The 51439-nt window shown below is 61.0% G+C and carries 46 protein-coding genes; 37 read left to right on the top strand and 9 right to left on the bottom strand.

The window, feature by feature from the left end; all coding sequences use genetic code 11:
• The first annotated feature begins 70 nt into the window (after positions 1–70).
• From ISS20_RS06320 to ISS20_RS06310, 3 genes are all read left to right on the top strand, one after another.
• Entirely contained in the window at positions 71–1528 is a 1458-nt protein-coding gene (locus ISS20_RS06320; protein WP_291434817.1) for an NCS1 family nucleobase:cation symporter-1, read from the top strand.
• A gap of 79 nt (positions 1529–1607) precedes the next feature.
• Positions 1608–3059: a dihydropyrimidinase gene (gene hydA, locus ISS20_RS06315; RefSeq protein WP_291434815.1), complete on the top strand. Its 1452-nt coding sequence runs from the start codon at positions 1608–1610 to the stop codon at positions 3057–3059.
• A gap of 26 nt (positions 3060–3085) precedes the next feature.
• Positions 3086–4342 (top strand): Zn-dependent hydrolase, encoded by a 1257-nt coding sequence (locus tag ISS20_RS06310; RefSeq protein WP_291434813.1) that lies wholly within the window; start codon positions 3086–3088, stop codon positions 4340–4342.
• Between the two features lie 79 nt (positions 4343–4421).
• On the opposite strand, the gene ISS20_RS06305 is transcribed toward ISS20_RS06310, so the two are convergent.
• Positions 4422–5459, bottom strand: coding sequence for a bifunctional nicotinamide-nucleotide adenylyltransferase/Nudix hydroxylase (locus ISS20_RS06305; RefSeq protein ID WP_291434826.1), 1038 nt, complete (start codon positions 5457–5459; stop codon positions 4422–4424).
• Between the two features lie 558 nt (positions 5460–6017).
• Here ISS20_RS06305 and ISS20_RS06300 point away from each other — a divergent pair.
• Positions 6018–7259: a diguanylate cyclase gene (locus ISS20_RS06300; protein WP_291434811.1), complete on the top strand. Its 1242-nt coding sequence runs from the start codon at positions 6018–6020 to the stop codon at positions 7257–7259.
• Between the two features lie 34 nt (positions 7260–7293).
• Here the strand turns inward: ISS20_RS06300 and ISS20_RS06295 are convergent, their stop codons facing one another.
• The 3 genes from ISS20_RS06295 to metK all read right to left on the bottom strand — a co-directional run bounded on the left by ISS20_RS06295 (position 7294) and on the right by metK (position 9545).
• A complete protein-coding gene (locus ISS20_RS06295; RefSeq protein ID WP_291434809.1) occupies positions 7294–7752 on the bottom strand; it encodes a hemerythrin domain-containing protein in 459 nt (152 codons plus the stop codon).
• Between the two features lie 41 nt (positions 7753–7793).
• Complete coding sequence (locus ISS20_RS06290; RefSeq protein ID WP_056060124.1) at positions 7794–7979, bottom strand: DUF1328 family protein; 186 nt, start codon at positions 7977–7979, stop codon at positions 7794–7796.
• 384 nt (positions 7980–8363) lie between these two features.
• Positions 8364–9545 (bottom strand): methionine adenosyltransferase, encoded by a 1182-nt coding sequence (gene metK, locus ISS20_RS06285; protein ID WP_291434808.1) that lies wholly within the window; start codon positions 9543–9545, stop codon positions 8364–8366.
• A gap of 132 nt (positions 9546–9677) precedes the next feature.
• On the opposite strand from metK, the gene ISS20_RS06280 reads away from it, so the two are divergent.
• The gene (locus ISS20_RS06280) at positions 9678–10541 is read left to right on the top strand and encodes a lysophospholipid acyltransferase family protein (protein ID WP_291434806.1); all 864 of its coding nucleotides are present in this window, start codon (positions 9678–9680) and stop codon (positions 10539–10541) included.
• Positions 10538–11419 carry a lipid A biosynthesis acyltransferase gene (locus tag ISS20_RS06275; protein WP_291434804.1) on the top strand — a complete coding sequence of 294 codons (882 nt, stop codon included), beginning with the start codon at positions 10538–10540 and terminating at the stop codon, positions 11417–11419. Before ISS20_RS06280 ends, ISS20_RS06275 begins: the two co-directional genes overlap by 4 nt.
• 48 nt (positions 11420–11467) lie before the next feature.
• On the opposite strand, the gene ISS20_RS06270 is transcribed toward ISS20_RS06275, so the two are convergent.
• Together ISS20_RS06270 and yihA are read right to left on the bottom strand one after the other, a co-directional pair.
• Positions 11468–12376: an alpha/beta hydrolase gene (locus ISS20_RS06270; protein ID WP_291434802.1), complete on the bottom strand. Its 909-nt coding sequence runs from the start codon at positions 12374–12376 to the stop codon at positions 11468–11470.
• A 50-nt stretch (positions 12377–12426) separates the two neighbouring features.
• On the bottom strand, positions 12427–13182 hold the full coding sequence (gene yihA / locus ISS20_RS06265) for a ribosome biogenesis GTP-binding protein YihA/YsxC (protein ID WP_056747236.1): 756 nt from the start codon (positions 13180–13182) through the stop codon (positions 12427–12429).
• A 72-nt stretch (positions 13183–13254) separates the two neighbouring features.
• Between yihA and ISS20_RS06260 the strand changes: the two genes are divergently transcribed.
• From ISS20_RS06260 to ISS20_RS06240, 5 genes are all read left to right on the top strand, one after another.
• Positions 13255–13884, top strand: a complete 630-nt coding sequence (locus ISS20_RS06260; protein WP_015012649.1) for a c-type cytochrome — start codon at positions 13255–13257, stop codon at positions 13882–13884.
• A 138-nt stretch (positions 13885–14022) separates the two neighbouring features.
• Positions 14023–16176 carry a cytochrome c biogenesis protein ResB gene (locus ISS20_RS06255; protein ID WP_291434795.1) on the top strand — a complete coding sequence of 718 codons (2154 nt, stop codon included), beginning with the start codon at positions 14023–14025 and terminating at the stop codon, positions 16174–16176.
• Entirely contained in the window at positions 16173–17522 is a 1350-nt protein-coding gene (ccsB, locus tag ISS20_RS06250) for a c-type cytochrome biogenesis protein CcsB (protein WP_291434793.1), read from the top strand. The genes ISS20_RS06255 and ccsB overlap by 4 nt, the downstream gene beginning before the upstream one ends.
• A gap of 186 nt (positions 17523–17708) precedes the next feature.
• Entirely contained in the window at positions 17709–18713 is a 1005-nt protein-coding gene (msrP, locus tag ISS20_RS06245; protein WP_291434791.1) for a protein-methionine-sulfoxide reductase catalytic subunit MsrP, read from the top strand.
• A 61-nt stretch (positions 18714–18774) separates the two neighbouring features.
• Positions 18775–19425 carry a protein-methionine-sulfoxide reductase heme-binding subunit MsrQ gene (locus ISS20_RS06240; protein ID WP_291434789.1) on the top strand — a complete coding sequence of 217 codons (651 nt, stop codon included), beginning with the start codon at positions 18775–18777 and terminating at the stop codon, positions 19423–19425.
• Between the two features lie 73 nt (positions 19426–19498).
• On the opposite strand, the gene ISS20_RS06235 is transcribed toward ISS20_RS06240, so the two are convergent.
• Positions 19499–20326, bottom strand: a complete 828-nt coding sequence (locus ISS20_RS06235; RefSeq protein ID WP_291434787.1) for an MBL fold metallo-hydrolase — start codon at positions 20324–20326, stop codon at positions 19499–19501.
• A 115-nt stretch (positions 20327–20441) separates the two neighbouring features.
• Positions 20442–20648 carry a lipoprotein gene (locus tag ISS20_RS06230; RefSeq protein WP_291434785.1) on the bottom strand — a complete coding sequence of 69 codons (207 nt, stop codon included), beginning with the start codon at positions 20646–20648 and terminating at the stop codon, positions 20442–20444.
• 12 nt (positions 20649–20660) lie between these two features.
• Here ISS20_RS06230 and cyaY point away from each other — a divergent pair, with 12 nt between their 5' ends.
• Positions 20661–20990, top strand: a complete 330-nt coding sequence (cyaY, locus tag ISS20_RS06225; protein ID WP_291434783.1) for an iron donor protein CyaY — start codon at positions 20661–20663, stop codon at positions 20988–20990.
• Positions 20991–21043: 53 nt separating this feature from the next.
• On the opposite strand, the gene ISS20_RS06220 is transcribed toward cyaY, so the two are convergent.
• Positions 21044–23437, bottom strand: coding sequence for a penicillin-binding protein 1A (locus ISS20_RS06220; protein WP_291434781.1), 2394 nt, complete (start codon positions 23435–23437; stop codon positions 21044–21046).
• A gap of 266 nt (positions 23438–23703) precedes the next feature.
• On the opposite strand from ISS20_RS06220, the gene ISS20_RS06215 reads away from it, so the two are divergent.
• From ISS20_RS06215 to hisD, 25 genes are all read left to right on the top strand, one after another.
• On the top strand, positions 23704–24783 hold the full coding sequence (locus tag ISS20_RS06215) for a pilus assembly protein PilM (RefSeq protein ID WP_056640973.1): 1080 nt from the start codon (positions 23704–23706) through the stop codon (positions 24781–24783).
• Positions 24780–25400: a PilN domain-containing protein gene (locus tag ISS20_RS06210; protein ID WP_291434776.1), complete on the top strand. Its 621-nt coding sequence runs from the start codon at positions 24780–24782 to the stop codon at positions 25398–25400. Before ISS20_RS06215 ends, ISS20_RS06210 begins: the two co-directional genes overlap by 4 nt.
• A 1-nt stretch (position 25401) precedes the next feature.
• Positions 25402–26064 (top strand): type 4a pilus biogenesis protein PilO, encoded by a 663-nt coding sequence (locus tag ISS20_RS06205; RefSeq protein ID WP_291434774.1) that lies wholly within the window; start codon positions 25402–25404, stop codon positions 26062–26064.
• Positions 26064–26606, top strand: coding sequence for a pilus assembly protein PilP (locus tag ISS20_RS06200; protein WP_291434772.1), 543 nt, complete (start codon positions 26064–26066; stop codon positions 26604–26606). The genes ISS20_RS06205 and ISS20_RS06200 overlap by 1 nt, the downstream gene beginning before the upstream one ends.
• Positions 26603–28738 carry a type IV pilus secretin PilQ gene (locus tag ISS20_RS06195; protein ID WP_291434771.1) on the top strand — a complete coding sequence of 712 codons (2136 nt, stop codon included), beginning with the start codon at positions 26603–26605 and terminating at the stop codon, positions 28736–28738. The genes ISS20_RS06200 and ISS20_RS06195 overlap by 4 nt, the downstream gene beginning before the upstream one ends.
• Before the next feature lie 26 nt (positions 28739–28764).
• On the top strand, positions 28765–30273 hold the full coding sequence (locus ISS20_RS06190; protein ID WP_291434770.1) for an Ig domain-containing protein: 1509 nt from the start codon (positions 28765–28767) through the stop codon (positions 30271–30273).
• 376 nt (positions 30274–30649) lie between these two features.
• Complete coding sequence (gene aroB / locus ISS20_RS06185; RefSeq protein ID WP_291434768.1) at positions 30650–31753, top strand: 3-dehydroquinate synthase; 1104 nt, start codon at positions 30650–30652, stop codon at positions 31751–31753.
• A 68-nt stretch (positions 31754–31821) separates the two neighbouring features.
• The gene (locus tag ISS20_RS06180; protein ID WP_291434766.1) at positions 31822–32997 is read left to right on the top strand and encodes a deoxyguanosinetriphosphate triphosphohydrolase; all 1176 of its coding nucleotides are present in this window, start codon (positions 31822–31824) and stop codon (positions 32995–32997) included.
• A 300-nt stretch (positions 32998–33297) separates the two neighbouring features.
• Positions 33298–33960, top strand: a complete 663-nt coding sequence (locus tag ISS20_RS06175; RefSeq protein WP_291434824.1) for a DUF1415 domain-containing protein — start codon at positions 33298–33300, stop codon at positions 33958–33960.
• Complete coding sequence (locus ISS20_RS06170; RefSeq protein ID WP_291434764.1) at positions 33957–34892, top strand: SAM-dependent methyltransferase; 936 nt, start codon at positions 33957–33959, stop codon at positions 34890–34892. Before ISS20_RS06175 ends, ISS20_RS06170 begins: the two co-directional genes overlap by 4 nt.
• Before the next feature lie 147 nt (positions 34893–35039).
• Complete coding sequence (locus tag ISS20_RS06165; RefSeq protein ID WP_291434762.1) at positions 35040–35765, top strand: transposase; 726 nt, start codon at positions 35040–35042, stop codon at positions 35763–35765.
• Between the two features lie 152 nt (positions 35766–35917).
• Positions 35918–40651, top strand: a complete 4734-nt coding sequence (locus tag ISS20_RS06160; RefSeq protein WP_291434759.1) for a glutamate synthase-related protein — start codon at positions 35918–35920, stop codon at positions 40649–40651.
• A gap of 48 nt (positions 40652–40699) precedes the next feature.
• A complete protein-coding gene (locus tag ISS20_RS06155; RefSeq protein WP_291434757.1) occupies positions 40700–42178 on the top strand; it encodes a glutamate synthase subunit beta in 1479 nt (492 codons plus the stop codon).
• Positions 42179–42477: 299 nt separating this feature from the next.
• Positions 42478–43296: an ABC transporter ATP-binding protein gene (locus ISS20_RS06150; protein ID WP_291434755.1), complete on the top strand. Its 819-nt coding sequence runs from the start codon at positions 42478–42480 to the stop codon at positions 43294–43296.
• On the top strand, positions 43293–44075 hold the full coding sequence (mlaE, locus tag ISS20_RS06145) for a lipid asymmetry maintenance ABC transporter permease subunit MlaE (RefSeq protein WP_291434753.1): 783 nt from the start codon (positions 43293–43295) through the stop codon (positions 44073–44075). The genes ISS20_RS06150 and mlaE overlap by 4 nt, the downstream gene beginning before the upstream one ends.
• 34 nt (positions 44076–44109) lie before the next feature.
• Positions 44110–44598, top strand: a complete 489-nt coding sequence (gene mlaD / locus ISS20_RS06140; protein ID WP_291434751.1) for an outer membrane lipid asymmetry maintenance protein MlaD — start codon at positions 44110–44112, stop codon at positions 44596–44598.
• Entirely contained in the window at positions 44595–45392 is a 798-nt protein-coding gene (locus ISS20_RS06135) for a VacJ family lipoprotein (RefSeq protein ID WP_291434749.1), read from the top strand. Before mlaD ends, ISS20_RS06135 begins: the two co-directional genes overlap by 4 nt.
• Before the next feature lie 150 nt (positions 45393–45542).
• Entirely contained in the window at positions 45543–46190 is a 648-nt protein-coding gene (locus tag ISS20_RS06130) for a phospholipid-binding protein MlaC (RefSeq protein ID WP_291434822.1), read from the top strand.
• A 14-nt stretch (positions 46191–46204) separates the two neighbouring features.
• A complete protein-coding gene (locus tag ISS20_RS06125; RefSeq protein WP_291434747.1) occupies positions 46205–46477 on the top strand; it encodes an STAS domain-containing protein in 273 nt (90 codons plus the stop codon).
• A 128-nt stretch (positions 46478–46605) separates the two neighbouring features.
• Positions 46606–47544, top strand: coding sequence for an ABC transporter ATP-binding protein (locus ISS20_RS06120; protein WP_291434745.1), 939 nt, complete (start codon positions 46606–46608; stop codon positions 47542–47544).
• Positions 47541–48296, top strand: coding sequence for an ABC transporter permease (locus ISS20_RS06115; RefSeq protein WP_121943715.1), 756 nt, complete (start codon positions 47541–47543; stop codon positions 48294–48296). Before ISS20_RS06120 ends, ISS20_RS06115 begins: the two co-directional genes overlap by 4 nt.
• Positions 48297–48312: 16 nt before the next feature.
• Positions 48313–48555 carry a BolA family protein gene (locus tag ISS20_RS06110; protein WP_291434741.1) on the top strand — a complete coding sequence of 81 codons (243 nt, stop codon included), beginning with the start codon at positions 48313–48315 and terminating at the stop codon, positions 48553–48555.
• Positions 48556–48641: 86 nt separating this feature from the next.
• A complete protein-coding gene (gene murA, locus ISS20_RS06105) occupies positions 48642–49916 on the top strand; it encodes a UDP-N-acetylglucosamine 1-carboxyvinyltransferase (protein ID WP_291434739.1) in 1275 nt (424 codons plus the stop codon).
• Positions 49917–49927: 11 nt separating this feature from the next.
• The gene (gene hisG, locus ISS20_RS06100) at positions 49928–50575 is read left to right on the top strand and encodes an ATP phosphoribosyltransferase (RefSeq protein WP_056641761.1); all 648 of its coding nucleotides are present in this window, start codon (positions 49928–49930) and stop codon (positions 50573–50575) included.
• Positions 50576–50595: 20 nt separating this feature from the next.
• A partial coding sequence (hisD, locus tag ISS20_RS06095) for a histidinol dehydrogenase (RefSeq protein WP_291434737.1) occupies positions 50596–51439 on the top strand: 844 nt, incomplete at its 3' end.

Genomic DNA, 51439 nt, shown 5'->3' with positions numbered 1-51439 from the left:
GCTCCTGGGGCGCTGGACCAGACAGCGGGTTGTGTGCAACCCCAACGACGTCTTTGACAGGAGTACAGGCATGACCAACAGTACCGGCAGCGCGGCCCATTTGGCGGGGCTAATGCCCGGCGGAGCATCCAACACGCTCGCCAATGAAGATCTGCTCCCCACCACCGCCGCGCAGCGACACTGGACCTGGAAAGACTTTGCCGCACTCTGGGTGGGCATGGTCGTGTGTGTGCCCACCTACACCATGGCCAGCTCCATGCTGGACCAGGGCTTCACCTGGCAGATGGCGGTGTGGCTGGTGTTCCTGGCCAACTGCATCGTGCTGGTGCCCATGGTGCTCATCGGGCGCGTGGGGCCCAAGTACGGCGTGCCGTTTCCGGTGCTGGCGCGCGCATCGTTTGGCGTGAAAGGCGCCAACTTGCCCGCTGTGCTGCGCGGCCTGGTGGCGTGTGGCTGGTTTTCCATCAACTGCTACTTTGGCGCGCTGGCGCTGCATGGTTTCCTGAACATCCTGGGCATGGGGCTCGCGGGGCCGGCGGATGGGCAGACCATCAGCACCTCGCAGTTCATGTGTTTCCTCGCGTTCTGGGCGGTGCACATCTACTTCATCTGGAAGGGCCCTGAGTCCATCCGCAAGCTCGAAGTGATTGCTGCGCCGCTGATGATCATTGCGTCCATCGTGCTGGTGGTGGTGCTGATGATGAAGGTGCCCTCTGGGCAACTCTTCAACCTGCCCGCCAAAGTGGTCGAGGGTGGCCCCAAGACCTGGGCGGCGTTGACGGGGCTGGTCGGCTTCTGGGCCACGCTCGCGCTCAACATTCCCGACTTCACGCGCTTTGCCAAGACGCAAAAGGACCAGGTCATGGGCCAGGCCATCGGCCTGCCAATCCCCATGGCGCTGTTCTCCATGGTGGGCGTGATCGGCTTCTCGGCCTCGGCCATCCTGTATGGCAAGGCCCAGCTGTTCCCCGACGGCCTGCTCACCCAGATGGGCAGCGTGGCTGCGGGTCTGGGCCTGCTGGTGATCCTGCTGGCCAACCTGACCACGAACGTGGCCGCCAACCTGGTGTCGCCTTCGTACGACTTCAGCCAGTGCGCCCCATCCAAGATCAGCTTCCGCATGGGCGGCCTGATCGCTGCAGGGCTGGGTTTGCTGTTCATGCCCTGGAAGCTGCTGGCCACCTCGGGCGGCTACCTGTTCACCTGGCTGGGCGGCTACGGCACCCTGCTGGGCGCCATCGCGGGCATTCTGCTGGTGGACTACTACCTGGTGCGCAAGAGCGAGCTGAAGGTGGACGACCTGTACCGCCGTGGCGGCGAGTACGAGTACAGCAACGGCTGGAACCTGCATGCACTCATCGCCTTTGCGCTGGGCGTGCTGCCCTGCCTGCCCGGCTATCTGGCGGTGTCGGGCGTCGTGGACAAGGCGGGCATGCCTGCGGTCTGGCTCACGCTGTTCGACTCGGGCTGGTTCTTCAGCCTGGCGGTGGCTGGCACCTACTACTACCTGACAGCCAAGAAGAAGTGACCCCCTGGACCCCGCCTGGGCCTGGTGCCAGTGCAGGGTCCCTTTTTTGAATTGATCCGTATCCCTGAAGGAGACCCCCATGAGCCAAGCCCTTGTGATCCGCGGTGGCACCGTGGTCAACGCCGACCGTGAACAGCGCGCCGATGTGTTGTGCGTCGATGGCCGCATCGTGGCCGTGGGGGATGACGCTGCGGCCCAGGCCCCCGCTGGCGCGCAGACGCTGGATGCCAGCGGCCAGTACGTGCTGCCCGGCGGCATCGACCCGCACACGCACATGCAGCTCCCGTTCATGGGCACCGTGACCATGGACGACTTCTTCACCGGCACGGCCGCCGCGCTGGCCGGTGGCACCACGAGCATCATCGACTTCGTGATCCCCGACCCGCAAGAACCCATCCTGGACGCCTACCGCAAGTGGCGTGGCTGGGCGGAGAAGTCGGCCGCCGACTATTCGTTTCACGTCGCCATCACCTGGTGGAGCGAGCAGGTGCGCGCCGACATGGGCACGCTGGTGCAGGAGGAGGGCGTGAACAGCTTCAAGCACTTCATGGCCTACAAGAACGCCATCATGTGCGACGACGAAACCCTGGTGAACAGCTTCAAGCGCGCGCTGGAGCTGGGCGCCATGCCCACGGTGCACGCCGAAAACGGGGAGCTGGTGTACCTGCTGCAGCAGGAGGTCGCCAAGATGGGCATCACCGGTCCCGAGGGCCACCCGCTGTCGCGCCCGCCCATGGTCGAGGCCGAGGCTGCCAACCGTGCCATCGCCATTGCCGACGTGCTGGGCGTGCCCATCTACGTGGTGCATGTGAGCTGCATGGAATCTGCCGACGCCATTGCCCGCGCCCGTGCGCGCGGCCAGCGTGTGTACGGCGAGGTGCTGGCCGGCCACCTTCTGGTGGACGACAGCGTGTACCGCGACCCCGACTTTGCCAAGGCCGCCGCCTATGTGATGAGCCCACCCTTCCGCCCCAAGGGCCACCAGGAGGCGCTGTGGCGCGGCCTGCAATCGGGCCAGCTGCACACTACGGCCACGGATCACTGCACCTTCTGCGCTGCGCAAAAGGCCATGGGCAAAGAGAACTTCGCCAAGATCCCCAACGGCACGGGCGGTGTGGAAGAGCGCATGGCTGCGCTGTGGGACGGTGGCGTGAACACCGGGCGCCTCACGCCATCCGAGTTCGTGGCCATCACATCGGCCAACGCGGCGAAGCTGTTCAACATCTACCCGCGCAAGGGCTTCATTGGCGAAGGCGCCGATGCCGACCTGGTGCTGTGGGACCCGCAAGGCACCAAGACCTTCTCGGCCCAAACCCAGTTTAGCAAGGGCGACTTCAACATCTTTGAAGGCCGCACTGTGCGCGGCATCCCCAGTCACACTGTGAGCCAGGGCCGCGTGGTGTTTGCCAACGGCGACCTGCGGGCCGAGCAGGGCACAGGCCGCTACATCAAGCGCCCTGCGTTTGGCGCCAACTTCCAGGCCGTGCAAAAGCGTGCAAAGGACCTGGCCCCTACCGCCGTTGCGCGCTGACCGCTGCAATGCATCCGGAGAACACCATGGACACCAAAGTGAAGACTGACATCGAGAACCTGCGCATCAACGGAGACCGCCTGTGGGCGTCGCTCATGGAGCTGGCGCAGATCGGCGCCACCCCCAAGGGCGGCGTGTGCCGCCTCACCCTCACCGACCTGGACAAGCAGGGCCGTGACCTCGTCACCCGCTGGGCGCGCGAAGCAGGCATGACGGTGACCATCGACAAGATCGGCAACGGCTTCATGCGCCGCCCGGGCCGCAACAACAGCCTGCCACCCATCATGACCGGCAGCCACATCGACACCCAGCCCACGGGCGGCAAGTTCGACGGCAACTACGGCGTGCTGGCCGGCATTGAGGTGGTGCGCACGCTCAACGACCACGGCATCGAAACCGAAGCCCCCATCGAAGTCGCGTTCTGGACCAATGAAGAAGGCAGCCGCTTTGTGCCCGTGATGATGGGCTCGGGCGTGTTCGCCAAGGCCTTCACGCTGGAGCACGCCTACGCCGCCACTGACACGGAGGGCAAAACCGTGAAGGGCGAACTCGAGCGCATCGGCTACATCGGCGACCAGGAACCCGGCGACCACCCTATCGGCGCCTACTTCGAGACCCACATCGAGCAAGGCCCCGTGCTGGAAGACAACAACAAGACCATCGGGGTGGTCAGCGGCGTGTTGGGCATTCGCTGGTTCGACTGCACCGTGACCGGCATGGAAGCCCACGCAGGCCCCACCCCAATGGCCCTGCGCAAGGACGCGATGCTGGCCGCCACGCGCATCATGCAAGACGTAGTCGCTGCCGCCCACCGTCACCCGCCGCACGGGCGCGGCACCGTGGGCATGGTGCAGGTGTTCCCCAACAGCCGCAACGTCATCCCCGGCCGCGTCAAGTTCAGCATCGACCTGCGCAACAGCACCGATGCGCTGGTGGATGCGATGGCCGCCGAGGTCAAGGCCTTTGCCGATCAGGTGGCCCAAGAACACGGCGTGCAGGTGCACATCGAGATGGTGTCGAGCTACCCGGCGCAACTCTTCCAGCCCGAGTGTGTGGAGGCCGTGGGCCGCGCTGCCGCCAAGCTGGGCTACAGCCACATGCCTGCCGTGTCAGGGGCGGGGCACGACGCGGTCTACATGGCCAAGCTCGCCCCCAGCGGCATGATCTTCATCCCCTGCAAGGACGGCATCAGCCACAACGAGATCGAGGACGCCAAGCCCGAGCACATCGAGGCGGGGTGCAATGTGCTGCTGCATGCCATGCTGGAGCGGGCTGGGATGTAATGCTATTTAAATGATAGCTTTCGGCGCTTTGTGCGCAAACGCTAGAGTCTGTTTTTGCTTGAAATCCGGCTGTGCGTTGTCAGTGCAACTCCGTCAGTCCCAGAAAGTGATCCAGCATGTGGAAGTGGTCTTCAAAGAACTCCTCTTCCAATCCGGCCAGCTGGTCGATGGGCGTCCACTGCACCAGCGCCGCATCGTCATCGGCCAACACCGCAGGAAAGGATGCGTCCCCCAAGTCAAAGTAGTGCGCGTGGGTGATGGTGCGCCCGCGCTGGCTGCGGTCGGGGTGGTCGAACACGGCGACCGATTGCAGCGCGCTGCGCATTCTGGCCTCGGGCAGGCGGCAGTGGGTTTCTTCCACCAGCTCGCGCAGGCACGACTGCCACACGGTTTCGCGCTGCTCGATGAATCCCCCGGGCACGGCCAGCTGGCCCTTGCCGGGCGCGTGGGCGCGGCGGATCAACAGCACGTGGTCCTGGCAGCGCAGCACGGCGTCCACCGTCACGAACACAGGCGGGTAGGGCGCGGCTGCCCAGGCTTCGCGGTAGCCGCGCAGCATGCGCCACTCTTCCTGCAGCGCGGGGTAGTGCGGGGTCTGCGCAAAGTGCTCCAGCGTGGCGACGGTGCTCTCGGGAATCTCGTCGGCCAGTGGCGCCACGGCAGCACGCGCGGTGGCGGAGGTGGCGCCAAAGTACGCGTCGCGGATGGCGGTAGCGTCAATGCGGCCCTGGCGTTCTACGTGGATGAGCTGCCAGCCAGGAAAGGCGCTGAGGTAGCCGCTGGTGGCGTCCTTGAAGTGGCCCACCAGGCCGATGCGTGCGTCTGGCGCAGTCATGTGCGCCACGCCACGCCGCACGGCCTGCACCCACACGGTTTCGTTGTAGTAGTCGCGCATGGGCAGCACCTGCATACGGGCACTGTCTGCAGGGGCCAGGGCCGCGCGCAGCATGGCTTCGCGCTCTTGCCAGGTGAAGGGGTTCTTGGGCGAGCGCGCCTGCCACGCCGAGCCGATCACCACAATGACCTGCTGGGCGCTGTCCAACGCGCGTTGCAGCAGTGCCATGTGGCCGCTGTGCACGGGCTCAAAGCGTCCGATGTAAATGGCGGTATCGACCATATGTCTCCGGCTGGTGGTGCGCATCAGGGCCCTTCACTTCGCTGGCGTTGGGGTTACCCGGGTCCTTGCGATGGCCGTGGTTCAGCCAGGTCTGATCCGGGCGTTGAAGCGGCTTGCGAGCAGGTTTTGCGAGCTTTTTGGCTGGATGCGCAGGATTTGTATGTGCTGGCAGCTATCTTTTTTGTAGTGATTTTACAGCCAGCCGGGGCGCGGCTGGGTGACGGCTATGGAGATTGCGGCCGGGCGAGCTGTTGCCGCCCTGGTAGCCACTGCGTGTCTCATGGTGGTGCGGTCTGGCCTGTCACGTGAAGGGCTGGGGCCGTGGCGTGTACAACCGACTGGCAAAAAAGGGGTGGACCGGCTTATGCAAACGTGGCGACAATGCGCCGCTTGCACGCTGCGCGCAGTGTTTCTTCAGCGCGAACCCGTCCTTTTCACGCGGTGGTCCTGCGATGCGGCGTGCAAGCCCACCTGTGTGAACCGGGGGACTGCGCCCGATGTGGCGTGTCCGCACCTCCAATATCAGGCCCGCTGTGTGCGGGCCGCCGAGGGAGATCCATGTCGTTGCGGCTCAAATTCAATCTGGTGCTGGCGGGTGTGCTGCTGCTGGCCGTGCTGGGCGCGGGCGCCTATGTGCACCGCTTTTTGCAGCAGTCGGCCATCGAGGAGGTGCAGCACAACTCGCAGATCATGATGCACGCGGCCATGGCCATTCGCGACTACACCACCGAGCTGGTCAAGCCCCACTTGGACGTGACGCTGGCCGAAAAATTCCTGCCCCAGACCGTGCCTGCCTACGCGGCCACCGAAACCCTGCGCCGCCTGCAGAACCGGTTTCCGGGCTATGAGTACAAGGAGGCGGTGCTCAACCCCACCAACCTGCGCGACCGGGCCAACGAGTGGGAGGAACGCATCATCGGCGACTTCCGCGAAGGCCGGGCCGACCCCAAGAAGGAGGTGACCGGCGAGGTGGGCGAGGGCATGCACCGTGCCATGTACGTGGCCCGCCCCATCACCATCAAGCAGGCCCAGTGCATGGCCTGCCACAGCACACCGGCAGTCGCACCGCCCACCATGCTCAAGGTCTATGGCGACAAGAACGGCTTTGGCTGGGGCATGAACGAAACGGTGGGCATCCAGGTGGTGAAGGTGCCGATGTATTTCCCGCTGGAGAAGGCGCGTCAGACCTTCAATACGGTGATGGCGGCGCTGGTGGGCAGCTTTGTGCTGCTGTTTGTGGGCCTCAATCTGTCGCTGTCGTCGCTGGTGATCGAGCCTATGGCGCGGCTCAACCGCAAGCTGGAAGACCTGGCCACCAAGGACTTCCTGACTGACCTGGTGAACCGCCGCCGCTTTTTTGAGAGGCTGGAGACCGAGATGGCTGACACCCGCATCAAGAAGGGTAGCCTGTCGGTGGTAATGTTTGACATCGACTTTTTCAAGCGCATCAACGATACCTTTGGGCATGACTCGGGCGATGTGGTGCTCAAGAGCACGGCGCTGCGTGTTCGCGAATTGCTCCGGTCGTCCGACTGCGCCGCGCGCTTCGGGGGCGAGGAGTTCATCATCCTGCTCAAGGAAACCCCGGTGGATGCTGCCATGGCCATGGCCGAAGCCGTGCGTGCGCGCATTGCTGGTGCGCCGTTTGACGCCGTGGGCCATGTCAGTGCCAGCTTTGGCGTGGCCACCTGGGACCACAAGGAAGACAGCCACGCCCTGATCAAGCGCGCGGACACGGCGCTGTACAAGGCCAAGTCCAGCGGTCGCAACTGTGTGGTGCAGGCCGAAGAGGCAGTGTGATCCCAGGCGTGTATAAGGTCCGAGCCCAGCGCGTTCAGGCCATGGCGGCCTTGGCTTCCTCATAGTCCGCCCGGTAGTCCGCCGCCAGCGCGGTTTTCTGCTTTTCCGTCAGCAGCTTGCCGGCCATCTGGAAGAAGCGGTGCTCTTCTTCCTTCAGATGGTGCTCCACCTTCTCGGCCAGCTTCTTGGCCAGTGGCAACCAGGCGGGGCTCGACGGCTCGGTCTCTTCCAATGACTCCACCAGCTCATCGATCTGGTGGTGCTCTGAAATGGCATGGCGCGACAGGTCAATGCCCGCATCGTGCGCCATCAGCGGTACATAAAAGTGGCGGTCCTCGGCCTGGGCGTGGGCGGCGAGTTCCTTTTTGAGTTGATCGAACAGATCGCGTCGCTCGGGCGTATCCCCGCTGGTGTCGGTCAGTGCGCTGTAGAGCGCACGCTGGCGTTCGTGGCTCTCGCGCAGGGCTTCAAAGATGTTGGTGGTGTCGGTCATGGTGGGCTGGTGTTTCATTGAATTGACAAAGGTGTGAAGGACTACTTGAGCACCTTGCGCGCGGCGCCCACCCCGATGGCCGCCAGCACCACGAACACCACGGCAACCACCAGGAACAGCACAAACAGCACCTTGGCAATGCCCGCTGCGCCTGCGGCGACACCGCTGAAACCCAGGGCCCCGGCCACGAGGGAGATCAGGGCAAAAATGATGGCGTACTTCAGCATGGGGGCGCTCCTTGCGGTGGGTGGTGAGGCAGCGCGGGGCTGCAAAACGTTGTGCAGGAACGATACCGGCGGTCCATGGGGCGTGCCGTCAGTGCAGGCGGGCGGTGGGTGTAGGAGAGCGCCGCTGAGGAACCCAGGGGTGCCCCAAAAAGAAAAGCCGCAACGCGGAGCGTTGCGGCTTGGGAGGTGGTGCGGCTCTGACGGTGTTTTGGTCTCCAACCACAGTGCTGCGCAATATGAGCTTCGTCCACGTACGGAAAGCCGCGCGATGCGCGGAGGGCTTACAGCCCTGCTGCCTTGTCCGTACCTTGGTCTTCGTTCATATCGCTGGCGCGATATGAACTGCGCCCGAAGACCGAAAACCGCGCTATCACGCGGCGGGCTTTACAGCCCGGCGGCAGCACGCAGTGCCGCCGCTTTGTCGGTCTTCTCCCAGCTGAACTCGGGTTCTTCGCGGCCGAAGTGGCCGTAAGCTGCCGTCTTTTCGTAGATCGGGCGCAGCAGGTCCAGCATCTGGATGATGCCCTTGGGGCGCAGGTCGAAATGCTCGCGCACCAGTGCGGCCAGGCGGTCGTCCGACACCACTCCGGTGCCTTCGGTGTACACGGTGATGTTCATGGGCTCAGCCACGCCGATGGCGTAGGCCACCTGGATCTGGCACTGGCGCGCGAGGCCCGCGGCCACGATGTTCTTGGCCACATAGCGGGCAGCGTAGGCAGCCGAACGGTCCACCTTCGTTGGGTCCTTGCCGCTGAAAGCACCGCCGCCGTGGGGGCAGGCGCCGCCGTAGGTGTCCACGATGATCTTGCGGCCGGTCAGGCCACAGTCGCCCTGGGGGCCACCGATGACGAAGCGGCCGGTGGGGTTGATCAGGTAGCGCGTGTTCTGCAGCCATTCCTTGGGCAGCACGGGCTTGATGATCTCTTCGATGATGGCTTCGGTGAACGAGGCCTTCATCCTGGTCTGGGTTTCGCTCTGGTCGGGGTGGTGCTGGGTGGAGAGCACCACGGTATCAATGCTGTGGGGCTTGCCGTCCACATAGCGCATCGTCACTTGCGACTTGGCGTCGGGGCGCAGGAACGGCAGGCGGCCGTCCTTGCGCAGCTGGGCCTGGCGCTCGACGAGGCGGTGCGCGTAGTAGATGGGCGCTGGCATCAGCTCGGGCGTTTCGTCGCAGGCATAGCCGAACATCAGGCCCTGGTCGCCAGCGCCGGTGTTCAGGTGGTCGTCGCTCGCGTGGTCCACGCCCTGGGCGATGTCGTTGGACTGCTTGTCGTAGGCGACGAGCACGGCGCAGCCTTTGTAGTCGATGCCGTAGTCAGTGTTGTCGTAGCCGATGCGCTTGATGGTGTCGCGCGCCACCTGGATGTAGTCCACGTGGGCATTGGTGGTGATCTCGCCCGCCAGCACCACCAGGCCGGTGTTGGTCAGCGTTTCAGCGGCGACACGCGAGCGGGGGTCCTGTTTGAAGATCGCATCGAGAATCGCGTCCGAGATCTGGTCGGCCACCTTGTCGGGGTGGCCTTCGGAGACGGATTCCGAGGTAAAGAGAAAGTCGTTCGCCATTTGAATAAACTCCTGTGTTCCGGCATTTGGGGCGTTGCCCTCACCCCGAAGGAGATCTGGCGAACGCTTTAGCAGATTTTTTTAACGTCGCCCTGCAAGTTGCTCATTTAACTCAGCGACCCCGTTATTTTAATGCCAGTCGTCTTCCGATTCTTTTCCGTATTTCCGCTGTGGTTGCTGCACGTCATGGGCGCGGCCATGGGCTGGGTGGCGTTTGTGGCGTCTCCTACCTACCGGCGCCGGTTTCTCGCCAACTCGGCGTTGGCGGGCTATGCGTTTGGCGATGTGCGTGCCGCCGTGGCCCATGCGGGCCGCATGGTGGCCGAGCTGCCGCGCCTGTGGATGGGCGCGACCATGCCCTGCGCACTCACGGGCGAGGCCTGTGTGGAGCAGGCCTACGCCGCCGGTCGTGGCATCGTGTTTCTGACCCCACACCAGGGGTGTTTTGAACTCTCGGCCCAGGCCGCAGCGCGGCGCTGGAGCGCGGAGCGTGGCCCCATCACCGTGCTGTACCGCCCCGCGCGCCAGGCCTGGCTGGCCAAGGTGATGGAGACCGCCCGCAACCGCCCCGGCATGCTGGCCGTGCCTACCACGCTGGCAGGCGTGCGCCAGATGATCAAGGCCCTGCGCCGGGGCGAGGCCGTGGGCCTGCTGCCTGACCAGGTGCCGCCCGAGGGGCAGGGCCAGTGGGCGCCTTTTTTTGGGCGCGACGCCTACACCATGACCCTGGCGGTGCGCCTGGCGCAACAGACCGGCGCAGCCGTGGTGCTGGCGCGCTGCGAGCGGCTGCCGTGGGGGCGTGGCTATGTCACGCATTTCGAGCCGCTTTCCGCGCCGCTGTCCGCCGACATGGACCAGGCCGTGCTGCAAATCAACCAGGCCATGGAACATCTCATCCGCCAATGCCCCGAGCAGTACCTGTGGGGCTACGGCCGCTACAAGCAGCCGCGTGGCGAGGCTGCTGCGGCAGAGCCTGCCGCCGGAGGCGCCGCATGAAGGGCCTCACAGGGCGTTTGGGTGTGGGTTTCATGCGGGTGCTGGCGCTGCTGCCGCTGCCGGTGTTGCGCGGCATGGGCTGGCTGCTGGGGCAGGTGGCGTTTGTGCTGGTGGCGCCCCGCCGCAAGGTGGCGCTGCGCAATCTGGCGCTGTGTTTCCCTGACTGGACCGAAGCGCGCCGCCGCGCGGTGGCGCGGGCCAGTTTTGTCGCGTTTTGCCAGACCTGGCTGGACCGCAGCTGGCTGTGGGCTGCGCCGCGTTCGGTGGTGGAGCAGCGTGTGCGCCTGACCGGTGCGGTGCACGAGCTCGACGGCGACACGCCCACCATATTGTTTGCGCCGCATTTCTACGGCATGGACGCGGGGGGGCTGGCCTTGCCGCTGCGCAGCAGCCGTGCGTTCACCTCCATCTTTGCCACCCACCCTGATCCGGCGGTGGATGCCTGGTTCATGGCGGGGCGCCAGCGTTTTGGCGATGTGCGCATGCTCAACCGTTCGGACGGCGTCAAACCCATCATCGCCAACCTGCGCAAGGGTGGCTTGCTGTACCTGCTGCCTGACATGGACTATGGCCGCAACGATTCGGTGTTTGTGCCGTTCTACGGCGTGACGGCGGCCACCATTCCGTCGCTGTCGCGGTTTGCTCGGCTGGGTCGCGCCAAGGTGGTGGGCGTGTATTCGCGCATGACGCCCACCGGGTACGTGGCCGAGGTTTCGCCCGCCTGGGCCAACTACCCCACCGAAGATGCCGAGGCCGACACGGCCCGCATGAACCGCGAACTGCAGGCCGTGATCGACACGATGCCCGAGCAGTACTACTGGGTACACAAGCGCTTCAAGACCCGCCCGGAGGGCGAGCCCTCCGTGTATTCCCGCTGAAATATCAGCAAAAATGGCCTGAAGCGCCAGTGCATCATGCGCTGATAGCTATTGTTTAGATAGCAAAAAACGCTGCAGTTCCACGGCTACGCGCTCTGGGTGCTCGTGCACGATCCAGTGCGATGCCTGCTCCACCTGCTGCACCTGCAGCCGGGGAATCCAGCCGGGCAGGCCGTCGAGCAGGCCAGGCAGCAGGGCCGGGTCGTCCATGCCCCAGAGCACCAGCGTGGGCACGCCCACCGTCAACATCGACTCGGGCAGGGTGATGGCCTGGGCGCCGGGGTCGCCCTCACGCGGCGGGCGGATGGGGCTGGCGCGGTAGTAGTTGCAGGCACCCTGCAGGCCCTGCTGCCACAGGGCCCGGTACTGGGCGCGCACCTCGTCGGTCAGCCATGCGGGGGCGCTGCCGTCCGGGGCGTTGAAAAAGGCGAACAGGCGGCGGAAGTCGTCTTCGGCGAGCAGGGCCTCGGCATCGGGTCTGCACAAGAAATGCATGTACTGGCTGCCCGCCTGCTGGGCGGCGTTGTGCGACAGCTCGCGCACAAAGGCGCCAGGGTGGGGCGAGTTGATGATGGCCAGGCGCTTCATCAGCTGGGGCTGCTGGTTGGCCAGGTTCCACGCCACGGCGCCGCCCCAGTCATGCGCAATCAGGCATTCCAGCGCGCTGCCGGGGCATTCGTGGGCGATCAGTGCCACCAGGTCCTGCACCAGGTGCTTGGCGCGGTACGCGTCCACCGCCTGCGGGCTGCTGGACGGGCCAAACCCGCGCAGGTAGGGCGCCACGCAGCGGTAGCCGCCGTTTTCGGGGCGGGCAAAGTGCAGCAGCAGTTCATCCCAGATGAAGGCCCCCTCGGGGAACCCGTGCAGGAACAGCAGCACCGGGCGTCCGGGGATGCCGCTCACGCGGCAGTGCAGGGTGATTCCGTGGGGGAGGTCAACAGGGCAATCTTGGATCATGGTGCTATGCATTCTGTAGCTGCCAGCGCATGAATCGATTGCGCTAGCGGCTAGTTGGGCTCGGATTCGCTGGTGGGCGATGGCTGGGCGGGGCTGCTGCTGTCCGCAGCCGCAGGGGGCTCTTCGGCGAGGGGCTTCACCGGGTGCGCCCACTGCCACAGCAGCTGGGCCACTTCATCCACCCCTTGCTTTTTGAGGGCCGAGAACATCTTCACCTCGCCGCCGCCCGCGTGCAGTCGCGTAATCGACAGCACCTTGGCCTGTTCAGCGCGCGTGAGCTTGTCGGCCTTGGTCAGCACGATGAGGAACTTGAGACCCTCCTCGACCCGGGGGCGCACCACTTCGAGCAGCGCCTCATCCAGCTCGGTCAGGCCCAGGCGGGGGTCGCACAGCAGCACGATGCCCGTGAGGCCGGGGCGGCTGACCAGGTAATTCACCATCACCTGCTGCCAGCGCACCTTGTCCGATCGCGACACGGCGGCGTAGCCGTAGCCGGGCAAGTCGGCCAGCACGGCGTCCATCACCCCTTGTTTGCCCAGCGAGAACAGGTTGATGTGCTGGGTGCGCCCTGGCTTCTTGGAGGCAAACGCCAGTTGTTTTTGCTGGGTGAGGGTGTTGATGCAGGTGGACTTGCCCGCGTTGGAACGGCCCACGAAAGCGATTTCGGGTACGTCGATGGGCGGCAGGTGGTGCAGCTGCGCCGCCGTGGTGAGGAACCTGGCGGTGTGCATCCAGCCCATGGCGATTTTGGCGTCGGGTGCGGGCGGGAGAGAGCCAGCAACTGGCGCAGAGGGGGGTGTCGTCATGGGGAGTTGGGAGAGAAAGAACCATCATTGTAGAATCGCGAGGTTTTGCGCACATAAACACACACCCTCGATATGAAGTTGCTCGCCTCATTGCTGACGGCTGCCGCACTGGCAGCACCTGTTTTCTCGGCCTTTGCAGCGGGTGACGCACCCAAAGCGGCCAAGCCGGATCTCGTCAAGGGCGAGGCCAGCTTCACTGCGGTGTGTGCGGCCTGCCACGGCGCAGACGGCAACTCGGCCATCGCGGCCAACCCCAAGCTGTCGCAGCAACACCCCGAATACCTGGTCAAGCAGCTGCAGGAATTCAAGTCCGGCAAGCGCAACAACGCCATCATGAAGGGCTTTGCCACGGCCCTGTCGGATGACGACATGCGCAACATCGCCTACTGGCTCACGTCCAAGCCCGCCAAGGCTGGCTTTGCCAAGGACAAGGACCTGGTGGCCATGGGCGAACGCATCTACCGCGGCGGCATTGCCGACCGCCAGATCGCCGCTTGCGCTGGCTGCCACAGCCCCAATGGCGCTGGCATCCCTGCGCAATACCCCCGCCTTTCGGGCCAACACGCTGATTACACGGTGTCGCAGCTGAACATGTTCCGCGACGGCTCGCGTGCCAACAGCATCCAGATGACCCAGGTGGCGGCCAAGCTCAACGACAAGGAAATCAAGGCCGTGGCGGATTACATCGCCGGCCTGCGTTGATTGATTTTTGTCAGAGCCAGGCCTGTTTGACCGGGCCGCACGGAACCTACCGCCAATAACAACCCCAAAAAGGGCGGGTCCATCGCAGCGATGGTCCCGCCCTTTTTCTTTCGCGCTTCGCAGACACCGCTCCCATCCATGTCCGACAACACCCAGGGCCTTAGCATGAATTCCGGCTCCCAGGCCCTGCGCGCCGGGGTCGAGTTGCTGTCTTCGATGCGGTTCGCCATCTCGCTGCTGACGGTGATCTGTATCGCCTCGGTGATCGGCACGGTGCTCAAGCAGCACGAACCGGCGGCCAACTATGTCAACCAGTTCGGGCCGTTCTGGGCCGAGTTGTTCGGTGCCATCCAGCTCAACGCGGTGTACAGCGCCTGGTGGTTCCTGCTGATCCTGGCGTTCCTGGTGACCAGCACTTCGCTGTGCATTGCCCGCAACACACCCAAGATCCTAGTGGACCTCAAGACCTACAAGGAAAACATCCGCGAGCAAAGCCTCAAGGCGTTTCACCATAAAGCGCAGGCCGATCTGCCGGAACCGGCCGAGGCCGAAGCGCGCCGCATTGGCACGCTGCTGGCCGGTGGCGGCTGGAAAGTGCGCCTGCAGCAGCGCGATACGACCGCAGGCCCTGGCACGGGCTGGATGGTGGCGGCCAAGGCGGGTGCCGCCAACAAGATCGGTTACATCGCCGCGCACAGCGCCATCGTGCTGGTGTGCGTGGGCGGGTTGCTGGACGGTGACCTCATCGTGCGCGCGCAGATGTTGCTGGGCGGCAAGTCGGTCTATACCGGTGGCGGGTTGATCGCCGACGTGAAGCCCGAGCACCGTCTGTCCGAGCGCAACCCCACCTTCCGGGGCAACCTGCTGGTGGCCGAAGGCACACAGTCGAGCACGGCCATCCTGAGCCAGTCCGACGGGGTGCTGCTGCAGGATCTGCCGTTTGCGATCGAACTCAAGAAGTTCATCGTGGAGCACTACTCCACGGGCATGCCCAAGCTGTTCGCTAGCGAAATCATCATCCATGACAAGGCCACGGGCGAGAAGATACCCGCCCGCGTTGAGGTGAACCACCCCGCCAGCTACAAGGGGATCGAGATCTACCAGTCGAGTTTTGACGACGGCGGCTCGCACCTCAAGCTGCGCGCGGTGCCCATGGTGGCGGGCGCCAGGCCTTTTGACGTCGAGGGCGTGGTGGGCAACTCCACCCAGCTCACCAACCAGGGCGGGGGGGCCGGCAGTGAAACGCTGACGCTGGAGTTCACGGCGCTGCGCACCATCAACGTCGAGAACTTTGGCGGTGCCGGCCCTGGCGGCAGCGGTGCAGACGTGCGCAAGGTGGACCTGCGCGAGTCGGTGGAATCGCGCCTGGGCGCAGCCAACAAGACCGTCACCAAAAAAGAACTGCGCAACGTGGGCCCGAGCGTCAGCTACAAGCTGCGTGATGCGGCCGGCCAGGCCCGCGAGTTCCACAACTACATGCTGCCAGTGGACACAGGCGACGGCGTGCCGGTGTTCCTGCTGGGTGTGCGTGAGTCTCCGGCAGAGCCCTTCCGTTACCTGCGAGTTCCAGCCGACGACAAGGGCAGCATGGATGGTTTCATGCGTATGAAGGCTGCGCTGGCGGACCCCCAGGCCCGGGAGCAGGCGGTGCGCCGCTATGTGTCCCAGGCCATGGATGCCTCGCGCCCTGAGCTGGCCGAGCAACTGCAGCAGTCGGCCGTGCGTGCACTGGCGCTGTTCGCTGGGCGGGGCATGGTCGATGGCAAGCCCACGGGCGGGCTGCAGGCCGTGTCGGACTTCATGGAGGCCAACGTGCCAGAGGCCGAGCGCGCGCGCGCAGGCGAGGTGCTGGTGCGCATTCTGAACGGCACGCTGTTCGAACTGGCCCAGCTGTCGCGCCAACGGGAGGGCCTGCCGCCGTTGCCGCAGGACGAGCAGACCCGGGGCTTCATGACACAGGCAGTGCTCTCGCTCAGCGACGCACAGATTTACCCTGCGCCCATGGCGTTTGAGCTCAAGGACTTCACGCAGGTGCAGGCCAGCGTGTTCCAGGTGGCGCGAGCCCCTGGCAAGAATGTTGTCTATCTGGGCTGCGCCTTGCTGATTCTGGGCGTTTTTGCCATGCTCTACGTGCGCGAGCGGCGCCTGTGGGTCTGGGTGGCGCCGCAGGACGGCCGCACCCACGCCACCATGGCCCTGTCCACCAACCGCAAGACCATGGACGGCGACCAGGAATTTGTCCAGCTCGCACAAAAACTGATCGGGGCATCGCCCCGCGAAGGCACCGCATGAACACCGCGACTTCTTCCTCGACCGTTACCACCATCACCCTGAACGAGGGGTTCTTCTCTCGCCGCAACTGGTTTGACTGGCTGTTTGCCGCCATCGTGGCCGTGGGGGCGTTGTATGCGCTGCAGCGCTACGGCGCCTTCATGGATGTCTATGAAAAAGGCATTTTGCTGGGTGCCATTCCGTGCACGATCTGGTTGTGCTGGTTCTGGCGCCCCTTGCGTGCGCTGATGCTGATCGTGGCTGCGGTGGCGCTGTTGGCCATCGGCCTGTACCAGCAGGACGGGGCAGGCAGCCTGGCGCGGGCAGACACGGTGTTCGGCCTCAAGTATTTCCTGTCGAGCCAGTCCGCCATCCTGTGGATGAGCATGCTGTTCTTCATCAGCACGGCGTTTTACTGGGTGGGCATGTTCTCGCGTGGCGAAGGCAAGACCATGAGCATGCTGGGCTCGCGCATTGCGTGGGTGGCGGTGGCCATGGCGCTCATCGGCACTCTGGTGCGCTGGTACGAAAGCTATCTCATTGGCCCGGACATTGGCCACATCCCGGTCAGCAACCTGTACGAGGTGTTCGTTCTGTTTTGCTGGATGACGGCCGCGTTCTATCTGTACTACGAGCAGCAGTACGACACGCGCGCGCTGGGTGGTTTTGTGATGCTGGTGGTCAGTGCCGCCGTGGGCTTTTTGCTCTGGTACACCGTGGTGCGCGAGGCGCATGAGATCCAGCCGCTGGTCCCTGCGCTCAAGAGCTGGTGGATGAAGCTGCATGTGCCTGCCAACTTCATCGGCTATGGCACGTTTGCCCTGTCTGCCATGGTGGCATTTGCCTACCTGATCAAGCAGCAGGCCACCGAGACCCGCTGGTACAAGCTGGCGCCGCTGTGGCTGCTGGGCGTGGTGCTGTGTTTTGAACCCATCGTGTTCCGCCAAGGCGCGACGGAGAACGGCGGCAGCTACTGGATGGTGTACTTCGGTATTTCGGCGTTGATCGTGGCAGGCATCCTGCTGGGGCGCAAGCGCATCGCGGCACGCCTGCCGTCGTTCGAGATTCTGGATGACGTGATGTACAAGTCCATCGCGGTGGGCTTTGCGTTCTTCACCATCGCCACGGTGCTGGGTGCGCTGTGGGCGGCCGAGGCCTGGGGTGGCTACTGGAGCTGGGACCCGAAGGAGACTTGGGCGTTGATCGTCTGGCTCAACTACGCGGCCTGGTTGCACATGCGTCTCATGAAGGGCCTGCGCGGTACAGTCTCTGCCTGGTGGGCCTTGGTCGGTCTGGCGGTGACCACATTCGCGTTCCTGGGCGTCAACATGTTCCTGAGCGGCTTGCACAGCTACGGCACGCTGTGATGACATAAGGCCAGCTTGGCGACTCCTTGCGAGATCATCAACAGGCTCTGAGGGCGTGTCGGGCATCGACAGGCGCACAGCAACTATTGCGTCTTCGGTGTAACCTGAGCGGTCTAGGGAACGAATTAACAGTTGTTCTGCTCTATCGCTGCAGCTGTTTTGATCCCACCATGACCGGAGCCCTCCATGCTGATCCCCCCGCGCGATTCGGGTTTTAACCACCCGCACTCCTCCGAAATCACTCCCCGCTCGGTCTATGAAGACCGTCGCCAGATGCTCAAGCTTATGGCGGGCGGTGCCGCAGGTGCCGCGATCGCGGCCTGGGCGGGCCGCGAGGCGCTGGCGCAGCAGGCTGCCGTCGCGCGCCCTGGCAAGCTGGCTCCACTGGCGGGTGCCAAGTCGGCAGTGGCGGGGGCTGTGTCTATGGAGAAGCTCACCGACTACAAAGACGCCAGCACCTACAACAACTTCTACGAGTTTGGCACCGACAAGGCTGACCCTGCTCGCAATGCGCATACCCTCAAGACCACACCGTGGACGGTGGAGGTCGAAGGATTGGTCAAGAAGCCCGGCAAATACGGCATCGAAGACTTGATCAAGCTCAGCGCGCAGGAAGAACGCATCTACCGCTTGCGTTGCGTGGAAGGCTGGTCCATGGTCATCCCCTGGGTGGGATATTCGTTGGCAGAACTGATCAAGCGTGTAGAGCCACAAGGCAGTGCAAAGTACGTCGAGTTCGTCACGCTGGCCGACAAGGCGACCATGCCTTTTGTCGGCTCGCGCGTGCTGGACTGGCCTTACGTGGAAGGCCTGCGCATGGACGAAGCCATGCACCCGCTGACCTTGCTGGCTTTTGGCATGTACGGCGAAGTGCTGCCCAACCAGAACGGCGCGCCGGTGCGTCTGGTGGTGCCATGGAAGTACGGCTTCAAGAGCGCCAAGAGCATTGTGAAGATCCGCTTTGTCGAAAAGGAACCAGGCACGGCGTGGAACAAGGCGGCCCAGCAGGAGTACGGGTTTTATTCGAACGTGAACCCCAATGTGGATCACCCCCGCTGGAGCCAGGCGACCGAGCGGCGCATCGGCGAGGATGGCTTGTTTGCCAAGAAGCGCAAGACGCTGATGTTCAACGGCTACGAAGCCCAGGTCGGCCAGCTCTACGCGGGCATGGACCTCAAGAAGTTCTACTGATCGCCCGGGTCTCGCTGCCACCTTGGGCGGCCTGCGAGACCAAGGTGGTTCTTGAATCGCGATGCGAAAACTATTGCTCCACCCCGTCGCCAAGCCGGTGGTGTTTGTGTTGTGCCTGTTGCCGTTGGCATGGCTGGTCTATGCGGCGGTGGCGAACCAGCTGGGTGCCAACCCTGCGGAGGCATTGATCCGGGCAACCGGTGACTGGACGCTGCGGGCGCTGTGTGTGGTGCTGGCCATCACTCCGCTGCGGGTCATTACCTCCACCCCGCAACTGGCGCGCTATCGGCGCATGTTGGGGTTGTTCGTGTTTTTCTATGGCGTGCTGCACCTGCTGAGTTACAGCTGGTTCGACATGGGTTTCGATATCCCGGACATCCTGCGCGACATTGCCAAGCGGCCATTCATTCTGGTGGGCTCATTGGCCCTGGTGCTGCTGGCCTTGCTGGCCGCCACGTCGTTCAACCGCGCCATCAAGGCCCTGGGCGGCAAACGCTGGCAGGCGTTGCACCGCGCCGTCTATGCGGTGGCCGGGTTGGCCGTTCTGCACTTTTTCTGGATGCGTGCTGGCAAGAACAACTTTGGTGAAGTGGCGGTCTACGCCAGTATCCTCGGCGTGCTACTGGGTTGGCGGCTCTGGCACCGACTTCATAAGCGCGCCGCCGCATCGGCGGGTGCTGCCGCGGGGCGGTCAGCGGTGGGTTCACCCTGATGGGGCTTTGCTATAAAAATAATAGCTGCTAGCGCATGTTTTTGTTGCGCTAGCAGCCGATTTCTTTTGATTTTTAGCCGTTGACTGCCCGCAGCGCGGGACGCATCTGTCGGGTCACAGGGTCGATGTACGCGGTAGGAATCTGGTACGCGCGGTCATCGAACAGGTCAATGCCACACATCAGGTTCTCGATCCAGTCAAAGAAGTCGTTGATGGCTTCCTTGCCCATGATGGGGGCACCGTGCTGCGGCACCAGCATGGCAATGTCGAGTTGCCGGGCCATGCGTGCCCACAGGCGCAGTATCTTGTTGGACACCATGTAGCGGCGGTGGAAACCTTCCATGCGCGGGATGTGCGCCTTGAGGTCGGTCACCGGCACGCGGGCTTCGGCCCCCGACATCATGGACACCCCCAGGTCGCCCGTGAACAGGATGCGGCTGACCGGGTCGTAGAAGTGGAAGTTGCCTTCGGAGTGCATGAAGTGCGCGGGCAGCAGCACCAGTTCATGGCGCCCCAGGGGCAGGTGGCCGCCACCGTCCGGCACGCCGATCACCCGGTTTTCTGTCTTGCCCACCTTGGTGAAGTGCGGCGCAAACCTCTCCCACACACGCGATATCACCAGGTTGGCCTTGGTGCTGGTCATCCAGCGGTCCAGCGAGGCAATGATGTCCGGGTCCGCATGCGAAGCGATCAGGTACGACAGCTTGTGCGGCGGGAAATGTTTGGTCATCCCCATGAACAGTTCGTTGAACGCGAGGTTGCCGCCCGGGTCGATGATGGCGCCGGTGTCATCGTCCACGATCAGGAACTGATTGGCCTGCACGGCCTGTCCATCCTCCTCGATGAGGTCGGTGAACATCAGGCAAGCATGATTTTTGTCGCGGTAGAGTTCCAGGGCCATGGCCATCCTGCGGTGCAATAAAGCGCAGACTGTACGAGTACCCCTATGGATTGTGCTTGATGGAAATCAAGCGACATCGCATTGCCTGGCCATCTTGCGCAGGCGGCTTGATGCGTCAGCGTGGCTGGGAAGCGGTGGCGGCGGGTGTGGGCGCACTGCTGGCGTCTTTGCCCGGGGTCAGTGTTTGCGGCAGCGTGGCGCGCTGGCTTGCCGCAGGGCCGGTAGGCAGATACAACGGCCCCCGCTGACCGCAGCCGAAGAGGGCCGCCGCACTGGCAGCAAGGACAAGCGTCCTGACTAGAATTTGGGGAGCTTTCAACATGCGCAAATTGTAATGACCGACCTCGAATTCATGGACCACGCCGAACAACTGCTGCTTGCCGTCGAACGCAGCTGTGATCGCATCAACGACACTTCGGATGCCGATGTGGACAGCCAGCGCTCGGGGGGCATGGTGACTTTGACTTTTCCCAACCGCAGCCAGATCGTGATCAACCTGCAAAAGCCGCTGCACGAGGTGTGGATGGCCGCCCGGTCTGGCGGCTATCACTATCGTTTTGATGGCAGCCACTGGCAGGACACCAAGGGCGCTGGCGAATTTTTTGCGTGCCTCACGCGCGATGCGTCGCAACAGTCCGGGATGCCGCTGCAGTTTGCCCCTTAACTTACTCCGCGCTCGCCCAGCTCAAGAGGGCGGCGCTGCGGAGTACGAAGGGCTCAGTTCCGGAACAAATCGAGGATGCGGCTGCGTTCTTCAGAAGGCGGCGGTGCTTGGGGCGTTACTGCGGAGGAGGCAGAACGATCATCTACACCCACGCTTGAGACGCCCGCGTTGCGCGCGTATTCTTCATAGAACCACTCGCCACCCACATTCACTACGCCGGGTGGCACGGTGGGCTCCATCACTGGCACGCCCTTGAGTGCGCGCTCCATGAAGCTGATCCACACCGGCAGGCTGAGGCCCCCGCCGGTTTCCCGACTGCCCAGATTGCGCGGCGTGTCGTACCCGATCCAGGTGACAGCCGCGATGGTGGGCTGGAACCCCGCGAACCACGCGTCCACCGAATCGTTGGTGGTGCCGGTTTTGCCATAAAGATCGGGGCGCTTGAGGGTGGACTGGGCCCTTGCTGCAGTGCCGGTGCGGGTCACCTCCTGCAACAGGCTGCTCATCACAAAGGCGTTGCGCGCGTCGATGGCCCGGGGCTGCTCGTTGAGCGCGGGTGGCGTGATCTCTGAAATGACCCGGCCCTTATGGTCGGTCACCTTCGCGATCAGCCAAGGATTGACGCGGTAGCCCCCGTTGGCAAACACGGAATATGCGGATGCCATTTGCAGGGGCGTGACCGAGCCCGCACCCAGCGCCATGGTCAGGTAGGCCGGGTGCTTTTCAGGGTCGAATCCAAATCGCCCCACCCATTCCTGCGCGGTTTTGGGGCCCACGGCCTGCAGGATCCGGATAGAAATCATATTTTTGGACTTCGCCAAGCCTGTGCGCATAGTCATGGGGCCGTCGTACTTGCCGTCGTAGTTCTTGGGCTCCCACGGCTGACCACCAGTGACACCCGCGTCGAAGAACAGCGGAGCGTCATTGATCACGGTGGCAGGCGTGAAGCCTTTTTCTAGCGCTGCTGAGTAGATGAACGGCTTGAAGCTCGAACCAGGCTGGCGCCATGCCTGCGCTGCGTGGTTGAACTTGTTCTTGTCAAAGTCGAATCCACCCACCAATGCACGGATGGAGCCATTGCGGGGGTCGAGCGCGACAAAGGCGCCTTCTACCTCGGGCAGTTGTGTAATCTCCCAGGAGCCCTTGGGCGTCTTGACCACGCGGATGACGGCACCGCGCCGGATCTTGATATTGGGCGGCGCCTTGTCGCTGAGCCCCGACTGCGCAGGTTTGAGTCCATCGCCGGTGATCTCCAGCGAGTCGCCATTGGCACGAGCGGCCAGGATGCGTTTGGCGGATGCCTCCAGCACCACAGCGGAGAGCACGTCACCGTTGTCGGGGTGGTTGGCAAGCGCGTCGTCAATGGCGTCCTCCACTTCCTGGGCTGCTGTAGGCAACGCCACGAACTTCTCCGGTCCCCGGTACTGCTGGCGCCGCTCGTAATCCATGATCCCGCGCCGCAGCGCAACATAGGCGGCCTCTTGCTCTGCCGCATTGAGGGTGGTGTAAACGTTAAGGCCGCGCGTGTAGGCCTCATTGCCGTATTGCGCGAAGATGAGCTGGCGGGTCATTTCGGCAACGTACTCCGCGTGGATGCGTGTGTTGTCGGGTCCCGTACGGATTTTCAACTCTTCCTTCTTGGCTTGCTCTGCTTGTTGCGCAGTGATGAAGCCGTTTTCCTCCATCCGCTCGATGATGTACTGCTGGCGAGCGCGGGCACGTTTGGGATTGCTGATGGGGTTGTAGGCAGATGGTGCCTTGGGCAAACCCGCAAGCATTGCAGCTTCAGCGATGGAAACGGATTTAAGCGGTTTGCCAAAATAAGCCTCGGAGGCAGCCGCAAAACCATACGCACGATTGCCAAGGAAAATCTGATTCATGTAAATCTCAAGAATCTGATCCTTGCTCAGCAGGTGCTCCAATTTAAAAGTCAGTAAGATTTCGTAAATTTTGCGAGTAAATGTTTTCTCAGATGAAAGATAAACATTACGTGCTACTTGCATGGTGATCGTTGAGGCGCCTTGGCTTTTCACCCGCCCCAAATTGGCAAGGCCCGCACGCAGCACACCTTTGTAGTCCACGCCACCGTGCTGAAAGAAGCGAGAGTCTTCGATCGCCAGCACTGCGTCTTTCATGACTTGCGGAATCTCGTCGATGGGAGTGAGGTTGCGGCGCTCCTCACCAAACTCGCCCAGCAAAGCACCCTCAGCGGAGTACACGCGCAGCGGCAACTTGGGACGGTAGTCCGCCAAGTCTGAAATATCTGGCAGGTTGGGGTAGGCCACTGACAATGCCACTGCGATCGTGAGCGCCAAGCCCATCGCCGCAGCAGCCGCCAGCCCGGTGATCCAGAGCGCGATGCGAACCAACCAGCGAAGCCAACCGGGCCGAGTGCGGGCAGGAGAGGTATCCGATTTGTCGGAGGACTTCGAGGGAGAGGGCGGCATATCGCTCCGATGGGTAAGACCGCCCATTATAAAAATGTCTGCTACAGCGGGGCGAAATCCGATTTCACGCTTGGCAGGACGCCGCCGAAAGGCTTCCTGTACTGGCCAAGTGGTATTGCCGCACCCAGAAATTTCGTCTGCTTTTGGCAACGCTCTATGGGCGTTACAGGGGGAAAAATCTTTGCTGGAGAACTATCTTACTGATAGCATTCATGTGAAGTGTTAAGTTTTGTTGCCTCATTTTGGCAAGTTACAGGGGACCAATCTTGATCTCAATGGGGTCTTTGTTCAGTCGCCAGTCTGCTCCGCTGCTGGGAATCGACATCAGCTCCTCCAGCGTCAAGCTGGTGGAGTTGGGGCGCGATAAGGCAGGTAGTCTGGTCCTTGAGCGTTGTGCGATCGAGCCGCTGGAGCGAGGCTGGATCACCGATGGCAACATCGAAAAATTTGACGAGGTCGCGGACGCATTGCGTCGACTGGTCAAGAAAAGTGGCACCAGAACCAAAAACGTGGCCCTCGCCCTGCCTCCGTCCGCAGTAATCACTAAAAAGATTACGCTGCCTGGTGGCATGACGGAGCAGGAGCTGGAGGTTCAGGTCGAATCCGAAGCCAATCAATACATCCCATTTTCACTTGATGAAGTCAGCTTGGACTTTTGCGTCATTGGTCCCAGCAAGAATGCGCCAGGGGATGTCGATGTGCTGATTGCTGCATCCCGGCGCGAAAAAGTTCAAGACAGGCAAGGCTTGGCGGAAGCTGCTGGGCTGAAGCCTGTTGTGGTCGATATTGAATCGCATGCATCGCGCTTGGCTGCAGGGCGCTTGATTGAAGCGTTGCCAAATAAGGGCGTGGACGCCATGGTGGCGCTCTTTGAAGTGGGCGCCTTGACGACCAGCATGCAGGTGATCCGGAACGAAGAAGTTCTGTATGACCGCGACCAAGCCTTTGGCGGCGCACAACTGACCCAACTGATTGTTCGCCAGTACGGCTTTTCGGTAGAGGAAGCCGAGAGCAAAAAGCGTAGCGGTGATTTGCCAGAAGACTATCAATCAGCGGTCCTTCGTCCTTTTGTTGACAGCATGGCCCAGGAAATTGGCCGGGCCTTGCAGTTCTTCTTCACCAGCACGCCGCACAATCGTGTAGACCACATCATGTTGGCCGGGGGGTCTGCTCCGCTGCCCGGGCTGACGGAAGCAGTCACCCAACAAACAGGTTTTGCATGCAGCGCCGTCAACCCATTTGATGGCATGGAAATCGGAAGTTCCGTGCGACTGAAAAAAATGGTGCGTGAAGCACCGTCGTACCTGACCTCTTGCGGTCTTGCTATGCGGAGGTTCCTGCAGTGATTCTTATCAATCTTTTGCCTCACCGCGAGGAGGCCCGTAAGCGCCGCAAGGAGGCCTTTCAGGCGACGATGTTTGCATCGTTTCTGTTGGGGCTTGCTATTGCCGGAGCCATCTACTGGTGGTTTCAGATCATGATCACGGATCAGCAGAACAAGAACGCCTTTCTTCAACAGGAAATCAAGGTATTGGAAGGGCAGATCAAAGAAATTGCCTCCATTGAAGATGAGATCGCCTCACTGCGTGCGCGCCAGAAGGCCGTGGAAGATCTTCAGTCCGATAGAAATTTGCCCGTTCACTTGCTTACTGAGCTGGTCAAGCAACTGCCCGATGGTGTGTATGTCACGGCGATCAGGCAATCTGGACAATCAATCAATATGCAGGGAATGGCTCAGTCCAATGAGCGTGTTTCTGAACTGCTGCGCAACTTGGCGAGTAATACTCCGTGGTTGGCTAAACCGGAGCTTGCGGAGATAACTGCCAGTACTGTCGCACTGAGTCAGAGGGACCAACGTCGGGTCTCATCCTTTAATTTGAAATTTCAATTGGTGCGTGCCAGTGATGCGCAAAAAACTATAGCGGCTGCCAGTGGTGCGGCCTCCTCGCCTGGGGGTAAGTGACATGGCGAAAATCAAAGAAAATTCGATCAACTTCGCTGAGCGCATCGAGTCGGTTCAGCGACAGTTTAAAAATCTTGATACTAAAGATCCCTCGGTATGGCCTGTGCTGCCAAAGGTGATTCTTTGCATTTTTATCGCAGGTGCAGTTGCGGCTATATCGTGGTTTGCATTCTTGCAGGACTATGAAGTACAGTTGGATGGAGAGCGTACCAAGGAATTGGCTTTGCGCACAGACTATCAAAATAAACTGGTCAAAGCCGTTAGTTTGGATGCTTTGAAGAAGCAAAGAGAGCAAATTCAGCAGTACGTCATACAGCTGGAAAAACAACTTCCAAGCAAGGCTGAAATGGCTGCATTGCTGTCGGATATTAACCAATCCGGCCTGGGGCGGAGTTTGCAGTTTGAGCTTTTTCGGCCGGGGCAAGTGGTAGTGCGAGATTACTACGCTGAGTTACCTATCTCTATCCGAGTAACTGGAAAGTATCATGACATCGGCGCTTTTGCATCAGATATTGCGCATCTGTCACGTATTGTAACGCTGAATAATATGACAATTGTTCCAGGGGCTCGCGATGGGTTAGTCTTGGATGCGACTGCGCGTACCTTCAGATACTTGGATCCAGAGGAAATACAAGCTCAGAAGAAAACTGGAGGAGGGAAGTAATGAGAACTCGTGTTGGATTACTTCTCGCAGGTTGTTCCATCATTCTTGCTAGCTGTGGGTCTTCAGGGGAGGATGAGTTGAGAAATTGGATGGCTGAGCAACGAGCTACTACCAAGCCTAATGTGCAGCCATTGACTGAGCCGAAAAAATTTATTCCTGAGCCATATGCTCAAGAAGGTGCTGTAGAGCCATTCAATCAAATTAAGTTAACTCAAGCATTGAAGCGCGACTCCAATCAGGTGGCTTCAAATGCAGCGTTAATTGCACCGGAGATGACTCGTCGTAAGGAGCCATTAGAGGCGTTTCCTCTTGATTCAATGGCTATGGTGGGTAGTTTAAATAAATCAGAAACGCCTACTGCTTTGATAAGAGTTGATAATTTAATTTATCAGATCAAGGTGGGGAATTATCTCGGGCAAAATTATGGAAAAGTGATCAAAATCACCGAGAATTCGATTCATCTACGCGAAATAGCGCAGGATGCAACTGGGGATTGGATAGAGCGTTCAGCATCGCTTGATCTGCAAGAGGGCAAAAAATGAAACAAAATAGTGGCAAACTTTTGAATTACTGCCGTAGGGCTGCTGTTGGCGTTTCAGTCCTTTTTGTCGCCTTTGGTGCTTTTGCTCAAGGCTCCATTAGTGCTGTTTCTGCCAGTGTTCAGGGCGGGGTTGAAACACTAAAAATTGACTTTTCAGAGCCAGTTGCAACACCTCCTACGGGATTTGCAACTCAATCTCCCGCGCGCATCGCACTAGATTTCCAGGGCGTTGTCAATGGTGCCGGAAAATCGGCGTTTGAAGCCAATTTGGGCAATCTGAAATCTGTCAATATTGTTCAAGCAGGAGAGCGGTCTCGTATTGTTCTAAATCTGAAGTCTCCCACGTCGTACAAGACTGAATTGCAAGGAAAGACATTATTTTTGTTTTTGGAGCCTGTTGCAAGTGCGTCTTCTTCAAACGTGCCGCCTGTTGCTTTTTCCGAGAGTCAGAACACTGATGTTCTTCCGCTGAAGGATATTGATTTTCGTCGCGGGGCCGATGGGGCTGGGAGGGTTGTTATTAACCTTGCGAGCAATCAAGTTGGCGTTGATCTGCAGCAGCAGTCCAAAGGAATCATTGTAGATTTCATGAAGTCCTCAATCCCAGAGGGGCTGCGCCGTCGTTTAGATGTTACGGATTTTGGGACACCGGTCCAGACGGTGACCGCTACACAGAACGGTGAGCGGGTGAGAATGCTGATCGAATCCACCGGGGATTGGGAGCACAGCGCCTACCAAAGCGACAACCAGTTTGTTATTGAGATTCGCCAGAAGAAAATCGATCTTAGTAAACTAACCCAGGGGCCTGGTTACTCCGGCGAAAAGTTATCTTTGAACTTTCAAAATATCGAGGTGAGGTCGTTGCTTCAGGTCATTGCTGATTTTACTAATTTTAATATAGTTACATCGGATACGGTGACCGGTGCACTCACTTTACGGCTCAAAGATGTTCCATGGGATCAAGCGCTCCAGATTATTATGGATGCTAAAGGTCTCGGCATGCGCAAGACAGGGTCTGTTCTATGGATCGCTCCCAAGGACGAAATAGATGCTCGTACAAAGAAGGATTTTGAGGCAGCTCAAGCTATTCAGAAGCTAGAACCTATTAAGACGCAAGCTTTTCAGCTCAATTATGCTAAGTCCGCAGATATAGTTGCACAACTCACTGCCACCTCCGGAGCAAGTGCTGGGAGCACCTCTATTCGTTTTCTGTCTGAGCGAGGAAGTGCAATTTCTGAGCCCCGCACTAACCAGATATTTGTCACTGATACTGCTAGTAAGCTTGAAGAGGTTCGTTTGTTGTTGGCCAGCTTGGATGTGGCTGTGCGTCAAGTGCTAATTGAGGCACGCATTGTTGAGGCACGTGATACTTTCGGTAGATCTTTGGGCGTCCGTCTGGGGGCAACGGACCTGCGGGCAAATCGAGGTGGTGATGGGGGGTATGGTATTGGAGGCGATAATCGCGTGGCTTTCGGTACGTCCTACAGTAACGCTGTAGCTTCAAGCGGTGCCGGTGGAACTACAAGTACCAGTGGAAATTTTGTCAACCTTCCAGCGAGTCTCTCGAATGTCAGTAGTGTTGGTAGCTTCGCTTTGTCAATATTTAACTCTGCGGCGAACAGATTTCTGACTCTGGAACTTTCTGCTATGGAGGCTGACGGTAAGGGACGTATTGTATCCAGTCCACGTATTATCACAGCGGATCAGACAAAGGCACTGATTGAGCAAGGTACTGAATATCCATATGCCGTCACCGCTCCTAATGGAGCGACAACTCTGGCATTCAAAAAAGCGGTGTTGAAGCTTGAGGTTACACCTCAGATTACGCCAGAGGGTAATATCATTCTGGATCTCGACGTCAATAAAGACAGTCGTGGAGAAACTACCACCCAAGGGGTCGCTATCGACACCAAGCACGTCAAGACACAGATTTTGATAGAAAATGGTGGTACTGTCGTTATTGGTGGAATTTTTGAGATGGAAGAAACCAATCAAGAAAACAAAATACCGTTGCTTGGTGATGTCCCTGTTGTGGGTAATTTGTTTAAAAACAGGACAAAAGAATCTACCAAGCGCGAAATGTTGATCTTTATTAGTCCCAAGGTAATTAATGATCGCACTGCGAATCGGTAAATTTAGTATCTAATTTAGGATAGCCAATGTTAAAATATTTCAAAATCTTACCTCTCGCAATGACCGTGGCATTGTCGGCTTGTGGTGGTGGCGGCGGCAGCTCTGGTGAGACCCAGGAAGCCTATACGATTACTGTTCGGGCCGAAAAAAGCCAATTGCCTTTGAATGTGGCTGGAATCGCGCCTGGAATAGGTGTCTACAGCCCCTACAGTACCACTGTGTATGTTGATGCACGCAAAGGGGGTTTCCCTATCCCTGGTGGGAGTGATATATTTGGCTGTAATATATCGGCTGGCTTGGATACTGGTGCGCTGTACTATTTGGATGGAAAGGCTGAGCACGAAACGGAAGTTGATGATGGTAACGGGGGGAAGATCAAGGTTCCCAATGCTTATCGTAGTGTTACTTTGGGTTCTAACTCTGGTGGAAATTCTTTCCACTTTTCCTCGGCTAATCAAGCCGGCACTGCGCGAATTGTTTGCTCGGTCACAGACCCTCGCGACAAGCAGCAGAAATTTGCTAGCGTTGATATTTCCGTAGGCGGGGCAACCGGTAAGCCTGCCAGTGTTCGTTTGCAGGCTCAAATACCAGGATACCTAGGTACGAAGAATAATACTAACAAGCTTCTGTCTCAAATGGCCATTCAAGCGTTTGTTTTGGATGATACCAACCAGCCCGCTTCCAGCGTGTCAGGAGGCAATGTACAGGTGCGCATTCTTTCCGGAACAGAAGCCGCACAGGGAGCGCGCTTGGTATCTGGTGCGCAGAGTGGCAGTGTGCTTCAGTTGCCTACTGTCGGTGGTGTTGCCACATTTTCATTGCTCAGTGGAGTGGAGGCGGGGCCGGTCTTTTTGGAATTGGCAACAGATCGATTCGACAACAATGTGAGCAATGGGATCACTGATCCGATCACTGCTATTTATCCAGTGCAGGTGTTGGAGGCGTTGACAAGCCCGCCGGCGATAGCAGACGTCGACTTGGGTGACGTGACAAAGGGTATTCCTTTTACAAAGTTGTTAACAGTTACCGGCGGCTTGCCTCCATACACATGGGCTGTCACTGGATTGCCCGCAGGTCTAGGCGTGGATTCCTCATCGGGTTTGCTGAACGGAACGCCAAGCACTGGGGCCCAAGAGCGTGAGTATCGTGCTAATGTTGTTGTAACTGACAAGAACAAAATTTCTGCAAAAGCAACAGTGAGACTCAACCTCGTTGGTGGCTTACCTGAAGATTTTGCTATCGGCGAATGCAATTCAAACGCAGTATGTTCAATCGGAACTGCTCCTGCAGGCGCCAACTACTCATATTCTTTCGTGTCCTCTGTAAGCAATGTAACGTGGGCCTTCACGAGCTTGCCCGCTTGGTTGGTTAGTGGAACTACCGGTTCGGCTGGTGTGCTCAACGGCAAGCCTGCTGTCGGTGACTGCGGGACTCGACAGTTTTTGGTAACGGCGACAAAGGGGGCTGCAACTGTGACTCGTACACTTAGCATCACCGTAGTCAGCGGAAGCACTCCTGCGCTTGCTTGCCCCTGATTACATTAGATAAACAGTTGCGCAGCGCATCTGGCTGTGCTTCTGATGTAACTTTGCTCTCGGGCCATTTGTAAAATCCCCGGCGTTGCCGGGGATTTTTTCTATTTTGCGCCAGACGATAACCGTCTAGTGAACCGCGCTCAGACTGGCGTGCCACTAGTGCGCTGGCGTTGAGTAGATGACATATTGGCTTGTTGCCTCCAAACTGAGTAGGACATCCACCTTGTCAACAGTCAAGCGATGTGCCTGTTGAATAAGTTTATGTTGGCTACTTCGTTTGCATAATCATCTGAGACGCAGCCTACAGATGCTTTCGAGCTGTCGCACTGCGGGGCGCAAGCTACATTGCCCCAAAATTTCATCCGTGGAAATCGTCATGTCTTCAATCGTCCAAGAAGTTTCGATTAATCTCGGCGAGCGCAGTTACAGCATCGTCATTGGTGGAGGCTTGCTAGCTGATGCAGTCTCCTACGATGGGTTACCGCGCGCTACCGCTGCTGTGATTGTGAGCAACACCACTGTTGCACCGCTTTATATCGCTCTTCTGCGGAAGGCCTTGGCTGTCCACTACGCAAAAATTTACGAGGTCCAACTGCCGGATGGTGAGGAGCACAAGAACTGGCAGACTCTGCAGCGAATTTTCGATGTGTTGCTGGAACAGGGCTGTGACCGCAAGACTCTGTTGTTCGCATTGGGGGGCGGCGTAGTGGGAGACATGACAGGTTTTGCCGCCGCCAGTTATATGCGCGGAGTGCCTTTTGTGCAGGTTCCCACGACTTTGCTTTCTCAGGTGGATTCTTCAGTGGGGGGGAAGACCGGCATCAATCACCCGCTGGGGAAGAATATGGTGGGTGCCTTTTATCAGCCTCAGCGTGTGATCTGTGATCTCGATGTGTTGGTTACGCTACCTGCACGTGAGTTCAGTGCGGGTCTTGCAGAGGTCATTAAGTACGGTCCAATTGCGGATATGGACTTCTTCGAGTGGCTGGAGCGATCAATGGATGACCTCGTAGCCCACGAGAGCGATGCTCTGGCTCATGCGGTGCGCCGTAGTTGTGAGATCAAGGCGGCTGTGGTGGGGCAGGACGAGCGCGAATCTGGTTTGCGCGCTATTTTGAATTTTGGTCACACCTTTGGTCACGCCATTGAGGCTGGTATGGGCTACGGAGTGTGGTTACACGGCGAAGGAGTCGGGGCCGGTATGGTGATGGCTGCAGAGTTGTCGCGCCGACTAGGCTTGGTGGACGAGATCTTTGTAGAGCGCTTGGTGTCGTTGATCCGCCGAGCAGGCTTGCCGGTCCGGGGACCTATTCTGGATAGCACAGACAACGCTAGTCGCTATCTGCAGCTCATGCGGGGCGACAAAAAATCTGAAGCCGGGGAGATCCGGTTTGTGCTGATCGAGAGTCCCGGCAAGGCGGTGGTTCGTTCTGCGCCCGAGGGCTTGGTGCGTGAGGTTGTCGATGCATGCTGTCAGTAGGTCCTCTGCTTTTGATGCAGTCAATTGAATATCTCTTTTGAGATGCTCACTCAGTACGAGCGACTGTTTTGACTGCACTATCTGGCCTTTCAATTTTTGCCTGCGATCCTGGTGCCACGCGAGGGCGCTGTCATCCAGAGCATCCCGCACCAACACGAACGGAGTACCAGCGTGACCGTGACCGGATCGTGCATTCCACCGCTTTCCGTCGGCTGGTCTACAAGACGCAAGTCTTCCTCAACCATGAGGGGGACTTGTTTCGTACACGGCTGACCCATTCGTTAGAGGTCGCGCAACTCGGGCGATCCATCGCTCGGTCGTTACAGATTAACGAAGACCTGGTTGAGGCCATCTCTTTGGCCCACGATTTGGGGCATACCCCGTTCGGGCACGCGGGGCAGGACGCCTTGAATGGCTGCATGGCCGACTTTGGCGGCTTTGAGCACAACTTGCAGAGTTTGCGAGTGGTGGACAAGTTGGAAGAACGTTACCCGTTGTATGACGGGCTGAATCTCACGTTCGAAACCCGTGAAGGAATTCTCAAACATTGCTCGCGCGCCCATGCTAAGCAATTGGAGGACGTGGAGCCAAACGGTGTCGGTGCGCGGTTCCTGCGCAACGAGCGGCCGAGCCTGGAGGCGCAGTTGTGCAACCTGGCCGACGAGATTGCCTATAACGCACACGACATTGATGACGGCGTACGCTCGGGGTTGATCACACTCTCCCAATTGGAGGATGTTCCCTTATTCGATGCTTACCGCTTGTCGGCGCAGGCCGAGCATCCAGCACTTGCTGAACCGTCGAGGCATCGCCGGTTGTTGTACGAGGCGATTCGTCGGATGTTGAGCGCGCAGGTGTATGACGTCATCGACACTACGAAAGCGGCATTGCGGCTGCATGCACCTGCTCATCCCGATGAGGTGCGGCAGCTACCGGTCATGGTGAGTTTCAGCAGCGACATGCGGGAACGCTCTACCGCGCTAAAACAGTTCCTCTTCAGGCATCTTTATCGACATCCTCGGGTAATGGAGACTACCGGCCATGCCCAACACATCGTGCGTGAATTGTTTGATGCATATATGACCAAGCCCCAAGACATGAAAGCAGCGTTCGCCGCGCAGGCCTTGGAGGGTGATGCGCACGGGAGAGCGCGGGCTGTGGCCGACTTTATTGCAGGGATGACCGATCGCTTTGCGGTGCGGGAGCATGAGCGCCTTACGGGGCGCCGACTGTTGCAGGAATAGCAAGAGGCTTCTCCAGGCCCAGTGCTTGGCGCACACTGATTCTTGTGATCTTTTGATGCATGCTCACGGCCATACTTGAAGGAACGATTCGTACACTGGTGGAGGCGACACCTCCCAATAAGGGTGTCTTTAATATGGTGCTTGATCCTCTCCTCGACACCATTGACTACCAATCATTTGCGAGTGCGTACCGACAAGTCCTGCCAGCTTCTGATTCAGGGGCAACGGCTATTGTGCGACCGTCAGATAACGTGCCCCGATAAAATCAAGGTCCTACCTCCAGCGCTTCCGCGCGCGTTCATGACATCCTCCATCACTGCCGCCGACCTGGCGCCCGCTTTGCCTTGCTCTACTGATACTTATATTGATGACACCATACGGTGGCTGGAGAGGGCGGTGATTGGGCTCAATCTGTGCCCCTTTGCGAAGGCTGTGCATGTCAAGGGACAGATTCACTATGCGGTCGCTTTGGCCACGACTGCACATGATGCGCTGGAGCTGCTGCGCAATGAACTCAAGGAGCTGGCAAACACACCAGCAGAGGTCAGGGACACCACCTTGCTGGTGATGCCGTACTGCTTGCCGGATTTCCTGGACTTCAACGACTTTCTGGGTGACGCCGAGGACGTGCTGCACGCTTTGGGGCTGGAGGGCACGCTTCAGTTGGCAAGCTTTCATCCGCAGTTCCAGTTTGCAGGCACCGAAGTTGACGATGTGACCAATTGCACTAATCGCTCTCCATACCCCATGTTGCATTTGCTGCGAGAGGACAGCATCGACCGTGCCGTGTCAGTGTTCCCCGAGGCAGAGGCCATCTTTGAGCGCAACATGGAAGTGCTGGAGGGCATTGGCATGGCCGGTTGGCAGGCGCTTGACGTCGGGCCCCATGGCAAAAGTGGCGAGCACGCGAGCGCAAATGCTGGAGGCGACTGGGCCCGGCCAACACAAGGCACCGTGCTATGAAGCCACAAAAGCCATCTTCAGCGGCGCCCGGCGAGCATGTCCGTGGTGTAAGAAAGCCCAAGAACGAGGGCATTGAACTGCAAGAGCTTCGCCCGGGTCAATCGATAGAGCTGCTCAAAGAGCTGCACATCCTTACGCGTGAGGGGCGTCTCAATCAGGACTCGCGTCGCAAGCTCAAGCAGGTGTACCACCTGTTCAACTTCATCGAGCCGTTGCTGACAGAGTTGTCTGTCCAGGGCAGTGGGCCTACGTTGGCGGACCACGGCGCGGGCAAGTCCTATCTGGGTTTCATCCTGTACGACCTGTATTTCAAGGCGCTGGGCCACGGGCACATCTACGGGGTGGAGACCCGGGCCGAGCTGGTGGAGAAGTCGCGGGTGCTCGCGCAGCGGCTTCACTTTGAGCGGATGTCGTTTCTCAATCTATCGGTGGCCGACTCGGCCGATGCCCGAGAGTTACCGGCGCAGATCGATGTGGTCACCGCCTTGCACGCTTGCGACACCGCTACCGACGACGCGATTGCCTTCGGGCTGCAAAAGAAGGCCCGGGCCATGGTTCTGGTGCCTTGTTGCCAAGCTGAAATGGCGGCCTGCCTGCGCCAAGGCAAGGCCCTGCAGCTGGCCCGTACGCCCCTGGCAGAGTTGTGGCGTCATCCTTTGCACACCCGCGAACTCGGCAGCCAGGTGACAAATGTGCTGCGCTGCCTTTACCTGGAGGCCAGTGGCTACCAGGTTACCGTGACCGAGCTGGTGGGGTGGGAGCACTCCATGAAGAACGAACTCATCATCGCGCGCTACACCGGACAGAAAAAACGCAGTGCAGCCGATCGGTTGCGTGCGCTTCTCGGTGAATTTGGCCTGGAGCACGCCATGGGGGCAAGGTTTGGCATGGGTGCGGCGACAGATCAGGTGGAGAACGTGGCCGCGCATTGATGCGTGCAAGCAGGTGCGCAAGGGCCGTCCAGCATCAAGCCCGCGCCCCTCTGTGTCCATGGCGGATGCTGCGCATGGCCAACTTGCATCGCTGGAAAATAGGGGACAGGTCTATGATCGTGGATATTCCATCCTTGATCAAGAACCATGGCCCGTTTGCCGCGCCTGACCCTGCCGGGTCATTTGCACCACGTCATCCTGCGGGGTAACAACCGTCAGCCCATCTTCCACGGAGCTGAGGATTTCCAGGCGCTGCTAGCGCTGTTGATGGACAACGCGCAGAAATATGCGGTGGCCGTCCATGCCTATGTGCTGATGGACAACCACTTTCACCTGCTGGTTACCCCAGCGTCACACGACGGACTGCCCCAGATGATGCAGGCGGTGGGACGCCGGTATGTGCAGTACTTCAACCGCCGACATGCCCGTACTGGCACTTTGTGGGAGGGGCGCTACCGTTCCACGGTGTTGCAGCCGGAACGGTATTTGCTGGCGTGCATGGTGTACCTGGACCTCAACCCCATGCGGGCCGGATTGATGCAGCAGCCCGCTGACTACGTCTGGTCCAGCCATGCGCATTGGTTGGGCTTGCGTAACGACCGGTGGTTGACGCCCCATGCGCTGTATTGGGCTTTGGGCAATACCCCGTTTGCGCGTGAGGCTGCCTATGCTGCACTGGTGCAGGCGGGCCTGGGGGCGTCAGTGCAAACGGCTTTGACCGACTCGGCGCTCAACGGTTGGGCTTTGGGCGACACCGAGTTTCTCGCGGGCCTGCAACAGCAGACACCGCGCCGCGTGACCCGGGGAATGCCTGGCAGGCCTCGAATGGCAAAAAATCATGCAAAAACCGACGGAGGCGCCGGATATATTTGATTTAAATGCTATGAATTTTAATGTGTCCCCAATAATTTGTTTGTGTGAATAGCGGTTTCTTTAATCAGAATCTGACCCCAATTAAACTTCTTGCCAAAATATGCTGCAATGCACTAACCTCGGCTCCCCTGCGAAAAATATAGGAGTGCGCCATGACCACGGCTGCCGAGATCCAGCATCTGCAACAACACGGTTTGTATTCATCGGGTAACGAACACGACGCCTGCGGCCTCGGGTTTGTGGCCCACATCAAGGGCATCAAGCGCCACGACATCGTGACGCAGGCTCTGAAGATTCTGGAAAACATCGACCACCGTGGTGCGGTGGGTGCCGACCCGCTCATGGGCGACGGCGCCGGCATCCTGATCCAGATCCCTGACGCGCTGTACCGCGAAGAAATGGCCAAGCAAGGCGTGACCTTGCCAGCGGCTGGCGAATACGGCGTGGGCATGATCTTCCTGCCGAAGGAGCATGCTTCCCGTTTGGCCTGCGAACAGGAGATGGAGCGCGCCATCAAGGCCGAAGGCCAGGTACTGCTGGGCTGGCGTGATGTGCCGGTGAACGTGGACATGCCCATGTCCCCCACCGTGCGCAAGAAGGAGCCCATCCTGCGTCAGGTGTTCATCGGCCGTGGCAACGACGTGATCGTGCAGGACGCGCTGGAGCGCAAGCTGTACGTGATCCGCAAGACGGCCAGCGCCAACATCCAGGCCCTGAAACTCAAGCACAGCAAGGAATATTACGTTCCGTCCATGTCCAGCCGCACGGTGGTCTACAAAGGTCTGCTGCTGGCTGACCAGGTGGGCGTGTACTACAAGGACCTGTCGGACGAGCGTTGCGTGTCGGCCATCGGCCTGGTGCACCAGCGCTTCTCGACGAACACCTTCCCTGAATGGCCATTGGCTCACCCGTACCGCTATGTGGCGCACAACGGTGAAATCAACACCGTCAAGGGCAACTACAACTGGATGAAGGCGCGCGAAGGCGTAATGGCCTCGCCCGTGCTCGCGGCCGACCTGCAAAAGCTGTACCCCATCAGCTTCGCCGACCAGTCCGACACCGCCACGTTCGACAACTGCCTGGAACTGTTGACCATGGCCGGCTACCCCATCAGCCAGGCCGTGATGATGATGATCCCCGAGCCTTGGGAGCAGCACACCACCATGGACGAGCGCCGCCGCGCCTTCTATGAATACCACGCCGCCATGCTGGAGCCCTGGGACGGTCCGGCCTCCATCGTGTTCACCGACGGCCGCCAGATCGGCGCCACGCTGGACCGCAACGGCCTGCGCCCCTCGCGCTACTGCATCACCGATGACGACTTGGTCATCATGGGCTCGGAGTCGGGCGTGCTGCCGATTCCTGAGAACAAGATCGTGCGCAAGTGGCGCCTGCAGCCCGGAAAGATGTTCCTGATCGACCTGGAACAAGGCCGCATGATCGACGACGATGAGCTCAAGGCCAATGTCGTCAACACCAAGCCCTACAAGCAGTGGATTGAGAACCTGCGTATCAAGCTCGACAGCATCGACGCGGGTGACACCGCCGCCGCTGCGGCGCCTGCCGACCTGCCCTTGCTGGACCGCCAGCAGGCCTTTGGCTATACCCAGGAAGACATCAAGTTCTTGATGGCACCTATGGCCAAGAACGGCGAAGAAGGCATCGGCTCCATGGGCAACGACAGCCCGCTGGCCGTGCTCTCGGGCAAGAACAAGCCGCTGTACAACTACTTCAAGCAGCTGTTCGCCCAGGTGACCAACCCGCCGATCGACCCGATCCGCGAAGCCATCGTGATGTCGCTCAACAGCTTCATCGGCCCCAAGCCCAACCTGCTGGACATCAACCAGGTCAACCCACCCATGCGGCTCGAAGTGAGCCAGCCCGTGCTCGACTTTGCCGACATGGCCAAGTTGCGCGACATCGAACGCTACACGAACGGCAAGTTCAAGAGCGTCACCATCGACATCACCTACCCGCTGAGCTGGGGGCGTGAGGGCGTGGAAGCCAAGCTGGCCTCGCTGTGCGCGCAAGCCGTGGATGCCATCAAGGGCGGCGCCAACATCCTCATCATCAGCGACCGTGCCGTGAGTGCTACGCAAGTGGCCATCCCCGCGCTGCTGGCGCTGTCGGCCATCCATCAGCACCTGGTGGGCTCAGGCCTGCGCACCACGGCCGGCCTGGTGGTCGAAACGGGTACCGCGCGCGAAGTGCACCACTTCGCCGTGCTGGCGGGCTACGGCGCAGAAGCCGTGCACCCCTACCTGGCCATGGAAACCCTGGCCGAAATGCACAAGGACCTGGGCGGCGACCTGTCGGCAGACAAGGCCATCTACAACTACGTCAAGGCCATCGGCAAGGGGCTGTCCAAGATCATGTCCAAGATGGGCGTGAGCACCTACATGAGCTACTGCGGCGCCCAGCTGTTTGAGGCCATTGGCCTGAACACGGAAACCGTGGGCAAATACTTCACCGGCACCGCCAGCCGTGTGGAAGGTATCGGCGTGTTCGAGATCGCCGAAGAAGCCATCCGCATGCACAAGGCTGCCTTTGGTGACGACCCCGTGCTCGAAACCATGCTGGACGCCGGTGGCGAGTACGCCTGGCGCGCCCGTGGTGAAGACCACATGTGGACACCTGACGCGATTGCCAAGCTGCAACACAGCACTCGTGCCAACAACTGGAACACGTACAAGGAATACGCGCAGATCATCAACGACCAGAGCAAGCGCCACATGACGCTGCGCGGCCTTTTCGAGTTCAAGATCGACCCCTCCAAGGCGATCTCGATTGATGAGGTCGAACCTGCCAAGGAAATCGTCAAGCGCTTTGCTACGGGCGCCATGTCGCTGGGTTCCATCTCCACCGAGGCCCATGCCACGCTGGCCGTGGCCATGAACCGGATTGGCGGCAAGAGCAACACCGGTGAAGGCGGCGAGGACGCGGCACGCTACCGCAATGAACTCAAAGGCATCCCGATCAAGAAGGGCGATACGCTCAAGAGCGTGATTGGTGCCGAGAACGTTGAAGTCGATCTGCCCCTGCAGGACGGCGATTCGCTGCGCAGCCGCATCAAGCAAGTGGCGTCGGGCCGCTTCGGTGTGACGGCGGAGTACCTGTCGTCCGCCGATCAGATCCAGATCAAGATGGCCCAGGGTGCCAAGCCCGGGGAGGGGGGGCAGTTGCCCGGCGGCAAGGTCTCCAACTACATCGGCAAGCTGCGCCACAGCGTGCCGGGTGTGGGCCTGATTTCGCCCCCGCCGCACCACGACATCTACTCCATCGAGGACTTGGCCCAGCTGATCCACGATCTGAAGAACGTGGCACCGCATGCTGGCATCAGCGTCAAGCTGGTGTCCGAAGTGGGAGTGGGCACCATTGCGGCTGGCGTTGCCAAGTGCAAGAGCGACCACGTGGTGATCGCCGGGCATGACGGCGGCACGGGTGCTTCGCCCTGGTCGTCCATCAAGCACGCGGGCGGTCCGTGGGAAATCGGCCTGGCCGAAACCCAGCAGACCCTGGTGCTGAACCGCCTGCGCGGCCGCATCCGTGTGCAGGCAGACGGCCAGATGAAGACCGGCCGTGACGTCGCCATCGGCGCGCTGCTGGGCGCGGACGAGTTCGGCTTTGCCACGGCACCGCTGGTGGTCGAGGGCTGCATCATGATGCGCAAGTGCCACCTGAACACCTGCCCAGTGGGCGTGGCCACGCAAGACCCTGAGCTGCGCAAGAAGTTCTCGGGCAAGCCAGAGCATGTGGTGAACTACTTCTTCTTCATCGCGGAAGAAGTGCGCCAGATCATGGCGCAGCTGGGCATTCGCAAGTTCGACGACCTGATCGGCCGCACCGACCTGCTCGACATGCGCCAGGGCCTGGAACACTGGAAGGCACGCGGCCTGGACTTCAGCCGCCTGTTTGCCCAGCCCAACGTGCCCGCTGATGTGCCGCGCTTGCATGTGGATGTGCAGGACCACAACATCGAGCACACGCTGGACCGCAAGCTGATCGAGCGCAGCAAGCCTGCCATTGAAAAGGGCGAGCGCGTGCAGTTCATCGAGGTGGCGCGCAACGTGAATCGCTCGGTCGGCGCGATGCTGTCCGGCGCGGTCACCCGTGTGCACCCCGAGGGCTTGCCTGACGACTCCATCCGCATCCAGCTCGAAGGCACGGGCGGCCAGTCGTTCGGCGCGTTCCTCACGCGCGGCATCACGCTGTACCTGATCGGAGACGCCAACGACTACACGGGCAAGGGCCTGTCGGGTGGTCGTGTCATCGTGCGCCCCAGCATAGACTTCCGGGGCGAAGCGGTGCGCAACACCATTGTGGGCAACACCGTGATGTACGGCGCCACGACGGGTGAGGCCTTCTTCAGCGGCGTGGCCGGTGAGCGTTTTGCCGTGCGTCTGTCGGGCGCCACGGCAGTCGTCGAAGGCACGGGCGACCATGGCTGCGAGTACATGACCGGCGGTACCGTGGTGGTGCTGGGCAAGACCGGCCGCAACTTTGCAGCGGGCATGAGCGGCGGCGTAGCGTATGTTTACGACGAAGACGGCCAGTTCGACACGCGCTGCAACCTGTCGATGGTGACGCTGGAGCGCATCCTGCCCGCCACCGAGCAGGAATCCACGGTGCCACGCTCGATCTGGCACAACGGCCAGACGGACGAGGCCCAGCTCAAAAAGCTGCTGGAAGATCACAACCGCTGGACGGGCAGCAAGCGCGCACGCGAACTGTTGGACAACTGGGCCGCATCGCGCAGCAAGTTCGTCAAGGTCTTCCCGACCGAGTACAAGCGTGCTTTGGCTGAAATTTATGAACGAAAAGTGCTGGAAGAGTCCGCTACACCTGCGGTAGCTGCTACCAAAAAAGAGGTGGCTCCCGCCAAGTAAGGCGACGCCATCCCCCTTCGCACAGCATTCATAGACAAGGACATCGTCATGGGAAAAACTACCGGCTTCATGGAATACGAGCGCATCGAAGAGGGCTACAAGCCTGTGCCCGAGCGCCTGAAGCACTACAAGGAATTTGTCGTCGGGCTCGATGAGAGCCAGGCCAAGGTGCAAGGCGCGCGCTGCATGGACTGCGGCACACCGTTTTGCAACAACGGCTGCCCGGTGAACAATATCATTCCGGACTTCAACGACCTCGTGTACCACGCGGACTGGAAGAGCGCGATCGAGGTGCTGCACAGCACCAACAACTTCCCCGAATTCACCGGCCGCATCTGCCCCGCACCTTGCGAGGCAGCTTGCGTGCTCAACGTGAACGACGACGCAGTGGGCATCAAGTCCATCGAGCACGCGATCATCGACCGCGCCTGGGCTGAGGGCTGGGTGCAGCCGCGCCCTGCCAAGCACCAGACCGGCAAGAAGGTGGCCGTGGTGGGTTCCGGCCCTGCAGGCCTGGCCGCCGCGCAGCAACTGGCCCGCGCTGGCCACAGCGTCACCCTGTTTGAAAAGAACGACCGCGTGGGTGGCCTGCTGCGCTACGGTATCCCCGACTTCAAGATGGAGAAGTCGCACATCGACCGCCGCGTCAAGCAGCTCGAAGCCGAAGGTGTGGTGATTCGCACCGGCGTGTTTGTGGGCGCCGCCAAGGACGGCCTGGGCAAGGACTCCAAGGTCACCAACTGGGCCAAGGAAACTGTTACGCCCGAGCAGTTGAACAAAGAGTTTGATGCCGTGCTGCTGACCGGTGGCGCCGAGCAATCGCGCGACCTGCCAGTGCCAGGCCGCGAGCTCGACGGCATCCACTTCGCCATGGAGTTCCTGCCTCAGCAGAACAAGGTCAACGCGGGCGACAAGCTCAAGGGCCAGATCATGGCGACGGGCAAGCATGTCATCGTGATCGGTGGCGGCGACACTGGCAGCGACTGCGTGGGCACCAGCAACCGCCATGGCGCGGCCAGCGTGACCCAGTTCGAGGTGATGCCCCAGCCCCCCGAGGTGGAAAACCGCCCTCTGACCTGGCCTTACTGGCCGCTCAAGCTGCGCACCAGTTCCAGCCACGAAGAGGGTTGTGTGCGCGAGTTCGCGATCTCCACCAAGGAGTTTACCGGCGAAAAGGGCAGGGTCAAGAGCCTGACTACGGTACAGGTTGAGTTCAAGGACGGCAAGCTGGTCGAAATTCCGGGCACCGAGAAGCACTACCAGGCCGATCTGGTGCTGCTGGCCATGGGTTTCGTGAGCCCGGTTGCGCCGGTGCTGGACGCCTTCGGCGTCGATAAGGATGCCCGAGGCAATGCCCGTGCTACGACTGATTTCGACGGCGGTTATGCCACAAACGTACCCAAGGTGTTTGCGGCGGGTGATATCCGCCGGGGTCAGTCCCTGGTGGTCTGGGCCATCCGTGAAGGCCGCCAGGCCGCCCGGGCGGTGGACGAGTTCCTGATGGGATATTCGGACCTGCCACGCTGATCCTGCGCATTGCGCACCCTCCAAGTAACGGCGCCCTCGGGCGCCGTTTGTGTTGACAGGGGGCTTTGACGGTGGGGCAATGGCCGGGCGTCAGCCTTCTGAGCGCTTTGTTGGCACAATCAGAGGTTCTGTCAATCCGGGCTTGCCTCGGTCTCGCTCGATCGGGGCCAATGGCTGTTGTGCTTTTTCTTTACAAACATACATGAATGTATGTTTGTGTCTTCGGCTACCATCTGCGCTCCATTTTCCGGGGGCAGGTGCCGTTTTGGCAGGCCGGAGTTCCGACACCCATTTCTTGCATGGCCGAATCCACATTTCTTGCCGAGTTGCGCAACGTCACGTTTTCGTACGGTGACCGCGCGATCCTGCGCGATGTGACGCTGGCGGTGCCGCGCGGCAAGGTCACGGCGCTGATGGGCGCGTCGGGCGGTGGCAAGACCACCGTGCTGCGCCTGATTGGAGGTCAACACAGGGCCCAGAGCGGCCAGGTGTTGGTCAACGGTCAGGATGTGGGGCGCATGGATGTGCAGGCTTTGTACGCTGCGCGCCGGCGCATGGGCATGCTGTTCCAGTTCGGTGCGCTGTTCACCGACCTGAGCGTGTTTGAGAACGTGGCGTTTCCGCTGCGTGAGCACACCGATTTGTCCGAAGACCTGATCCGCGACGTGGTACTCATGAAGCTGCATGCGGTGGGTCTGCGCGGCGCACGCGATCTGATGCCCAGCCAGATCTCTGGTGGCATGGCGCGCCGCGTGGCGCTGGCTCGCGCGATTGTTCTGGACCCTGAACTGGTCATGTACGACGAGCCCTTTGCGGGCCTGGATCCGATCTCGCTGGGCACAGCGGCGCAATTGATCCGCCAGCTCAACGACGCCATGGGGCTCACCAGCATCGTGGTGTCGCATGACCTGGAGGAGACTTTCCGCCTGGCGGACCATGTGATCATCCTGGGCGAAGGCGTTGTGGCGGCGCAGGGCACGCCTGAGGAGGTCCTCGCCAGCCGTGACCCGCTGGTGCACCAGTTTGTCCATGCTCTACCGACTGGCCCGGTGCCGTTCCATTACCCCGGCCCGGCCGTTGCCGAGGATTTCGGACCTGCAGGAGGACGTGCGCTGTGAGTTGGTACAAGCCCTCCGACGTAGGCTTTGCTGTGCGCCACAAGCTGGCTGACATCGGTATGGGCGCCCGGCTGTTTGGGCGGCTGGTGCGGCTGGTGGGCGCGACCTTTCTGCGGCCCTCGCTGGTACGTGACCAGGTGCATTTTCTGGGCAACTATTCGCTGGCCATCATCGCCGTTTCGGGCCTGTTCGTCGGATTCGTGCTGGGGCTGCAGGGGTACTACACGCTGCAGCGCTACGGCTCGTCAGAGGCTCTGGGCCTGCTCGTTGCCTTGAGTCTCGTTCGCGAGCTGGGGCCCGTGGTCACGGCGCTGCTGTTTGCGGGCCGCGCGGGCACTTCGCTCACGGCTGAAATCGGCCTGATGCGCGCGGGTGAGCAGCTCAGCGCCATGGAGATGATGGCGGTGGATCCGGTGCAGCGCATTCTGGCGCCCCGCTTCTGGGCCGGGGTGATCACCATGCCACTGCTGGCGGCCGTGTTCAGCGCGGTGGGTGTGATTGGTGGCTGGGTTGTGGGCGTGCTCATGATCGGCATCGACCCCGGGGCCTTCTGGAGCCAGATGCAAGGCGGGGTCGATGTGTGGAAGGACCTGGGCAACGGCGTGCTCAAGAGTGTGGTCTTCGGCTTTACGGTGACTTTCGTGGCGTTGCTGCAGGGCTATGTGGCCAAGCCCACCCCCGAGGGCGTGTCGCGCGCGACCACGCGCACCGTGGTCATGGCGTCGCTCGCAGTGTTGGCACTGGACTTCGTGCTCACTGCGCTGATGTTCAGTATCTGAGGCCGGCAGCGCTGGCACTTCAAGGATTCAAGGTATGCAACGCTCCAAAAACGATCTGTGGGTAGGGCTCTTCGTGATGCTGGGCGCGGTGGCCCTGGTGTTTCTGGCGCTGCAGTCGGCCAACCTGCTGAGTCTCAAGTTCCAGGCGGGTTACCGCGTCACCGCGAAGTTTGACAACATAGGCGGTCTCAAGCCCCAGGCCGCGGTGCGCAGTGCTGGTGTCGTCGTCGGGCGTGTGGAGTCCATCACCTTTGACGACAAGACCTTTCAGGCGCGGGTCACGCTGGCCATGGAGGACCGCTATGCGTTCCCCAAAGACAGCTCCCTCAAGATACTGACCAGCGGCCTGCTGGGCGAGCAGTACATCGGGATCGAGGCCGGTGCCGACGAGAAGAACCTGACGGCGGGCGACACGATCACGTCCACCCAGTCGGCGGTGGTGCTCGAGAACCTCATTGGACAATTTCTTTACAGCAAAGCCGAAGACGGCGGAAAGCCTGCTGGGACAGGTGGCAAAAAATGACGAATTCACTCCATTCATTCCGCGCCAGCATTGCTGGCGACAGGTTGTCGATTTTCCGCCTGGCAGCTGGCTTGGCATGGCTGCTGGGGGCTTTATTGCTCACAGGATGCGCCACCGTGGCCAATCCCGACCCCCGTGATCCGCTGGAGTCTTACAACCGTAGCATGACCAACTTCAATGAGCAGGTCGATGCCATGGTGCTCAAACCTGTGGCGACGGCCTACAAGGAGGTCACGCCCGCACCGGTGCGCACCGGGGTCAGCAATTTTTTTGCGAATCTTGGCGACGTCTGGTCGTTCGTGAACAACGTGCTGCAGCTGCGGGGCGAAGCTGCAGCATCCAGTTTCATGCGCGTCAACGTGAACACCTTCATGGGTCTGGGTGGTGTGCTCGACATCGCCAGCGAGCTGGGCATTGACCGCTACAAGCAGGACTTTGGCCTGACCTTGGGGCGCTGGGGCGTGGGTACCGGCCCCTACCTGGTGCTTCCCATCCTGGGGCCCTCCACCGTGCGCGACACCTTTGCTTTGCCGGTGGACATGAAGGGCAACGTGGTGAGCTACGTGGACCCGGTTTCGGCCCGCAACTCGTTGTACGCCCTGCGCGCCGTCGAGGTGCGCTCCAACCTGCTGCGCGCGGGCTCGGTGCTCGACAGCGCCGCCCTGGACAAGTACAGCTTTACGCGCGATGTATACCTGCAGGTGCGCAGCCATGCGGGTGATGCGCAAAACGCGGACCTCAAGGACGACACCAATTCGAGCAACGGCGTGCTGCCTGAAGAGCCGGCCCGCTGATGCGAGGCCGGGCTGGGCACGATGCTCTGCCCCGGGGCATGGTGCTGTTGCACTTGCTTGCAATCCGCAACCGCCGCGACGCATGCCAGCCCGCACCGACCTCCACAATGATTTGACGGGCACGAGCCCGCACCGATGAAAGCCAAGAAGATGATGAACCGACGTTCCCTGGGGCGCACTGCCCTGAGCCTGGCAGCCAGTGCCATGTTGAGCCTTCCGCTGTCCGCCCTGGCGGCCGACGAGGCGCCTGACGCCCTCATCAAGCGTCTGTCATCCGATGTGCTCACTACGGTGAAGTCCGACAAGGCCATCCAGGCCGGCGATCTGAGCAAGGTGATTGCGCTGGTCGATAAAACCGTGATGCCGAACGTCAACTTCCGCCGCATGACGGCAGCCGCCGTGGGCCCCGGCTGGCGCCAGGCCACGCCAGAGCAGCAAAAGCGGCTGCAGGACGAGTTCAAGATCTTGCTCGTGCGCACGTATGCCGGTGCGCTGGCCCAGGTCAATGACCAGACCATCCAGGTCAAGCCCCTGCGCGCGGCGGCAGAAGACAAGGATGTGCTGGTGCGCACCGAGATCGTGGGCCGTGGCGACCCCATCCAGCTCGACTACCGCCTGGAAAAAACCCCGGGCGACGGCGCGGGCTGGAAGATCTACAACCTCAACGTGCTGGGCGTCTGGCTGGTGGAAACCTACCGAGGCCAGTTCGCGCAGGAGATCAATGCCAAGGGCATCGACGGCCTGATCGAGACCCTGGTCGCGCGCAACAAGACCAATGCGGCTTCTGCCAAGGGCTGAGAGTCCTAGCGACCATGCTGGTGCTACCCCCCGAACTCACCCACCGCCAGGCTACGGCCTGCCTGCACATGCTCAAGCAGGGGCTGCGGGTGCACCGCGACAGCGCGGTGGTGGTCAATGCCCATGCGCTCACGGTGTTTGATACCTCGGCCCTCGCTGTGCTGCTGGAATGCCGGCGCGAAGCCTTGTCCGACGGCAAGCAATTTGCGGTGCAAGGCATGCCTGACGCCTTGGCGGGCATGGCGGGGCTGTACGGGGTGGACGCCCTACTGGCTCCGACGCATTGACCGCCTTTGTGAGCGACAAGGCGCGGAGGCGTTGCCAGCGCCTTTGACCCGGGCTGGGGTAGATGCCAAAGGCCATTGCACCAGCCGTCCAGCCCGCCAAGGGCGCAGGCCTTAAAATGGAAGGCTTCATGCCCGCCGTCTCCTTCCAAGCCATCTCCAAGACCTTTGCCACGCCCAAAGGCCCTTTTCAGGCACTGAACCAGGTCAATCTGGACATTGAGGAGGGCGAGTTCTTCGGGCTCCTGGGCCCCAATGGTGCCGGCAAGACCACCCTGATCAGCATCCTGGCTGGCTTGGCGCGTGCCACCAGCGGCCGTGTGCTGGTGCAGGGCAGCGATGTGCAGGCCCAGTACGCCGATGCCCGCCGCAAGCTGGGCATCGTGCCGCAAGAGCTGGTGTTCGACCCCTTTTTCAATGTGCGCGAGGCGCTGCGCATCCAGTCAGGCTACTTTGGCGTGAAGAACAACGACGCCTGGATCGACGAGCTGTTGGAGAACCTGGGGCTGGCCGACAAGGCCAACGCCAACATGCGCCAGCTCTCGGGCGGCATGAAGCGCCGCGTGCTGGTGGCGCAGGCACTGGTGCACAAGCCGCCCATCATCGTGCTTGACGAACCCACTGCGGGCGTGGACGTGGAGCTGCGCCAGACGCTGTGGCATTTCATCGCCCGTCTGAACAAAGAGGGGCACACCGTGTTGCTCACCACCCACTACCTCGAAGAGGCCGAGGCCCTGTGTGGCCGCATTGCCATGCTCAAGGCGGGGCAGGTGGTGGCGCTCAACCGTACCAGCGAGCTGCTCAAGGCCGCCTCGGGCAGCGTGCTGCAGTTCAAGACCGACACGGTACTGCCGCCCGCGCTGGCTGCCATGGCGCGGGTCACTGGCCGCATCGTCCAGTTGCCTGCCCACGACGCAGCAGAGATCGAAAACCACCTGGCCGCGTTGCGCGTGGCCGGGGTCGAGGTGCAGGACATGGAGATTCGCAGGCCTGATCTGGAGGATGTGTTCTTGCAGGTGATGTCCGGTACATCGGCGTCCAACATCCCACTCGAAGGTGTCGCGCTATGACCGGCTGGCAGACCCTGTTCTACAAGGAAGTCCTGCGGTTCTGGAAGGTCAGCTTCCAGACCGTTGCGGCTCCCGTGCTCACTGCCGTGCTGTACCTGCTGATCTTTGGCCATGTGCTCGAAGACCATGTGAAGGTCTACGACCGCATCAGCTACACCGCGTTTCTGGTGCCGGGCCTCGTGATGATGAGCGTGCTGCAAAACGCCTTTGCCAACAGCTCGTCCAGCATCATCCAGAGCAAGATCATGGGCAGCCTGGTGTTTGTGCTGCTCACGCCGCTGTCGCATTGGGCGTGGTTCTGCGCCTACGTGGGCTCGTCCATCGTGCGAGGGCTGGTGGTGGGTCTGGGCGTGTTCATCGTTACGCTGGCGTTTGCGAGGCCGGAGTTTGCGGCGCCGCTGTGGATTTTTGCGTTTGCCCTGCTGGGGGCGGCGCTACTCGCCACGCTGGGGTTGATCGCGGGGCTCTGGGCCGACAAGTTCGACCAGATGGCCGCTTTCCAGAATTTCATCATCGTGCCCATGACCTTCCTGTCGGGCGTGTTCTATTCGATCCAGTCGCTGCCGCCGTTCTGGCAGGCCGTGAGCCACCTCAACCCGTTCTTCTACATGATCGACGGCTTCCGCTACGGCTTCTTCGGCCAGAGCGACACCTCGCCCTGGCTCAGCCTGGGCATCGTGGGCATCGCCTGGCTGGCCGTGAGCGCCCTGGCCGTGCACCTGCTGCGCACGGGCTACAAAATCCGTAACTGATTCCGAGCGCCCCACCATGACCGCTGACCAACTCAAAGACCTCATCGCTGCCGGCCTGGCCTGCGAACACATCACGCTCGAAGGCGATGGCCGCCACTGGTATGCCACCATCGTCTCGGCCGAGTTCGAGGGCAAGCGCGCCATCCAGCGCCACCAGCGCGTGTACGCCACGCTGGGCTCCAAAATGCACACCGACGAGGTGCATGCGTTGTCGATGAAAACTTTCACCCCGGCCGAATGGGCTGCCCAGGCGCAGTAGCGCCTTTTTACTCACTTTTTGATAGCTGCTGACGCATGTTTCACTAGCGCAAGCGGCACTTTTGACTCCTATAGTGGTGATTTGAGATGGACAAACTCCTGATTCGCGGCGGACGCAGCTTGCAAGGCGAGGTGCTGGTCTCCGGCGCCAAGAACGCCGCCTTGCCGGAGTTGTGCGCCGCCCTGCTCACGGCCGAACCCGTGACCCTGCTAAACGTGCCCCAGCTGCAGGACGTGAGCACCATGCTCAAGCTCATCCGCAACATGGGCGTGGCGGCCGAACGGGCCGACGACGGCACTGTGCGCATTGACGCCAGTGCGCTCAGCACGCCCGAAGCTCCGTATGAGCTGGTCAAGACCATGCGCGCCTCGGTGCTGGCGCTGGGCCCGCTGCTGGCCCGCTTTGGCGAGGCCACGGTGTCGCTGCCCGGCGGCTGCGCCATCGGTTCGCGCCCGGTGGACCAGCACATCAAGGGCCTTGCCGCCATGGGCGCCGAGATCGTGGTCGAGCACGGCTACATGATCGCTAAGCTGCCCGCAGGCTGGACCCGTTTGAAGGGCGCGCGCATCACCACCGACATGGTCACCGTGACGGGCACCGAGAACTTCCTCATGGCCGCAGCGCTGGCCGAGGGCGAGACGGTGCTCGAAAACGCTGCGCAAGAGCCCGAAATTTCGGACCTCGCCGAGATGCTGATCGCCATGGGCGCGAAGATCGAAGGCCACGGCACCAGCCGCATCCGCATCCAGGGCGTGGACCAACTGCACGGCTGCACCCACCGCGTGGTGGCCGACCGCATCGAGGCTGGCACCTTCCTGTGCGCTGTGGCAGCCACGGGCGGTGATGTGTTGCTGCGCCATGGCCGCGCCGACCATCTGGACGCCGTGATCGAAAAGCTGCGCGAGGCCGGCGCAACCGTGCAAGCGTTGGACGGCGGCATCCGCGTACAAAGCACCGGCGGCGCCGCGCTCAAGGCCCAGGGCTTTCGCACTACCGAATACCCCGGTTTCCCCACCGACATGCAGGCCCAGTTCATGGCGCTCAACTGCATCGCCCAGGGCACGGCCACGGTGACCGAGACGATTTTTGAAAACCGCTTCATGCACGTCAATGAACTGGTTCGGCTGGGCGCAAAGATCCAGACCGATGGCAAGGTGGCCGTGATCGAAGGCGTGCCACGCTTGTCCGGCGCCACCGTGATGGCCACCGACCTGCGCGCCTCCGCCAGCCTGGTCATCGCGGGCTTGGTGGCGGACGGCGAAACCGTGGTGGACCGCATCTACCACCTGGACCGTGGCTATGACTGCATGGAAGCCAAACTGCGCGGCATTGGTGCCGACATCGAACGAGTAAAAGCATGAGCAGCAGCAACATGATCACCCTGGCGCTTTCCAAGGGCCGCATTTTTGACGAAACCCTGCCGCTTTTGGCTGCCGCAGGCATCGAGGTGCTGGAAGACCCCGAAAAATCGCGCAAGCTCATCCTGCCCACCAACCAGCCCAACGTGCGCGTGGTGCTGGTGCGCGCCACGGACGTGCCCACCTATGTGGAATACGGCGGCGCCGACATCGGTGTCACCGGCAAGGACACCCTGATCGAACATGGCGGCCAGGGCCTGTACCAGCCGCTGGACCTGCGCATTGCCAAGTGCCGCGTGAGCGTGGCCGTGCGCAACGACTTTGACTACGCCCAGGCCGTCAAGCAGGGATCGCGCCTGAAGGTCGCCACCAAGTACACCGGCATTGCGCGCGACTTCTTTGCCAGCAAGGGCGTGCATGTGGACATGGTCAAGCTCTACGGCAGCATGGAACTGGCGCCGCTCACGGGCCTGGCCGATGCCATCGTGGACCTGGTGTCCACCGGCAACACGCTCAAGGCCAACAACCTCATCGAAGTCGAGCGCATCATGGACATCAGCTCCTACCTGGTCGTGAACCAGGCCGCGCTCAAGCTCAAGCAGGCACCGCTGCGCCGCATCATCGATGCGTTTGCATCGGCCATTCCCGCCGAAAAGAACTGATCCCAACCTTAGAACGTACTATGACTTTGGTAGCTGCTCCCGCCCGTCTGTCAACCGCTGCAGCCACTTTTGAGGCTGATTTTGCAGCCCGCCTGCATTGGTCTGCCGACACTGACGCGGCCATCGAGCAGCGGGTGGCCGACATCCTGGCCGATGTGCAAAAGCGCGGCGACGCGGCCGTGCTGGAGTACACCGCCCGCTTCGACGGCCTCAGTGCCCCCAACATGGCGGCGCTGGAGCTGACCCAGGCCGACTTCAAGGCAGCGTTTGATGCCATTCCGCAGGCCCAGCGCGACGCCCTGCAGGCCGCCGCCAAGCGTGTGCGCAGCTACCACGAAGCGCAGAAGAAGGCCTCGGGCGAGAGCTGGAGCTACCGCGACGAAGACGGCACGCTGCTGGGCCAGAAGGTCACGCCGCTGGACCGTGTGGGCATCTACGTGCCCGGCGGCAAGGCCGCCTACCCGTCCAGCCTGCTGATGAACGCCATCCCGGCCCATGTGGCGGGCGTGCAGGAAATCATCATGGTTGTGCCCACGCCCGTACGCGGCAGCGTGGCGACCGGTGGAACGGGCGAGGGCACCTCGACGAAGGGCGAGCGCAACGAGCTGGTGCTGGCAGCCGCCTACGTGGCCGGTGTGACCCGCGCCTTCACCATCGGCGGCGCGCAAGCTGTGGCGGCGCTGGCCTACGGTACGGCCACCGTACCCAAGGTGGACAAGATCACCGGCCCCGGCAACGCCTACGTGGCCAGCGCCAAGAAGCGCGTGTTCGGCACCGTGGGCATCGACATGATTGCGGGCCCGAGCGAAATCCTGGTGCTGGCCGACGGCACCACGCCGCCCGACTGGGTGGCCATGGACCTCT

Origin of the sequence: Acidovorax sp., assembly GCF_016783915.1 — a bacterium.
Taxonomy (GTDB): domain Bacteria; phylum Pseudomonadota; class Gammaproteobacteria; order Burkholderiales; family Burkholderiaceae_C; genus Acidovorax.
The sequence above is the reverse complement of the archived record's forward strand: the minus strand, read 5'-3'. Positions and strand labels throughout refer to the sequence as shown.

What these genes read in the sequence shown, in the direction of transcription:
- ISS20_RS06320 (WP_291434817.1), top strand. Translation starts at nt 71, where the DNA reads ATGACCAACAGTACCGGCAGCGCGGCCCATTTGGCGGGGCTAATGCCC.
- hydA (WP_291434815.1), top strand. Translation starts at nt 1,608, where the DNA reads ATGAGCCAAGCCCTTGTGATCCGCGGTGGCACCGTGGTCAACGCCGAC.
- ISS20_RS06310 (WP_291434813.1), top strand. Translation starts at nt 3,086, where the DNA reads ATGGACACCAAAGTGAAGACTGACATCGAGAACCTGCGCATCAACGGA.
- ISS20_RS06305 (WP_291434826.1), bottom strand. Translation starts at nt 5,459, where the DNA reads ATGGTCGATACCGCCATTTACATCGGACGCTTTGAGCCCGTGCACAGC.
- ISS20_RS06300 (WP_291434811.1), top strand. Translation starts at nt 6,018, where the DNA reads ATGTCGTTGCGGCTCAAATTCAATCTGGTGCTGGCGGGTGTGCTGCTG.
- ISS20_RS06295 (WP_291434809.1), bottom strand. Translation starts at nt 7,752, where the DNA reads ATGACCGACACCACCAACATCTTTGAAGCCCTGCGCGAGAGCCACGAA.
- ISS20_RS06290 (WP_056060124.1), bottom strand. Translation starts at nt 7,979, where the DNA reads ATGCTGAAGTACGCCATCATTTTTGCCCTGATCTCCCTCGTGGCCGGG.
- metK (WP_291434808.1), bottom strand. Translation starts at nt 9,545, where the DNA reads ATGGCGAACGACTTTCTCTTTACCTCGGAATCCGTCTCCGAAGGCCAC.
- ISS20_RS06280 (WP_291434806.1), top strand. Translation starts at nt 9,678, where the DNA reads ATGCCAGTCGTCTTCCGATTCTTTTCCGTATTTCCGCTGTGGTTGCTG.
- ISS20_RS06275 (WP_291434804.1), top strand. Translation starts at nt 10,538, where the DNA reads ATGAAGGGCCTCACAGGGCGTTTGGGTGTGGGTTTCATGCGGGTGCTG.
- ISS20_RS06270 (WP_291434802.1), bottom strand. Translation starts at nt 12,376, where the DNA reads ATGATCCAAGATTGCCCTGTTGACCTCCCCCACGGAATCACCCTGCAC.
- yihA (WP_056747236.1), bottom strand. Translation starts at nt 13,182, where the DNA reads ATGACGACACCCCCCTCTGCGCCAGTTGCTGGCTCTCTCCCGCCCGCA.
- ISS20_RS06260 (WP_015012649.1), top strand. Translation starts at nt 13,255, where the DNA reads ATGAAGTTGCTCGCCTCATTGCTGACGGCTGCCGCACTGGCAGCACCT.
- ISS20_RS06255 (WP_291434795.1), top strand. Translation starts at nt 14,023, where the DNA reads ATGTCCGACAACACCCAGGGCCTTAGCATGAATTCCGGCTCCCAGGCC.
- ccsB (WP_291434793.1), top strand. Translation starts at nt 16,173, where the DNA reads ATGAACACCGCGACTTCTTCCTCGACCGTTACCACCATCACCCTGAAC.
- msrP (WP_291434791.1), top strand. Translation starts at nt 17,709, where the DNA reads ATGCTGATCCCCCCGCGCGATTCGGGTTTTAACCACCCGCACTCCTCC.
- ISS20_RS06240 (WP_291434789.1), top strand. Translation starts at nt 18,775, where the DNA reads ATGCGAAAACTATTGCTCCACCCCGTCGCCAAGCCGGTGGTGTTTGTG.
- ISS20_RS06235 (WP_291434787.1), bottom strand. Translation starts at nt 20,326, where the DNA reads ATGGCCCTGGAACTCTACCGCGACAAAAATCATGCTTGCCTGATGTTC.
- ISS20_RS06230 (WP_291434785.1), bottom strand. Translation starts at nt 20,648, where the DNA reads ATGTTGAAAGCTCCCCAAATTCTAGTCAGGACGCTTGTCCTTGCTGCC.
- cyaY (WP_291434783.1), top strand. Translation starts at nt 20,661, where the DNA reads ATGACCGACCTCGAATTCATGGACCACGCCGAACAACTGCTGCTTGCC.
- ISS20_RS06220 (WP_291434781.1), bottom strand. Translation starts at nt 23,437, where the DNA reads ATGCCGCCCTCTCCCTCGAAGTCCTCCGACAAATCGGATACCTCTCCT.
- ISS20_RS06205 (WP_291434774.1), top strand. Translation starts at nt 25,402, where the DNA reads ATGGCGAAAATCAAAGAAAATTCGATCAACTTCGCTGAGCGCATCGAG.
- ISS20_RS06200 (WP_291434772.1), top strand. Translation starts at nt 26,064, where the DNA reads ATGAGAACTCGTGTTGGATTACTTCTCGCAGGTTGTTCCATCATTCTT.
- ISS20_RS06195 (WP_291434771.1), top strand. Translation starts at nt 26,603, where the DNA reads ATGAAACAAAATAGTGGCAAACTTTTGAATTACTGCCGTAGGGCTGCT.
- ISS20_RS06190 (WP_291434770.1), top strand. Translation starts at nt 28,765, where the DNA reads ATGTTAAAATATTTCAAAATCTTACCTCTCGCAATGACCGTGGCATTG.
- aroB (WP_291434768.1), top strand. Translation starts at nt 30,650, where the DNA reads ATGTCTTCAATCGTCCAAGAAGTTTCGATTAATCTCGGCGAGCGCAGT.
- ISS20_RS06175 (WP_291434824.1), top strand. Translation starts at nt 33,298, where the DNA reads ATGACATCCTCCATCACTGCCGCCGACCTGGCGCCCGCTTTGCCTTGC.
- ISS20_RS06170 (WP_291434764.1), top strand. Translation starts at nt 33,957, where the DNA reads ATGAAGCCACAAAAGCCATCTTCAGCGGCGCCCGGCGAGCATGTCCGT.
- ISS20_RS06165 (WP_291434762.1), top strand. Translation starts at nt 35,040, where the DNA reads ATGGCCCGTTTGCCGCGCCTGACCCTGCCGGGTCATTTGCACCACGTC.
- ISS20_RS06160 (WP_291434759.1), top strand. Translation starts at nt 35,918, where the DNA reads ATGACCACGGCTGCCGAGATCCAGCATCTGCAACAACACGGTTTGTAT.
- ISS20_RS06155 (WP_291434757.1), top strand. Translation starts at nt 40,700, where the DNA reads ATGGGAAAAACTACCGGCTTCATGGAATACGAGCGCATCGAAGAGGGC.
- ISS20_RS06150 (WP_291434755.1), top strand. Translation starts at nt 42,478, where the DNA reads ATGGCCGAATCCACATTTCTTGCCGAGTTGCGCAACGTCACGTTTTCG.
- mlaD (WP_291434751.1), top strand. Translation starts at nt 44,110, where the DNA reads ATGCAACGCTCCAAAAACGATCTGTGGGTAGGGCTCTTCGTGATGCTG.
- ISS20_RS06135 (WP_291434749.1), top strand. Translation starts at nt 44,595, where the DNA reads ATGACGAATTCACTCCATTCATTCCGCGCCAGCATTGCTGGCGACAGG.
- ISS20_RS06130 (WP_291434822.1), top strand. Translation starts at nt 45,543, where the DNA reads ATGATGAACCGACGTTCCCTGGGGCGCACTGCCCTGAGCCTGGCAGCC.
- ISS20_RS06125 (WP_291434747.1), top strand. Translation starts at nt 46,205, where the DNA reads ATGCTGGTGCTACCCCCCGAACTCACCCACCGCCAGGCTACGGCCTGC.
- ISS20_RS06120 (WP_291434745.1), top strand. Translation starts at nt 46,606, where the DNA reads ATGCCCGCCGTCTCCTTCCAAGCCATCTCCAAGACCTTTGCCACGCCC.
- ISS20_RS06115 (WP_121943715.1), top strand. Translation starts at nt 47,541, where the DNA reads ATGACCGGCTGGCAGACCCTGTTCTACAAGGAAGTCCTGCGGTTCTGG.
- ISS20_RS06110 (WP_291434741.1), top strand. Translation starts at nt 48,313, where the DNA reads ATGACCGCTGACCAACTCAAAGACCTCATCGCTGCCGGCCTGGCCTGC.
- murA (WP_291434739.1), top strand. Translation starts at nt 48,642, where the DNA reads ATGGACAAACTCCTGATTCGCGGCGGACGCAGCTTGCAAGGCGAGGTG.
- hisG (WP_056641761.1), top strand. Translation starts at nt 49,928, where the DNA reads ATGATCACCCTGGCGCTTTCCAAGGGCCGCATTTTTGACGAAACCCTG.